Origin of the sequence: Yersinia sp. Marseille-Q3913, assembly GCF_963892745.1 — a bacterium.
In the GTDB taxonomy this organism is placed as follows: domain Bacteria; phylum Pseudomonadota; class Gammaproteobacteria; order Enterobacterales; family Enterobacteriaceae; genus Yersinia; species Yersinia bercovieri.
Genome location: NZ_CAWQAF010000011.1, coordinates 193,281 through 250,951 on the forward strand (window position 1 = coordinate 193,281; position 57,671 = coordinate 250,951).

A 57,671-nucleotide genomic window follows, 5' to 3' on the forward strand; every position below is an offset into this window, starting at 1 on the left:
TTTGTGCTTGCGGAGTAATATTAATTTTCACTTCCAAAAAATTACGATATTTTTTAAAAAACGCCATCACCAGCGGCATAATATCCTCAGGTCGTTCCCTCAGTGGCGAGATATGAATGGGAACAACGGAGAGACGATAATAGAGATCTTGACGAAAACGTCCTTCAGCAATCTCTATACCCAAATCTTTATTCGTTGAGGCAATAATTCTGATATCTAGCGGAATGCGCTTGTGACCACCTAAACGCTCAACTTCTTGCTCTTGCAGCACGCGCAATAACTTAACTTGTAGTGCTAACGGCATATCACCTATTTCATCTAGTAATAGTGTTCCACCATTAGCTTGTTCAAACTTACCTGCAACACTGGCAACCGCACCGGTAAACGCCCCTTTTTCGTAGCCGAATAATATCGCCTCGAGCATACTCTCAGGAATAGCGGCGCAGTTAACAGCGACATAGGGTGAATTGCTCCCCATAGCTTTATGATGAATATACTTTGCTACGCACTCTTTGCCCGTCCCTGTTTCACCGGTGATTAATACCGGAACATTAAATTCTGCCACCCGACGAGCAAGAGAGAATACACTCACACTGGAGGGAGCATTAGCAACAAAACCATGTTCATTTTTAGATAGTACATCCATAGTCGTATTCATAATAATGTAATCACTCTCCAGAGAAGCCAATAGAACATATTCAGCAAAACATATTCAACCGTTAATAAAGCGACCTTAAAAATCATTTCTTAAATGCTAAGAAAAGAAAAAACAAAAAACCATAATCGATTGTTCAATCATTAATATGACAGCAAGAAAACCCACTGAGGGAGAACTATATCCTCCTCGTTGAAAATAAAGGAATTAAATAAAAATTAAAAAAATTAACTCATTAAAATCAATGCATTGAAAAAAATCTATTAATCTAAGGATAAAAAACAAATAAATTAATAATTAAATACCTATTGTACTGTCTTGTAATAAAAGGTTTAATCACAATCCTGTGAGAACTTAAGTTACAAACCGATGAGGACGCTTATATAGCGTATTATTTATCCTTTAGTTAAATTAACATTGGTGAATGTGTGATTTCACACTCTGTAATCAATATGACTCAATAGCATTAATACAAACTCACGTCTCATAACTGCTGGTAAAGGTGAGGCGAATTAGTCGGACTGGAATTTTGGATAAGCTATGCAGCAAAACAAAGCTAAAGTAAGAGTTTATAATGGTGACTCACTGCCGGATATATTAGCGCTTGATATTAATAAGCTAGGACGTCCTTATCATAAAATACCCAAGATCGTAGGTGATTACTTTGCTGTTATTGAGGCTGAAGTTAGTCTCTACTTCTTAAAAAAGTATCGTATCAATATTACACTATCAAATATTAAGTTTAAGTCGGATTGCAGTTATAAAAATACACAAGTGCTCATCAGTCAAATAGGCAATATCGGATTTGATATCGACCGCACTCTACTGCTGAACATCCTTAATGACTACTATGGTTTAACCAAAGAAAAAAACATTATTTCTTCTATGGGGGATTCACCAATAACAAAAACCGAAGAAAGATTAAAAAACAAGCTGAGTCTTGAGATAACAGATTTAATCCTGAATCAGCCCGTTTTTGGTGATCCTTTAGCGATAAAAAATAGCAATTCTACCCCAATAATGAATTGGTCATATCGCATGGATTTTTGGTTAAAAGATTTTGAGAATTGTGGCTTTACACTTCTGATTGATCTTCCTCATGTGGATAGACTTCTCAATACACTAAAAACCAAACAAAAAGAGGAAAATAAAAAACTGCAAACCCTATCAACCGCACAATTCGATTTGTTGATTAGCAAACTGCCGGTTCAACTCACCAGCCAATTAAGTTGCAGTGAATTGACATTTTCTGAACTGATGGAGTTAAGAGAGGGCGATATTATCTTCGCCACACTCCCTGAAAGATTTCCAGTACTTATTGGCAAGCAGCATATATTTAGCGCTGTGATAACCGAGAGTCGCGGCAAGCTATTTTTATCTGAATTTAATGACAAAACTAACGAGATAAACCATGACTGACCAATCAATTGAACTCAGCAATGAGTTGGACTTTAACTTCTCAATGGAAGAGCCAACAGTCAGTGCAGCACTGCCTGTCGAAGCTGTTGAAATACCGGCCACAGTGGATAGCAACCTGCATGAGCAAAAACGCAAAATATCACTGTTCAGCCGTATTCCTGTCACCTTGACACTAGAAGTCGCCTCAGTAGATATCCCCCTTTCTGAATTGATGTTAGTGAATAATGATTCTGTCATTGAGTTAGATAAATTGGCGGGAGAACCACTGGATATCAAGGTCAATGGCATCTTGCTCGGTCAGGCTGAGGTGGTTGTGGTCAATGAAAAGTATGGCCTGCGCATTATTAGCTTCAATAGCCAAGGTTTGGGTGAACTCGCGCTATGACCTTCAGCCACCTGCAAGCTATGACCCCTGCCGTCGTGAGCCGGAGCCGATTGGACTGTGGCTTATTGAAGCCAGGATCATTGTTCCGCGGATTGCTTTTCAGTGGATTATTGTTCAGTGGGTTATTGTATTCCCCCTCTCTTCTGGCACAGGAGGGGGGAATCACCCTGTTCAGCACCGCGCAAACAGCGAGCGGCCAGGATTATAACGTCAAAATTGAGATCCTGATCTTGATGACGTTGCTCGGCCTACTGCCCATCATGATGTTGATGATGACCTGCTTCACCCGCTTTATTATCGTGCTGGCGATATTGCGCCAGGCGCTGGGGTTGCAACAGAGCCCACCCAATAAAGTGCTGACCGGGATTGCGCTGGCATTGACCTTATTGGTTATGCGACCGGTCTGGACCCAGATCCATGAAAATGCCGTCATTCCTTTCCAAAATGATGAAATCACCTTGCCGCAAGCACTTAGCCGGGCAGAAGTGCCACTCAAGAACTATATGCTCGCGCAGACCAGCACTAAATCGTTGGAACAGATGATGGAAATTGCTCAGGTCACTGGCGATGCACAACAGCAAGATCTGACTGTGGTGACGCCCGCTTATCTTCTCAGCGAGCTGAAAACAGCCTTCCAGATAGGTTTCATGATTTACATTCCGTTTCTGGTTATCGACCTAATTGTCGCCAGTATTTTGATGGCAATGGGCATGATGATGTTGTCACCTTTGATTGTCTCTTTGCCGTTTAAATTGATGCTATTTGTCTTATGCGATGGCTGGACATTAATCGTGGGTACGCTGACTGCCAGCGTTCAGGGGCTATAGCATGATGACCACTGATATTGCCGGAGATATTATTGCTGCCGGATTACAACTGGTGTTGATCATTTCGGTGGTTGCAATCATCCCCAGTTTGTTAACCGGGCTGCTGGTGAGCATTTTCCAGGCCACTACGCAGATTAATGAGCAAACACTCAGCTTCTTACCACGGTTGGTGATGACCATGCTGGTCTTGATTTTTGCCGGCAAGTGGATGATTACCAAACTGAGTGACTTCACCGTCAACATTTTCCAGCAAGCCGCACAGTTGGTTGGATAAAACTGATGGGAATCGATATTCAGATGTTGACGACCCCACTATTTGCCCTCTGGTTGCCCTTTGTTCGCATTTTATCATTTTTGCATTTTTGCCCGGTTATTCAGCATCGGGCCTTTACCCGTAAAGCGAAAATTGGCACCGCATTACTGCTGGCAGTACTCATCACACCAATGCTCCGCCAGCCCGTGATCCTCGGCGAGTTGCTGTCGATGAACTCACTATTATTGGCTGGCGAGCAAATTCTGTGGGGTTGGTTATTTGGCTCAATGCTGCAATTGGCTTTTACCGCGCTGCAAGCCGCCGGGCAAATTTTATCCATGAATATGGGGTTGGGTATGGCGGTGATGAATGATCCAGCCAGCGGTGCCTCGACGACGGTAGTTTCACAAATCATCTATGTTTTTAGCGCACTGATCTTTTTTACGCTGGATGGGCACTTATTGCTGGTCACCATTCTATACAAAAGCTTCGTGAGCTGGCCGATGGGTGAGGCTATCAATGATTTCTCGCTACGCTCGCTGGCATTAAGCCTCGGCTGGATCATCTCCTCCGCCACACTGCTGGCGCTGCCAACCACCTTTATCATGCTAATCGTCCAGGGATCATTTGGTTTACTGAACCGTATTTCACCCACTTTGAACCTGTTCTCTCTCGGATTTCCAATCGGCATGCTGTTCGGTTTGCTGTGTTTACTGTTATTGGCAATCAATGTGCCCGATCATTATCTCAACCTGACCAACGAGATCCTGACTCAGCTTGAGCGGATGAAGGTGAACTGATGTCGGCGAGCAGCGGAGAAAAAAGCGAAAAGCCAACCTCAGGAAAACTGACTAAAGCCAGAAAGAAGGGGGATATCCCGCGTTCAAAAGACGTCACCATGGCGGCTGGGTTGGTCACCTCATTGATCATACTGACGGTATTTTTACCTTATTATAAGGAGTTGATACGCGAGTCATTTTTAGCTGTTGGCCGAATGGCCGGCAGGATCGATGATCCCGCCGCACTTGAACAGTTACTGTTGACTAACATTTATATCTTTTTGAAATTCTTGGCTACGCTGGCCCCTATTTCGCTGGTCACTATATTGGCAACCTTAATCCCTGGGGGTTGGAATTTCACGCCAGTAAAATTAATTCCTGACTTTAAAAAACTCAGCCCTCTGGCGGGTATTAAGAAAATATTTTCCGCCAGTAATGGGACAGAAGTACTGAAAATGCTCGGCAAGTGCAGCATCGTGCTTTACATGCTGTATTTTATGATCACCAGTTCACTGGCTGATTTGCTGCGTTTACAGGCTTTGCCTTTACAGGAAGCGATCACTGAAGGTTTCGCCTTATATCACGGTATTTTGGTCTATTTCATCGCCATTATTGTGATATTTGCCGCCATCGATATTCCGCTGAGTACTTATCTTTTCACCAAAAAAATGAAAATGACTAAGCAGGAGGTCAAACAAGAACACAAAAGTAATGAAGGAAACCCAGAGATCAAAGCTAGGGTTCGTCAGTTACAACGGCAATTTGCCATGGGCCAAATTAATAAATCTGTTCCTGATGCTGACGTGATTATTACCAACCCGACTCATTTTTCAGTTGCATTGAAATATGCCCCAGAAAAAGCCAGCGCTCCCTATATTGTCGCAAAAGGGAAAGATGATATCGCTTTGTATATTCGGAGTGTTGCTAAAGAGCACAATATTGAAATTGTTGAGTTTCCCCCTTTAGCTCGAGCGATTTACCATACAACCAAGGTTAACCAACAGGTCCCAGCCCAGTTATATCGCGCCATCGCTCAGGTATTGACCTATGTTATGCAGGTTAAGTCCTGGCGCGCCGGGCAGGCAAATAAGCCGGTATTAAATACCCACCTTGGTATTCCCAAAGAGATGCAGAAATTCCATGATGAAAAATAAATTTAATTATATTGCTCATGTGCTGAAAGAGACACATGTCACTGTACCAATATTAATACTCTGCGTACTGGCAATGGTTATTTTGCCTCTATCACCAATCGTATTGGACATCTTATTTACTTTTAATATTGTTCTATCAGTATTAGTTTTATTGGTCAGTGTCAATAGTAAACGGCCTCTCGATTTTGCAATATTCCCGACCGTATTGCTGATTGCAACCTTAATGCGCCTAACATTGAATGTGGCCTCGACTCGAGTGGTATTACTCAATGGTCATGAGGGCGCGGGTGCTGCAGGTAAGGTCATTGAAGCATTCGGTCAGGTGGTCATTGGCGGCAACTTTGTAGTTGGCTTCGTGGTGTTTATCATCCTGATGATCATCAACTTTGTGGTAGTAACCAAAGGTGCCGAGCGAATTTCTGAGGTTTCCGCGCGCTTTACATTGGATGCCTTGCCAGGAAAACAGATGGCAATTGATGCCGATCTGAATGCTGGGTTAATCAATCAGGAGCAAGCACGTCTACGCCGCAAAGACGTCGCCAGTGAAGCTGATTTTTACGGTGCAATGGATGGTGCATCCAAGTTTGTTCGCGGTGATGCCATTGCCGGTATTATGATTTTGGTGATCAATGTTATCGGCGGTGTTTGTATCGGTATCTTTAAGTACGATCTCAGCGCTAGCCAGTCGTTCCAGCAATATGTCTTGCTGACCATTGGTGATGGCTTGGTCGCACAAATTCCGTCGCTATTATTGGCAACCGCAGCAGCAATTATTGTCACTCGAGTCAGTGATGGCGGGGATATGACTGATGAAATTAAAGATCAGTTATTGGCTAAACCGACCATCTTATATGCTGCGGCATTTGTGATGTTCATTCTCGCCATTGTGCCGGGGATGCCCCATCTTGCCTTTCTCAGCTTCACCGGATTACTCCTGTTCGCTGCTTGGCAGCAAAGTAAAAAAATTCAGCAAGCTGATGCTGAACCCGATCTTACAGCCATCAACCAAGCCATCTCTGAAGATAGTGCGTTAAATATCAATTGGGAGAATATCCCGGTGGTTGAGCCCATCGGCCTGAATTTGGGTTATAAACTGGTAACACTGGTTGATGAATCAAAAGGTCGTCCGTTGATCCAACGCCTGCGGGGGGTACGGCAAATTATTTCCGAAACCTGCGGAATTCTATTACCCGAAATTAAAGTCCGGGAGAATTTTCGCTTAAAACCCTCTCAGTACACCATCAATATTAATGGTGTCAAAATGGCGGGGGGCGAAGTCCATATTGATAAACTGATGGCAATTCCTACAGCGGAACAATATGGCGAGATCGATGGTATTCTGGCTATAGATCCAACTTACGGCCTGGCCGTGGTGTGGATAGAGCCACATGATAAAGCGGCCGCTTTAAACTTCGGTTATCAGATAGTTGATTGTGCCAGTGTGGTAGCAACACATGCGAATAAAGTGGTGCGGGATCATTTATCTGAACTGTTTAATTATGACGACATCACTCAATTACACCAACGGCTTGAATCACTGTCACCACGTCTGGCTGAAGATTTAGCTGCGGCACTTAATTTCAGTCAACTGCTTAAAGTGTATCGCCAATTATTAATCGAAAATGTCTCACTGAAAGATATAGTTACCATTGCCACTACCTTAGTGGAAAGTGCCAATGTCACCAAGGATGCTCTGTTATTGACCTCTGATGTGCGCTACGCCTTGCGTTCCGGGATCGTTAATGCCATCAATGGCGACGATAAAAATCTGGCGGTTTATACCATCAATCACGATTTAGAGAATATGTTATTAGGCTCACTGAATCAGGCACAGCAAGCGGGAAAAGTTGTTTTGGATAATTTCCCTGTTGAACCCAATATCCTAACTCAGCTGCAACAGAATATGCCCATCATTAAAGAACAAATGAAGGCAGAGAATCACCAGCCAATTTTATTAGTTACACCACAACTACGCCCATTGGTCGCGCGCTATGCACGATTATTCTGCGATGGGCTAAATGTATTGTCTTATAATGAAGTGCCCGATGATATGGCACTGAATGTCATTGGTACATTGGAGTAAAGGCGTTATTTCACAGAAAGTGATGATAAAACTAGCCACAGTGTAAAATCAGAGAAAATAACACTGTGGCCTAGCGTAAAAGTCAGTTATCCATAAATGTTTGTTGCCATTGTGTAATGGTTTTTGGTCTCTTATCTTTATCGCCAGCAACATTAGTAAAATAGTGAATCTGCAAATCGCCATTTTTTTCTGGTGCAACAAAAGCAGCCCATATCTCACCGGTAGGGCTATACATGATTATTGATGCGCGTTTATTGGCCGCACCACGCACCCAGGTAGTTAATACTTTAGCCCCTCGGTTATCCAGATCAGGGGTATAGATATAGACATTGGCTGAAGCAACAAATTGAGTGTAATTATCACCGACTAAATCGCGGAAGTTTTTATCGTCCACAGCATTAGCAAAAATGCCGATAGAGAGCAGTGTTGGTTCCTGGCGGGGATCTTCATCCGCTCTCACATATTGCCCATCAATAAAGACATCTTTAGGCATCGAAATACGACACCCCCAACTACCATTGCTGTGTACCTGAATAGAACCATCTTTTATCGGGATCAGCAACAAGCGACAATTTGATGTTTTATCAATGAGATCAACAACAGCTAGCCCCTCAATTTTACGCGCTTCGGCGCTGAAAGCACCACTGTTTTCGCCCGACCAGGCACGGCTATCAATACTGAGGCCCCACTCGGTAATTCGGTTAATTTTGATAACACCTCCTCGCTCATTCCCTTTGGTGATATTCCACCACTGCCCCTTCCAATCAAAATTCTTATCAATATCAGACATAGATGCGATGCCTTGAAAATAGGCGCGCTGAATACAGCTATTACTGGTACAGCTATTCAATGCTTTCTCCCACACTCGCCGTTGCTGATAAATGATTTCAGTATCATATTTGACGAGCATCGCCTGATAGATCTCACTGAATGTTTGGTCTAACCAGTGTAAATCCTCATTACTGCATACGGTGTATTCCACCGGTGTCACCGCCCGCTGGCAGTTAATGGCGAAAGAGGAGGATGAAAAAAGCAGTATCAAAACAAAAAATACACCACGAAAAGAAGTCATATTCATTATTTAACCTGATGAAGAATATATGATTTTTATTATTACAAGCCAACTGCAACCATTCGTATTGTATCGTTTTTATAAAAAAATATCTTTAATTGAAAATAAAAAACCACCCGCCCAGACTAATCACTTAGCCCAAACGAGTGGTTTATATACTTAATTTTTTATTACGGCAGAAGTTTCGCTAACTTAAGCTTAATCCTTATTTTAATTATGGTTATGCCGTTTGCATGTTATCCGATAGTTTAAATACCGAAACAGCATCAGTCAGTTGGCGAGCCTGTTCTTCCAACGAGGCCGCTGCTGCTGCGGATTCTTGCACCAGGGAAGCATTTTGCTGTGTGACACCATCCATCTCAGCAACAGCCTGACCAATTTGGCTGATACCACGGCTTTGCTCATCGGAGGCAGAGGCAATTTCACCCATAATATCAGTCACATTTGTCACTGCCTGAACAATGCTGTTCATTGTTTCTCCGGCCTCAGAGACTTGCTTTGAGCCAATATTGACGCGAGAGACCGATTCGCTAATTAGCCCCTCAATCTCCTTGGCGGCCTGCGCACTACGTTGCGCCAAATTGCGCACTTCACTGGCGACCACGGCGAAACCACGCCCCTGTTCACCCGCACGAGCAGCTTCAACTGCCGCGTTCAAAGCCAGAATATTCGTCTGGAAAGCAATACTGTTAATCACGCCGATGATGTCAGCAATACGCCGCGAGCTTTCGGTAATACTACTCATGGTCGCAACCACATCATTAACTATCCGCCCGCCATTTTGTGCCGTGACAGAGGCATTATCTGCCAGCTTACTGGCTTGATGCGCATTCTCCGCATTCTGTTTCACCGTCGCATTCAGCTGCTCCATGCTGGCAGCCGTCTCTTCCAGTGCTGCCGCTTGCTGTTCGGTGCGCGAAGAGAGATCCGCATTGCCTGCTGCTATCTCGCCCGCGCCAGTATAAATGGCATCGGTGCTACTGCGGATAGTCGAAACAGTGTTCACCAGGCTATTTTGCATTTCACGCAAATAGGGGATTAATTGCCCAACGCAGTTGCGGCCAAATTCAGCCATTGGTCGACCTAGCTGCCCTTCTGCCATCCGCTTAAAGTGCTGTTTAATCGAATCCAACGGGCGCACCAGATAGTGAACAATGTAACGATCGGTTAATAGCAAAATAATGAAACCGGCAATTAATGCCGCTACCAGCGCCCGCTCACACCAAGTGACCAATAGCTCAACCCGAACACTGGCGGCCTCGGTTATTTGATCGACAGTAGAGTTATATTTCTCTACTGCCGCGCCAAACTCGCGACTTAATGGTGGATAACCTTGATTAAACAGATTGTTATAATCATCAAAGCGATTCTCAGTTACCGCCTTGAACATAGGTTCTATTCCTTGACTCAGGAGTGTTGAGTAGCTTTGAATCGTTTTATCCGTCAATAAGGGGTCCATCGGCTCATGCTTTTGCAGCTTAAATGCCGCCAACGCGTCTTGGGTATTTTTAAGCGCCACTCCTGCTGAAGCCAGTTCACGATCTGCATCGGCAGTTGCCCCACTCTGGCGATATGCTGCCGCACGACTTAAACGTGTTACCACGCGGAAATATTGGTCATTACCTCGGTTAATAATATTAATGTTTTTCTGTTGATTGGAACTCAGTTGCAAAGAGTGCATCAATTGATTAAGTGAAAATAGTGTAAAGGTTGAAACACCTCCCCAGAGCAACAAAAATATAACAAGAATAGATAATAACGCCATCCTGATGGTGATATGTTTTAGAAAATTCACGGGAATACCCCTGTGTTTTATTTTTTTAGTTTATTTCCTTGAGATTTCAAGGTGTTTATCGCTGATAATTCCCGCAGGGAAAAAGTCTTAATATCAGGATTCATCATCAAAATAGCATAAAATCAACGCAAAAGATCAAGGCGGCCGATCAATAATAAATAACTGATTGATTTTATCTATTAAAATGTAAATAGCGATCGCAAATCTTGATCAAAAAATGATTAAAAATTCTCAGTATTTTTCACAGAATATGTATTTATTTTGAATATAAATACAGTGTCATCTTGCCTATTAACTATTAGGATTATAAGCCAAACAATTAATTTGATTACTGAGTCGCCATTAGCGGCACCTGCAATGTCAGCATTAAACACTCCACTAAATGATATTTTAAGAAATAAATAAAAAACTAACAAAAATTCATTAAAAAACTATCAGGTCCGATATGCAGCAGAATTTATCAATTTATCGACATTGTCTTTGGTATCGATTTTTAAGCAAAGAAATAGGGCGGGAAGAGTGACAATTTTATTCATTGATATGCGGCTAAATGCATAGCGCAATATTGAGCGATTTTGTCTTATGATTACAAATCATAATCGAAACAATAATGACTACCATTCATTTTATGGCGTGATAAATTACGTCCCAGCATCGTCAAACAGAGAGAGAAATGCCGTGATATCCCGATACATACCACCAATTTCACCAAAAACAGCTCGTTTTGTTCTCCTCCTGCTCAGTTTTCTGGCTCTCACTTTCGGATTATCTGGTTGCAAACCTGCGCAAGATGCCGAGACATCAGCGCCAGCGAAAGATACGCCAGCCTGGTCCCGAACGGTGGAGACAGCAAAAGGCCCGGTCACATTGACCTCACAGCCGCAGCGTATTGTCTCCACCAGCATCACCATCACCGGCACTTTACTGGCGATCAATGCCCCGGTTATTGCTACCGGAGCGACTGCCCCCAATACCACTGTCGCGGATAATCAAGGGTTCTTTATCCAGTGGTCAGATGTTGCACAGGCTAAAAAACTGGTGCCACTGTATCAAACCGAGCCAAATGCCGAAGCTGTCGCCGGCATGAACCCAGACTTAATTATCATTTCCGCTACAGGTGGCGATTCCGCGCTGAAGTTGTATGAGCAGTTATCCACTATCGCGCCAACATTAGTGATTAATTATGATGATAAGAGCTGGCAGGAGTTAGCCATGGTTCTGGGACATGCCACTGGGCATGAGTCAGACGCAACACAAGTGATTGATAATTTTGCCAATCGGCTTAATGAGGTGAAGCAGAATATCACCCTGCCACCACAACCCACCTCCGCTTTTGTCTATCAAGCGGCGGGCAGCACCGCTAATTTATGGACTGAAAACTCAGCGCAGGGGAAGTTATTACAGCAATTAGGCTTCACGCTGGCGACTATTCCTGATGCCGTAAAAGGCAACACCAGCATGGGACATCGCAAGGATATCATTCAGTTAGGTGGTGAGAAGCTGGCCGAGGGGTTAAGTGGGGAGACGATTTTACTGTTCTCCGGCGATCAACTTTCAGTTGATGCATTGAAAAGTAATCAGTTTTTAGCGCACATCCCAGCGATTGAGCACAACCGTGTTTATGCGGTGGGTTATGATACTTTCCGGCTGGACTATTATAGTGCGAGTCATTTGTTGGCGCGGATTGAGGGGATGTTTAAGGAGTAAAGGGGGAAATCGAACCAGGTTTCGGTTGATATTCGTTTGGTGATTGAGGTTGAGATTGAGGTTGAGGTTGAGATTGAGATTGGATCTGGTTTCGGTTGATAGTCGTTCAGTGATCACCTGACCCTCGCCGCCTCAACCGAGTCGGGCCGCAGGGCGGCGGCCCAACACCCGCGCCTGGCGCGAAATATTGCCCTGCGGGTAAACCTCCCACGTCTTTCGGGCTGACGAGCCAGCGCGATTCGCATCCCTGCTCAAGCGCGCTTTTCGCGGGCGTCCTGCCCGCTCACTCTACCCTCCATCCTCGTCGGCAATATTCCTGATTGCGCTCAAGGTTAAAAGCACATTTGAGCTGCCGAGTGAAGAGTGGAGTCAGGGAAATCCGCCATGGACGGCGGATTTAGGCGTCATGAGCAGGGATGCGAATAAAGCCGTCCCGCCAGCGAAAGGATGAGTCGAGGGAACCTGCGAAGCAGGCAAGCGATACGTGCGTTAGCGCAGGGGTTCCAAGGGGGTTACGCGCTTGTAACCCCTTTGGCGGTTGGAGCATCGGAGGCAAGGTGAACACTGAAGCTTTAACAACCGAACCGATCACCAAACTGTACCAAACTGAATTGTAATAAATCCCCCTGCCCTCCCACCATAACTCGTGCTAACATAATCCCAGCAAATAATAATGATAATCAAATCGATAACAATAATCATTTGTTAAAAAAGAGTAACAATGCCAGCTGCTTATTCCTCAGATCAATTGTCAACAACAGCGCTGAAATCAGCCCCCATTCCAAGGATGCAAACGCAGCGCCGGCGCGCCCTGTTACTGCTTCTCAGCCTCCTTATATTGATGCTGGTGATGGCAGCCAGCCTGATGTTCGGGGCCAAAGGGATCCCCTTATCCGTGGTGTGGCAAAGCCTGCTCGGTGAGAGCCACAATGCCGATAGCATTTTGATATTAGAATCACGCCTGCCGCGAACCCTAATTGGGGTTCTCGCGGGTGCTGCGTTGGGGCTATCGGGTGCGGTGATCCAAGCCCTGACCCGTAACCCGCTGGCTGATCCCGGTATTCTCGGGGTGAATGCGGGAGCCAGTTTTGCTGTGGTCATCGGTATCGTCGTGTTTGGCGTACACGCCATTTACGGCTATATGATCTCTGCATTTATCGGCACCTTGATCACCACTCTGGTGGTCTACTGGGTCGGCGCAATGGGCGGCGGGCGGGTGGATCCTCTGCGCCTGACACTCTCTGGCGTCGCCATTGGTGCGGTATTAACCGGCATCACTTCCGGTATCTCGCTGACCCATCCACAGGTTTACGATAGTGTCCGCTTCTGGCAAGCCGGTTCGCTGGATATCCGTAATATGTCGGTGGTGATAGCCGTCGCCCCAGTCATTGTGCTCGGTTGCCTCATTGCCCTGCTACTGGCGCGGTCGCTAAATGCCATACATATGGGGCAAGATCTGGCAGCAGCGATGGGTGCGCGTATTGCCCACACCCAATTTTGGGCGGTGATCACCATCACCCTATTATGTGGTGCCGCGACCGCCGCCGTTGGCCCTATCGCCTTTGTTGGCCTGATGGTGCCACATATTGCGCGCTGGATTGTCGGGCCAAATCAGGCCTGGATTTTGCCATTTACGCTGGTAATAACACCTATTCTGCTATTGGTGTCCGACATTATTGGGCGTTTTTTGGTGCCGGGCGAATTGCGGGTTTCCATCGTGACCGCATTTATTGGTGCGCCCCTACTGATCTGGCTGGTACGACGTAACAAAAGGATGACCACACTATGAAGCCCGCCACACCCACGTGGCTATTGGGCCGCCCTGATGGCCCAATAAACTTACGTCTCCGGTCACGCAGTTTGATGGTGGGTGGCCTGCTATTACTGGCTTGCTTACTGAGTACGCTGCTGGCATTAATGGCCGGCACGCTGTCGTTATCCCCTGAGCAGGTGGTGAATGCCTTGCTCGGAAATAGCCATGGCACCGTGGATATTATCGTCAATCAATGGCGCTTACCCCGTGCCGTGATGGCGCTGATTTTCGGGGCGGCGCTAGGTGTCAGTGGCGCGATATTTCAATCATTAGTGCGCAACCCACTAGGTAGCCCAGATGTCATCGGTTTCAATGTGGGAGCCTATACCGGCGCACTGGTCGCCATCACGTTATTTAATGGCAGCTATTTTGAGATTGCCAGCAGCGCACTGGTGGGGGGATTACTCTGCGCCATTGCGGTCTATTTACTGGCATATCGGCAAGGGATCCAGGGCTTTAGGCTGATTATTGTCGGCATTGCCATGGGTGCAATGCTAACGGCATTCAATACCTGGCTGACGATCACCGCGTCGCTGGAGTCCGCCATGACCGCCGCTGCCTGGGGGGCCGGTTCACTCAATGGCCTGACTTGGGCGAAAAGTCTGCCTTCGGTGCTGTTTATCACTATCGCCATGCTGGTTGCGATACTACTTAGCCGCCGTATGCCGTTACTGGAAATGGGTGATGATGCCGCGGGTGCCTTGGGTGTGCCAGTGGAGAGAACGCGCCTGAGTTTGATGGCGATTGGGGTAATTCTGATGGCTGCCGTCACCGCCGCCGCTGGGCCAATATCCTTTATTGCCTTAGCCGCGCCACAAATTGCACGGCGTCTGGCGGGAACATCGTCAGTGACCTTAACCGCCTCGGCGTTGATGGGGGCGTTGCTGTTGATTGCCGCGGATCTTTGCGCCCAACACCTGTTTTTACCCAATCAACTGCCCGTCGGTGTTATCACTATCAGCATTGGCGGGCTGTATCTTATTTGGCTTTTAATCCGGGAGTCCGGGCGATCATGACTATTGTTAACCCAGCGAGCAGCACCCCCCGTTTACAGGCGGATGCCCTGACACTGGGCTATGACGGCAAGGTAATCAGCCAAAATTTGAGTGTCGCCATTCCTGACGGTGAGTTTACGGTGATTGTCGGCCCCAATGCCTGTGGCAAATCGACGTTATTGCGCGCATTGAGCCGTTTGCTGAAACCACAGGCGGGTCAGGTGATTTTAGATGGCAAAAATATCGCCAGCCTTGATACTCGCCACGTCGCCCGTCATTTGGGCTTATTGCCGCAAAGCTCGCAAGCACCGGACGGTATCAGCGTATTGGATCTGGTGGCGCGGGGCCGCTATCCCCATCAGAAGCTATTACAGCAGTGGACACAGGCCGATAAGCGGGCAGTCAGTGATGCGATGCAGGCCACTGGCGTCAGTGAACTGGCTGACAGGTCAGTCGATGCCTTATCTGGCGGGCAGCGCCAGCGAGTCTGGATCGCCATGGTGCTGGCGCAGCAAACACCGCTGCTACTGTTGGATGAGCCAACTACCTATTTGGATATCGCCCATCAGATTGATTTGCTTGAGTTATTCAGCCACCTGAATCAGCATCATAACCACACGCTGGTTGCTGTCTTGCATGATCTCAACCACGCCTGCCGTTACGCCAGCCACATTATCGCTATGCGCGACGGGCAGATAGTGACGCAAGGTAAACCGCGCGAGGTGATTACCGCCCAATTGGTGGAGCAGGTGTTTGGTATGCCGTGTCTGATTATTGATGATCCGGTGTCGGGGACGCCGTTGGTGATCCCGAGGGGGAGATTTAGGGTTTAGGTTAATTTTAAGCTTAAGTTAGATCGGATCAGGTTTCGGTTGATATTCGTTCAGTGATGACCTGATCTCCGCAGCCTCAACCGAGTCGGGCCGCAGGGCGGCGGCCCAACACCCGCGCCTGGCGCGAAATATTGCCCTGCGGGTAAACCTCCCACGTCTTTCGGGCTGACGAGCCAGCGCGATGGGCATCCCTGCCCAAGCGCGCTTTTCGCGGCCGTCCATGGCCGCTCACTCTACCCTCCATCCTCGTCGGCAATATTCCTGATTGCGCTCAAGATCAAAAACCCTGTTTTTAGGTTTTGAAGTTAAAAGTACATTTGAGCTGCCGAGTGAAGAGTGAAGGCAAGGAAAACGGGCAGGACGCCCGTTTTAGGCGTCACGCGGAGGGACCCGCGTAAAGCCGTCCGTCAGCCGAAACGATGATTGAGGGAACCTGCGAAGCAGGCAAGCGATACGTGCGCTAGCGCAGGGGTTCCAAGGGGGTTACGCGCTTGTAACCCCTTTGGCGGTTGGTTCATCGGTGGGTGGCTGGGCACTGAAGCTTTAACAACCGAACCTACCACTAACTGAATATCAACCGAAACCAGATCCGAACTAATCATCAATCATCAATCATCAACCACACCAAACCCTGATCCCAGCAATCGCCCTAATCCCTCAATCAACCCCCCTCGCCAACACAGTGAATCATGCCCGCCGCAATAAACCCGATACTGTAATCGATGCCCCGCGCGACCTAGCGCCGCACTCATCACTTCATTGACCTGATAAATCACATCCTCGTGGCGGCCTGCTTCCATAAATATATTCAATGAGTGGTTAGCCCCCAGCCCTTGCAACACCTGTTCAGTCAACCAGCCCTGACGCTCGACCGTACCAGCGGTTAATACCTTAAGATTGTCGACCTCCGGCCACCAGAAGGAACCCGATTGGCTCAGCACACAGCCAAAACGCTGTGGCCAGTGTAATCCGGCATACAACGATGCCAGGCCGCCAAAACTTTGCCCCGCTACCACGGTGCGAGAGGCTTGCTCAGTAAAGGGTTGCAGCAAAGCTATTTGCGGTAATAGTTCCGTTTGCAGCGCCTGCCAGAAATCCTGATTGCAGGGCAGTTCCCGTGAACGATGCTCTTGGTCAATAATGTCGATCAACACATACACAGTGGCAGGAAGATGGCCCGCAGCGGTTTCACTATCCAGCACGCCAAATACCGGCTGTCTCTCCGCCCAATACTGACCATCCAGCAAGATAGCCAGTGGCCGCTCGGCCAGATCTCCAGCACCGCGCGTAGAGTAAATCCACACTTTGCGACTGTTGCCTAATAATGGGCTGTCCCAAGTGATCAGTTGCAGCCGTTGCCGATCGGGCGGGAGCTGTTGGCCTCCATCAATGGGGTGCCAGGCAGTCTGCGGCAAAGCATCGGCTAAATGGATCGCCGAGAGCGGCTTCCCCCGATAACTGGCATGAGCGGCAGTGTGGTTTAGCGGATCGTTTTCCGCCAAATCCATTAATGAGATCCACCAATTGCGCTGTGCCAAACGCCGCTCCTGCGGGCTGCCTTCCGGCAAATGCAAACGCTGCTCGCCAGTGACGGGAATAAAGCAGTAACTGCCGCGAAAATCAGACTCCACCTCCGCCTGCCAATACCAGACATCGGTCTGACCCAACCGCTGGAGGGTTTCAGGATCCACACTGTGGTGATCGGTTACACCGTTGACGTCGATATAAACCCGGCTAACCACAGAGTCGCGCACCTTGCCCTGCCGGTCACGCCAGAGAAATGTCAGCTCTACTTTACCCGCGCCCAGCGGTTCAGCCAGTGGCGTACCCCACTGTGCAATCTGCTGCCACCAGCCGTCACTGCCGGCCAAAGGTGAGTGTAACAACTGTTGACTATCTGGATATGGGTTCTCCACACTCACGAGCTATCCTCTTTTAGTAGGCTCAGGATACTTAAGGATTTAATTCAAATAATATTGAGAATTATTATTATTTGCAATAATGTGATGACAATTGATTAAAGAAGAGTAAATTTTTGCCCCGACTCACGCCATTTTTGCCCCGCGATTGAAAAAAAACAGAATAAATTCAGCATACTAACCTTTATGTAACCTTTCCCTTCAATCAGCGTAACCGGACAAAACCATTCTAAAAACAGGGGGATAGTCCTATACTCGCTGGCAGCAGGATTTCATTCCGCCACTTATTCAGGTTAAAAATGCCAGTATTCATGGGAATATCACAGCTTATGCATCGGATGCGCGCCAGTCAAAAGCGCATGTGCGGTATGCTGCTGATTGCCTGCTGGTTGATCCTCAATGCACAATTGGCGGTTGCTGGCCATCAATGTGATATCACGCCTGCCGCCTCGCCAGTATTTACTCAGCACCAAGGCCATTTGCAGAGCCAGATGCATGACATGCCATCGATGATGAATATGTCCCATGGTCAGGCGCAAAACGTCCTGTGCGAAAAGCACTGCATCCCTGACTCCGTGCAGTCTGACAGCGGTATGCTGGTGCTGGCAGCCCTGCCGACCCATACCGAATTAGTGCTGGCGGATGTGCAGCAAAACCCGCGCATCCACCGCCTTGACTGGCAGACTCCCCCCATTGTTGGCCCCCCCACCGAAATCGTTTTCTGCCGATTTAGAGAGTAACTCCAGACCTAGCTGATCGCATTTTTCAGGCCGCCTTAGTGCGGTGCGTTGCGCTTATTTTATGTTTTGGAGTTATTCCTATGAGTTTCTTATCTAATGCCCTCTCCGCGGCTGCGGCTGTTGTACTTTCTGCTGTGACTCTGTTCTCTGCCCCCCTGTTCGCCGCGACTCAATCAATGGCAGACAGTATGCCGATGTCCCACGAACATGGGGCGATGATGGCGGATAGTGCCGCCAATGACGCCGATAATTACCACTCGCGCGGGCAGATTAAAGCCTGGAGTGCCACCGGTGTCTCCATTGCCCACACCGCCATTCCGGCACTGAACTGGCCACCAATGACCATGAGCTTCGACCTCCCCGAAAATTGGGTCGCGGCCCCCTTACCGGTCGGCACGCCAGTGACATTCAGCTTTCGCCAAACCCCTCAGGGCTATCAGTTGACCACCATTTCAGCGCAGCAGCCGTAAGGCGGGAGTCACCATGAACTCATCACTTAATCACCCGCCACAGGGGCGGCCCACGGCTGCATGGCGTTTAGGATGTGTCAGTTGGTTGATGGCAGCGGCGTTCACTCTGCCCGCAGTGAGCCACGCGGCAGACATCACGCTGGAACAGGCACTCACCTCCGCTGAGCGCTATTCGGCTGAGCTGTCTGCTAACCAGCATCAGGTTAATGCGCTGGAGAATATGGCCAGTTCCGCCACCCAATTACCTGATCCCAAACTGAAATTCGGCATTGAAAACCTGCCAGTCGGCGGCAGCAATGCCCGCCGCTTTACCCGTGAGGGCATGACCATGCAGCGCGTCGGCATCATGCAGGACTATATCAGCAGCGATAAGCGGCAAAGAAAGGCCGATACCCTCAGTGCCGAAGCACGTAAAACCGCCGCGGGTAGTGAAACCATCCGCACCCGGCTGCAGAAAGAGGCCGCGCAGGCGTGGTTGGATCTGGCCTTAACTGAGCAGGCGGTCAGCGATGCCAAAGTGTTGGTGCAGGAGAGCGAAAAACAGGTGGCGCTGCAACGGGCAGGAGTTGCCAGCGGTGGCGCACTACCCAGCAGTGTGCTTGATGCCCGCCTGACCCTCTCGTCGATGCAGGACAGATTAACCACCGCCTTGCGGGATGTCGCCCTGGCTCAAACCCAACTGACCCAGTTGACCGGCATTGAGGTCAATCACATCAGCGGCCCCTTGCCCCATTTCACCCGCCTGCCTGCCGAGATAACTGTGTTGCGCGAGGCCATCAACCAACACCCGGAGGTGTTGCTCGCCAGCCGTGAGGCGGATGTTGCCAAAGCCCGCTCGGCGCAATCGGCTATTGCCGCCACCCCCGATATTGGGATTGAAGTCTATTACGCCAAACGGGCGGACGAATATGAGGATATGGCGGGCGTGATGGTGACCGTCGATCTGCCGCTGTTCCGCTCACAACGACAGGACAAAGATTACGCCGCCGACCTCTCGCGCTCCATGGAAGCCAATGACCAACTGACCTTACTGACCCGCGATCATCGGGCGCAGCTCGACACACTATTGGCGCAGTATCAGGCCAGTCAGCAGTTATGGCACCGGCAAACAGATGAGGTATTACCGCTGCAAAAACAACGGGTTAATTTGGTGATGGCACAATATCAGGCCAATAAAAGTGATTTGAGCAGTGTGCTGGAAGCACGGCGCGCCCTGCTCGACAGTCAACTCAATGCCAGCAACGCTGCCAGAGAGTTAGCCCGCACCTGGGCTGCCATCCGTTATCTGACCCCGCAGGAGAGCGCGCAATGAAAAAGCAATTGAGTTTAACCCTGGTGGCGGTCGCGGTGATCAGTGGCCTTGCCGGTTATCTGTTAGGGCAACCGCCGTCAACCGCCCCGGCAGCGGCTGCAACCCACGCCGATGCGACGGCAGAAAATAGCCGCACCGTGCTCTATTGGTACGATCCAATGTCACCCGGTCAACGCTTTGATAAACCGGGTAAATCGCCTTTTATGGATATGGACCTGGTGCCGCGTTATGCCGGTGAAACCAGTGACGATGGCGGCGTGACCATCAGTGCGCGCCAACAGCAGAATCTGGGGGTCCGCACCGCGCCAGCAGAGATGCGCTCGCTCAACTCTCGCCTGCAGGGTTACGGCACAGTCGCCACCGATGAACGTAGCCTGCAAGTGATCGCCGCGCGAGCTAACGGCATCATTGAGCAGTTGTATGTGCGCGCCAATCAGCAGCCGGTCACTAAAAACCAGCCATTAGCTCAACTCTGGGTGCCCGATTGGAGTGCCGCTCAGCAGGAGTATCTGACGATCCGCACCCTGGGCGATAGCCAACTGACCGCCGCCGCCCGCCAGCGGCTACAGCTGCAATTTATGCCCGAAGAGGTGATTCGCAGCGTGGAGAGAAGTGGTCAGCCGCAAACACGAGTGACATTGCGCTCCCCCTCGGATGGCTATGTGAATAAGCTGGATATCCGTGTCGGTTCGCAAGTCACCGCGACACAATCGCTGTTCGAGCTGGCGAGTCTTGATCCGGTATGGATCGTCGTCGATTATCCGCAATCACAAGCCAGTTTGCTCACTCTCGGCAGTGCAATTGCGGCTACCACCGCCAGCTGGCCGGGTGAGACTTTCCACGGCAAAGTCAGCGAGTTACTGCCCAATATGGATCTTGCCACCCGCACCCTCAAGGCGCGAGTGGTGCTGGAAAATCCGCAGCAGAAGCTCAAACCGGGTATGTACCTGAGTGTGCAATCGGCATCAGCAGATAAACTGCAACCGGTGCTGGCGATCCCGCAGGAGGCCTTGCTGATGAGCAGCAACCGCAACACCGTGCTACTGGCACAAGGGGAGGGTCACTTTAAGCCAGTCGAGGTGAGTGCGGGGCAAACTCAGGATGGCTGGGTAGAGATCAAATCCGGGCTGAATGTGGGTCAGTTAGTGGTCACCTCAGGTCAATTCCTGATTGATTCGGAAGCTAGCCTGCAAAGCGCCCTGCCGCAAATGGATGACACACCGGAAACCATCACGCCGCCAGTGAGTACGGCCGGTAACCCAGTTGATATCTACTCGGTACAGGGGGAGGTCCAGGCTATCAACGGACAGAGCATCACCCTATCTCACGGCCCGATAGCCGCGCTGAAATGGGGGGCTATGACCATGGATTTCCTGCTGCCTGCGGGCAAGTTAGCGCCGGAAATCTTGGTGGGGAGCCAGGTTAATTTCACCTTTATCCTCAGCGAACAAGGGGCGCAGATCCGCCAGATCCAGCCGGCGAAATCAAATAGCAGTGCCGATATCCATGGAGGCCACTTATGATTGCCGCCATTATCCGCTGGTCACTGCGCAACCGCCTGCTGGTGCTACTCGGCGCGCTGATGATGGCCGCGTGGGGAGTCTGGTCACTGCAACAGACCCCGCTCGATGCCCTGCCGGATCTCTCTGATACGCAAGTAATTATCCGCGTCAGTTACCCCGGCAAAGCGCCGCAAGTGGTGGAGGATCAAGTCACTTATCCGCTCACCACCACCATGCTCTCGGTGCCTGGTGCCAAAACCGTGCGCGGTTTCTCGATGTTCGGCGATGCCTATGTCTACGTGATATTTGACGATGGCACTGATCCCTACTGGGCGCGCTCACGGGTGCTGGAGTATCTCAGCCAGGTGCAATCTACCCTGCCTGCCGAGGCCAAAGCCTCACTGGGGCCGGATGCCACCGGCGTCGGCTGGATTTATGAATACGCCTTAATCGACAGAAGTGGCAAACACAGTTTGGCAGATCTGCGCGCATTGCAGGATTGGACGCTGAAATTTGAGCTGAAAACCGTGCCGAACGTCTCGGAAGTGGCCAGCGTCGGCGGGATGGTGCGCCAGTATCAAGTGGTGCTCGATCCCGAACGGATGCGCGCGCTGAATCTCTCCCATCAACAAATTGCCAACGCCATTACCGACAGCAATCAGGAGGGCGGCGGCTCAGTGCTGGAGATGGGAGCCGCCGAATATATGGTGCGAGCCAGCGGTTACCTGAAAACGCCAGATGATTTCAGGAATATCGTGATCACCGCCCGTGATGGCATCCCTATTTTACTCTCCGATGTCGCCAGCGTGCGCATGGGGCCAGAGATGCGCCGTGGTGTAGCGGAGCTGAATGGTGAAGGGGAGGTCGCCGGCGGCATCATCGTGATGCGCTACGGCAAAAATGCGCTGGAAACTATCAATGGCGTGAAAGAGAAGCTGCAACAGATTCAGCGCAGCTTGCCTGCTGGGGTGGAGATCGTGCCGGTTTATGACCGATCGCAACTGATTACCCAAGCCATCGACAGCCTGTCATTTAAGCTATTGGAGGAGTTTTTAGTCGTCGCGGTCATCTGCTCACTGTTCCTGTTCCACTTCCGCTCAGCACTGGTGGCGATCATCACCCTACCGCTGGGGATCCTCGGTGCCTTTATCGTGATGCACTATCAGGGGGTCAATGCCAATATCATGTCGCTCGGCGGCATTGCCATTGCAATCGGGGCCATGGTAGATGCGGCGATCGTCATGATTGAGAACATGCACAAAGTACTGGAGCAGTGGCGGCGGAGTAACCCCGGACAAACGCCCGCCAGCCAGGACTATTGGCGCATATCAGAGCAGGCAGCCATTGAAGTCGGCCCGGCTCTATTTTGCAGCTTATTAATCATCACCTTATCCTTTATCCCGGTCTTTACCTTACAGGCGCAGGAGGGGCGAATGTTCTCCCCATTGGCCTTTACCAAAACCTACGCCATGGCGGTTTCGGCCGGTTTAGCCATCACCCTGGTTCCGGTATTAATGGGCTATTTTATTCGCGGCAAGATCCCCGATGAGAGTGCCAACCCGATTAACCGCGCCCTGATTGCAATCTATCATCCGGTGCTCACCGCCGTGTTGGTGCGGCCTAAAACCACCTTGGCGATCGCAGGTATGTTACTGCTGGCAACCCTCTACCCCCTCAGTCGCTTAGGCAGCGAATTTATGCCCGCGTTGGATGAAGGCGATTTGCTGTATATGCCCTCCACCCTGCCGGGGATCTCGGTGCGGGAAGCCAGCCACTTACTGCAACAGACCGATCGTTTGATCAAAACGGTGCCGGAAGTGGCGACAGTATTTGGTAAAGCCGGGCGGGCCGAGACAGCTACCGACCCCGCGCCGCTCACCATGATCGAAACCACCATCCGCTTTAAGCCAAAGGATCAATGGCGGCCCGGAATGACCATGGATAAGTTGATCGAGGAGCTGGACGCCACTGTCAATGTCCCCGGCATTGCCAATCTGTGGGTTCCGCCGATCCGCAACCGCCTGGATATGCTCTCCACCGGCATCAAAAGCCCGGTCGGGATCAAAGTTAACGGCAAAAATGTGCAACAAATCGAGCAGGTCGCACAGCAAATTGAGCAGGTGGTGCGCAAGGTGCCCGGTGTCACTTCAGCGCTGTCTGAGCGGCTGGCGGGTGGCCGCTATGTGGATATCAATATCGATCGCCAACGGGCGGCCCGCTATGGGGTGTCAGTCAAAGAGCTGCAATCACTGGTAGCAACGGTTATCGGCGGGCAAAACATCGGCGAAACCATTGAGGGGCGCGAGCGCTACCCCATCAATCTGCGCTATCCACGGGAAATTCGCGATTCACTGCAAAAACTGCGTGATTTACCGGTGGTGACGGCCAGTGGTGGGCAAGTGGCGCTCTCTGAACTAGCCGATATTAAGGTAACCGAAGGCCCACCGATGCTGAAAAGTGAAAACGCGCGCTTATCCGACTGGGTGTATGTCGACCTGCGCGGACGAGATTTGAAATCAGCGGTCACCGAGATGCAACAGGCGGTGGCACAACAAGTGAAGCTGCCAGAAGGGGTATCACTCGGTTGGTCCGGGCAATTTGAATATCTGGAACGGGCGACAGCAAAACTGAAAATTGTGCTGCCTGTCACCCTGATGATCATTTTCGTGCTGCTCTATGTCACCTTCAGCAGTGTGCGCGATGCCGCACTGATCATGGCCACCCTGCCCTTTGCGCTGATTGGTGGCGTCTGGCTACTGTATGGGCTGGGATATAACTTTTCCGTTGCCGCCGCGGTAGGATTTATCGCACTGGCGGGAGTCGCGGCAGAATTTGGTGTCATCATGGTGCTCTATCTCAACCAGGCCGTGAAAACGCACCAACAACCCGGCATTGCCATGACCGCCAGCCAGATGAGCGCGGCGATCCACGAGGGCGCAGTTCTGCGAGTGCGACCAAAAGCCATGACTGTTGCTACCATCATGGCGGGCCTGCTACCAATCATGTGGGGCGGCGGCAGCGGCTCGGAAGTGATGCAGCGAATTGCCGCACCGATGATAGGCGGAATGGTCAGTGCACCACTACTTTCGATGCTAGTTATTCCAGCGGTCTATATGCTGCTGCATAAAAAAGGTAACGAAACACCGTAAAGCGGCAATAATAATCACCCTAGCCCTAACTCTTGCCTCAGAGGACTTAGGGCACTCTCAGTTACTGTCATATCACTTCTCAGCACAACTGATATAACCGAAAAGAAATTAATCCAGTCAATGCCAATCCCCCTCTTCATTTAACGCCCACATAAGGTCTAAATCAGACCTTGGCAGCGAAAGCCCCTCTTCTCTATTGGTATCTCATAAAAAACAAATATTATATTTTAAGGTATAAAAGAAAAATAGCGCGGCAGAAATAGAGAAGAATCATCGGGTAACTGTAACTTCATTAAAAATGAAATTACATAAAATATAATATAATAGAAAAACAATAAGAAAAGGAAATAATAAATAATAAATTTTAGGCTAACAATGCTCATCACAGACTTGTTAATAATAATTAACTCGTGCAAGAATATGCCGGGTAAACATTAGAATTGTTGAGATTTAGAATAAATCAGCCACACAACATCTTAATGCTCTTACTACTATCATTAGATCGCAACAGAAACAGTAAAAACACTAAAATAATAAGCGTAACCCTTATAAAGGATAGGTGGCCGTCAATATGGAGACAAATCAGATTGTGTTTAAATTAGAAGAGACAGTGCTATTCTCCCCTGCACAACGCTGCTTAAATGGTCCCAATGGGACAATTGCGATATTAACTGAAAATAATATTAGGTTTTTAAAACTATTACTCAGCGGCGTGACTGAAAAAGAGCAGATCATTAATCAGGTGTGGAAAGAACAGCGAGGCGCGGTCAGCGAAAGCAGCTACTACGGGCAACTCTATATGTTGCGCAAAGCATTTGTTCAAGTCGGGCTGAAAGAGTCGCTGATCCATACTATTCCACGCAAAGGTGTGCGCTATATAGGTACAGTCAACCAAATTACCCTCTCTAATGAGGCGACTGAACAGCCGCAGCAGAGTGAAACCAGCATCACGACCACAGCAGAACCCACACCAGTAGCGCTCTCCTCATCTATGACAAGTGTGGTTGCGCAAGTTGCGCTACCGCCTGCTAAACCGGGATTTTTACAAAGCTATCGTTGGAAGAAATTAATCTCTCTATTGGCATTCTTCTCTTTCTGCTGGCTCTCATTTCTCTCAATCTTAGTCGTGATTATCATATTTCATGGCGATAACCTACATCCTTAATACTATTAATTAGATGAGAATGATTTAAAAAGAGTAAATGATAATGATAAAAAGGTATTGGTGAAAAAAAAACAGTTAAATAGCTACCACTACGAACGAGACGAATATAAACACATCGATTCGAACAGTAGTCAAACACCCAGTCAATCTAGTTAAGTATCTACTTAGTATAAAATAACGGGGAATTTTCCCCATCACTTAAAAACTTAAAAGGAAAACGAATATGATGAACTTAATGACTAAAGGCTATATCGCAGCTCAACTGAAAACCGAAGAATTTATGAAAAACAACCGAGGTTCTATTGTTGAGTACGTCATGGTTATTGCATTAGCGGCTACGTTTATTGTGTTAGTAAAAAAAGATTTGAGCCCTGCGATCGAAGGGATGGTCACGACAGTCAAAGGGATGATCAATCCAGCAGTACCAGAAGTACCAGTAGTAAAATAACAAAAAATATTTAATTAAATATGGCAGCCTAAAGCTGCCATATCACCCATATATATTAGGAGTGGTTTTGGATATATTCAACGTATCATTAATCATCCTATTAATGTTACAACTACTGCTAGTTTGCTATAGTGATATTCGTCAGCGTATCATTAGCAATAGATTTGTTATTACTATTGCAATCAATGCATTAGCTTTTGGTCTCATCCAATACAATGCAATTAACATTATTATTCCACTGTTTACACTAGTGACGGGCTATATCCTCTTTCATTGCAAACTGATTGGAGGTGGTGATGTAAAGTTAATCACCGTATTACTGTTCGCTTTAAGCGCAGGGCAATCGCTGAATTTCATTCTCTATACAGCCATCATGGGTGGAGTTGTGATGATAATAGGTCTGCTGATCAACCGTACTGATATTCAACAACGAGGTGTTCCTTATGCTGTTGCCATTACTGGTGGTTTTTTATTATCTCTATTTACCTAAAAGCAGAGTATTTATCCCATATAAATACAGAGGTTATCAATGATGAACCGCAAGCTTCTCATACTATTTTCACTTGTAGTTGTGGCAATAGGTGCAACAGGCATACTGGCCAATAGCGAAAATGGTAGCAATACGCTCACTAACTTAGTCGAAACTGAAAAAAATAAAAACGTTAACATTGTGCTGGCACAATCAACACGTGATCTCCCTTCAGGCGTAATCTTAACTAAAGATGACTATGCGCTAAAAACAGTGATAGTACCTGAATCCAGTGAATTGGTAAAAAATGGTATATCAAGCCTCGAAAGCATTAAAAGTCATTTGTTGAAAACAAATGTTCTTGCGGGATCTTATATTACTAACGACATGTTAGTTTCACCCGACAGTAATGAATTTAATCACCTGAGCTTACAAAAAGGTGAGGTTAATTATAAGTTTGATGTAAAGCAGCAGGACAAGTATTTACTTGACTCCTTAAGTGTCGGCGATACGCTTTCCTTCCAATTGAGAACATTTGAGACAGATTTAAGAAAAGGAGTGGACAATGGTGTTGCAATTAACACCCAAGAGATGAATGACAGAAAAAAACAGAACTACTTATTAACCGAAATTATCCCCAACATGAGAGTAATAAAAATAAAAAAGAAATCAGACAAAGAATTATCAGAAGAAAACAGTAAAAATCAAAAGACTGAAAATGTATTCGCTGGTTATATAGAGGTCACAATCAATACTGAGGATCTTGACCGGATACATTTAGCAGAAAAAGCGGGTGACATATTTCTGATGCCAAACACTAGACTCCGCGATGAAGATTATAGATCAAAAAGCTTACACGACATTTTACCCAAACTACGTACAACAAGAGAGCTAAGAGGATGAGATCAACCAGAGCAAGATATCTAAGCTGGAATATGTTTTTTTTCTTATTGATCGTCGCTACTTGTCAAACCATAGTTAACAAAGCCAATGCGAAATCAGTTTATATTTCTCCGGGTGAGTCATATATGATTAAAACGCAGGAAGAGATAGATACTGTTTTTATCTCTTCAGCAGCCATAGCTGATTATGAATTAGTCAGTAAAAATAGCGTCGTTGTTTATGCTAAAAGTGAAGGTGCTGCAGAAATTATGCTATTTGATGATAAGCACCAACTCATCACGAAGAAAACTGTCTTAGTCAATAAGGTTATTAACGCTGCAAATAAGCGAGTACTGATTGAGTATCCTGAAAGTAATATTGACATTGATAAAATAGGTGATAGCTATATCTTAACCGGGTTGGTGGAATCAGAAGAGGCAAAAGATACCATCGCCACTATTGTTGGTGAAGCCATTGGTAGCCAAAAAGAGAAACCCAGTGAAGGGCAATACCTCAGTACGCCAGATTATTCACACATAATTAATAAATTAAAACTCCCACAAGCCAATCAAGTGAATGTCAAATTAACCATTGCCGAAGTCACCAAGGATTTCACTGAAAATGTCGGGGTAGATTGGAGTACCCTGGGAGACGCGATTGGTTCTTTCCAGTTTGTTAAATTTAACGCAAAAGGCATCAGTACATTAGTCCATGCAATTAATGATGACTCGATTGCCCGTATTTTAGCGGAACCCAATCTCTCTGTATTATCCGGTGAAAGTGCATCATTCCTGGTTGGTGGTGAAATACCTATTGCGAGTTCAACAGAAAATAGCCAATCAGTGACTTATAAAGAGTTCGGTATCAAACTCGGTATTGGTGCCAAAGTAAATGAAAAAAAACGGATCCGCATTCTCTTAAATGAAGAAGTTAGCAGCATAGGTAAATCATTTAGTATGGAAGGTGGTAATTCTTATCCATCATTAAAAACACGTAAGGCAGCAACTACATTAGAGTTGGGTGATGGCGAAAGTTTTATCCTGGGTGGGCTTATCAGCAACACCGAAAGAGAATCGCTCAAAAAAATTCCGTTTATAGGTGACATACCTATATTAGGTGCACTCTTTCGTAATGCACAAACGGAACAAAGTCAAACTGAGCTGGTCGTGATCGCCACAGTAAATCTGGTAAAACCCGTTTCAAGAAAAGAGGTCGAACTACCCGATTTTATGCATACCTCAACACTCGAACGTCTCTTTAACTTTACCCATATTATGGAAATAAAAAGAGAGAAGATGGCTAAAGAATTTCTAAGCAAGGGAGGGTTTATTAAATGAAGATATTATTAATAAGTAGCACACTCTTATTGACTAGCTTATCTCAGGCCACACCAATAATTAAGCCTATAGAGAGTGACCGTTCATTTATTTTTGCAAAGAAAAATAATTTTGCTATAAATACTAATACCAGACATGTGGAGTGTCTAGCCAAAACTGAATATCCCTATTGCAAATATAATCTGAATGATTACCGCACATTAAGAAATGAGGTGACAGGATGTGCCGTCAATAATAACAGCAAGCGCTCTAGTGACAATGGTGACATATGCAATTAATTCTCAATAACGACTTAATCAATAAGAAAGAGAGCAAGGTTAAAAATACTATTACCATTATTTCCGAAAGAAAACAGGTTATTGAGCAGATATCGGAAAAAATACGACTGACTGACATGAATCAGATCAAAGAAGTAGAAAAGGATATCTTTAATGTAACGGCCATTAATATTCCAGATCAAACTGTCGGAGTGATCCTTGATATCAGTGATAACAGTGATGTTGAAGAGATACTGAATTTAATAAAAAATCATGTTCCACGCGACTGCTGGTGTGTCTTAGTCGGTGATATTGACTCAATCACTATTGCACAACAGTTTACTGAACGCGGGCTACTCTACTTAAATATTCAGTCACAATCGGCTGAACTAACACAATATTTACTTAAAGGTATTCAGATAGAGTCAGAAAGAAAAGCTTTTTTTATCAGTGTGCTCGGTTGTAAAGGGGGAATTGGCACGACACTGCTCAGTTATCATTTAGCTCATGAACTGACTCAATTAAGAAAATCCCCCACTCTGCTGTTACAAGGTAATCAAGGATCGCAAGATCTTGACTTGGTCACAGAAAAAAAGATGGATACTGGACTCACTGAATATCAGAAAAACCTTGATCTGATGTTATGTAAAGAAAAGAAGTTAAGTGATATTGATTTTCAGAAAAATAAAAAGCATAGTTTTATTGTATTCGATCAACCAATTTACAATACACCTAAAGAAAACCTAACAGATTATATCGAAAACTCTAGTTGTATTGTTTTAATACTCGACAATAGCATGATATCAGTTCGTATCGCAAAAGAGTTTATTGACGCTTATTCTCGTTTTAAAAGAGATAACAGACGAGGAATTAAGTTAATAGTTTGCTTGAATGAAAGCCGCCCTGTCACCAAAGACATGTTAAACACATCAGATATAGAATCATTGTTAGGGAGAACAATAGATGTTAAAACACCATATATAAGCAAAGGTAATAATTCAGTCCGTAGTTCAAACTACTTTGGTCGCAGAAAAAAAACAATAACTGAGTTAACCAAACATACACTTGGCATCCGTATTAACACGCCGACATGTAACAAAATGTGGATCAATAGATTTATACAACTTATAAAATAAAAGGCAGATCATGAAGATATCATTATCTACGCAAGAATTAATCCGAGATAAAATTCTAGCCAATATTGATACAGACAAGGTGGAACATCTGGTCAATGATTATAGCAAACTAATCAATCTGATTTCGCAAACATTCTATGAGTTGTTTAATGAAAATGAGCATCAGTTAACAACCCAAGATCAAAAAAAAATAGTCGAAATGATAGCGGATGAAATCACCGGGTTTGGTCCACTAAGAGAGTTAATGGAGGATGATTCTATTAGCGATATTATGGTTAACGGACCTGATAAAATATTTATTGAACGCTATGGGTTAATTAGCTTAAGTCATCGCCGTTTTATTAATAATGCCCAATTGACGGATATTACTAAGCGTTTAATGCAACGGGTAAATCGCCGAATTGATGAAGGTAGACCCTTGGCGGATGCCAGATTAATTGATGGTAGCCGAATCAATGCAGCAATAAGCCCTATTGCTTTGGATGGTACAGCACTCTCTATTCGAAAATTTAGTAAAAATAAAAGAAATTTGGAAGATTTGGTTGATATGGGGGCAATGAGCAGTGATATGGCCAATTTTTTGATTATTGCAGCCAGTTGCCGGGTCAATATTGTTATCTCTGGCGGCACTGGATCAGGGAAAACAACATTACTCAATGCACTATCAAAATACATATCTGAAAATGAAAGAGTTATCACCTTAGAAGATGCGGCAGAGTTGAATCTTGAACAGCCCCATGTGGTGCGTATGGAGACACGTCTGGCGGGCCTGGAAAATACCGGCCAGATCACAATGCGAGATTTAGTGATTAACTCACTACGTATGCGCCCCGATAGGATTATTATTGGTGAGTGTCGCGGCGAAGAAACCTTTGAAATGCTCCAGGCGATGAATACCGGCCATAGCGGATCAATGTCAACACTACATGCTAATTCACCTCGTGATGCCATAGCACGATTAGAGAGTATGATCATGATGGGGCCAGTTAATATGCCTATTTTTACTATTCGACGTAATATTTCATCAGCAATCAATCTGATCGTACAGGTTTCACGGATGAATGATGGGTCCAGGAAAATATGTTATATAAGTGAAATTATGGGGATGGAAGGAGAGAATGTCGTCTTACAGGATATTTTTTCATTTAAGCCAGCCAAAGAACGTGATCAACAAGGTAAAATTCAAGGGGATTTTATTAATCATGGCTTATTTAGCCGTTCCGCTGTCAGGATAAATGCTGATATCTATAACTTATCAAATGAGCTAAGCAGTATTTTTTCAGTGGTGGAATAATGACGTACTACATAATATTATTATTCGGCATTCTATTATTGATACTAAATAGTTTGAAATGGATTAAAATAAAGAACTCCATTAATAACACTGAAAAAAAGAAATTTAATAAAAACTTTCAACTTGTTAACTTATTTAGAAAAACATTATTAGAATGGACTAATTATTTATCTTATATCATTAAGCATAAAAATAGCAAGCATATACTCATCCCGATAATTTATTCAGTTTGTGTATACGTAGCAAATTTTAATTGGTTTCACATTAATGTTATCATTGTGTCATTTTTTATACTTATCAGTGTGGTATATCTCCAATTAATGCTCTCGAGAAAAATGCATCATGATCTTTTTAACCAGAATTTCCCAGAAGTTCTTTTGATTGTCAACATGGCAGCAAGCAGTGGTGCAAGTATTAATCAAATATTAGAGCGATGTGGAAATGAGATCAATGGTCCATTGGGTGATGAACTTACGCTTATTTACCGAAAACTGAATTTGGGGGAGTCACCTGAAACTGTTTTTTATGATGCCTATAAGCGCTTGCATTACCCTGAATTCTATTTTCTTACTACCATAATATTGCTTAATCTTCAACAGGGCGGGCAATTAAGAGAACTGACTAACCGTTTATCCACCGTGATAACAAAGAACAAAACATCGGAGCAGAAGAAAGCAGTAATGACCGCTCAAGTTAGGATGTCAGTAAATATTATATCTTTAATGCCGATCGCATTCTCTCTTCTACTCTATTTTATGGATCCAACAACAATAGAGTCAATGTGGAACCACCCTATTGGTAAGGCTATTTTTTATTATATTATCACTAGTGAAATTATTGGGTTGGTAATAATAAGAAAAATGCTTAGGAAAACGCTATGATTATTTCTTTATTTACCGTTATTTCTTTATTGCTAATTGCTTTTTTATTAAAAGAAAAGTCAACATCTAATAAAGTTTCAATATATAATAAAATAAACGGATATGATAAAACACAAGTCAATAAAGAGAGTGTAAAAGAAGAAAAAGAGCGAGAAGATAATCTATCTCACTTTATAAAGCTACCAGCCATATTTTATAACATGGCTTATTTTAAGTTACTGATCATCACCATAGCCCTAGCAGTAACAATTATATTGGTTGCGACAAGTACGATTATTATCAATCTAAACTCATTGTTAGTAATAGGCTTATTTATTATAGTCACCACCCTTTTCCTGCCGAAAATCATGATAAAGAGTATTATCGCCAAAAGAATTAAGTCTATACTTAAGTCACTCCCGTTCTTTATTGATATTACTGCGGCATGTGTTCAATCTGGAATGACAATAGACAGTTCACTGAATTATGCTGCAAGAAAATTTGAATTGATAAACCCAGATTTGAGCTTAATAATCCTCAAAGTAGCTAAACGGGCTGAAATAAATGGACTGGAAAGTGCAATTAGAGAGTTACATCAATGCTCTACTGCAACTGAAATAAAAATGTTTTGTAGCACGCTAGAATATAGTATCAGCTTTGGTTCTACTGTTTATGAACAATTAATTAAGTTATCTCAAGACATAAGAGAAATGCAACTATTAGTTACAGAAGAAAAAATAAGCAAATTGTCGACAAAATTAACACTACCTCTGTTTATTTTTATTCTTATTCCCTTTGTCGTATTAGTTATCTCACCTAGTGTCCTGGAGTTAATCAATTATGTACAACAAAATTAAATCTACATTCGCTGTTTCCGTGTTTGTTTTTCTCATCACTGGTTGCTCTTCTAATCATGTGAGCCAAAAAGAGTTCTCTTATCGAGAGAGTATTTTACTCAAAGCCAATAACTATGGTGGACTTATTAGTTTATATCGTGATCAATTAAAAAGAAAAGAGGATGATTCAGTTAGGTTGAAATTAGCAAATGCATACTATCTTGCCGGAGATAGTCAATCATCTTTATATTATTCAAAGCCAATAGTCGATAAAGAAAATGAATCTTACTATATTTTGCAAACGAAGAACCTCATCAACAGCAATGATACTATTGCTGCCAATATTGCAGTAAAAAAACTCCTCGTCATTTCACCAAATAATTCAGAAGCCCATAACTTGAATGGAATTATATTGGCTAATAAGGGTGAAATTCATAAGGCTAAAACGGCTTTTGAACAAGCTCGATCCCTATTTATTTCTGATGAAACAGCAATGAATAATCTCGCTGTCGTAGCAATGCTTGATGAACGTTATACTGATGCAGTCAGAATACTCTTGCCTGACTATCTGGCCGGCAATAAAAACCCACCACTGTTACATAATTTGGTGTTTTCACTCATTCAACTTGGCGATACCTCCTATGCCAAAAAGATAATTATTGCTGATAAAATGGCAACTGATCCTGATGAGTTGATATTAGCGTTGAGCCAGGTGAGTCATCTTCGCCAACAAAAATTAAATTCTGAAGGTGCATAATGTGCAAGATAATACGACTATTTCTTCGGTCAAGTAACGGATCTGTTGCTGTTGAGTTTGCAATAGTCTTCATTCCATTCATCTTCTCATTGTTATTTTCAGCAGAAATATCTCGCTTACTCTATATTTCTGCCAGTCTAGATCTGGCAGTTTCAGAAGCCGCAAAATCAGCTAAAAATAAGGAGATAGGTGATAGTACAACTTATCATTCGGCATTTCTTAAAAACCTAATGACTCAGCAGGGTGTATTGGGAACATTTATAACCACTAATAATTCGGTCACTGCTAATGTAGAATTTAGTAATAATATATCAGATATTATTACTAATAAAATGAGTAAGATAGATACTGGCCAAAAATTAGCGCGTTATACCGTCAATTATACTTACAGTCCCCTTTTCTTCCCGATCCCCTCCATCTGGTCTAATACACTATTATCTCGCGAGGTGATTTTTGTACAGGAAAAGTAATCCTAATAGTTTTATTATCAGCTGTAGTGGTGCAGTAATTGTTGAGTTCACATTTGTAGTTTTCATTATTACACTACTTATCAAAGTGCTGATCTCAGTAGCAACATACCAATCAACAGTGGGTAAATTAGATCGCATCTCATATTCTATTGCTGGAATAGTTAGGGAACGGAGTAAATTATATGGTAGTGATTATCAACTGACTCAAATGCAAGTTGAGGAGTTAAGAAATCTCGCTGCAAAAATGCTATTAAATTCAGGTGGGAACAATAATAATCTGGCAATAGCAATTGAGACATTACATTTTATTCCTGCCACTCCTGAAATAAAAAAGATTGATAATCAGAATACTCGTTCAATCTTCCTTGGCGACTGTCAACCAATCCGACCACTACGTAACATGATGGATTTGTCACCCTATGCTAATACGGGCCGCTGGATACCGCTGTATCAAGTGACATTATGTCTGCCTACCACAGGGGGAGGTTTGGCTATTCCGGTAAAATCATCAGCAGTGACTATTGAACGTTAACGTCTGCCTCATAGGAATATGACTAATAAAATTAAAAAGGAAGTTTATGCTAACTAATAAATCTGTTAGGCCCACTTATCATAAATATAGTTCTCTTTTACTAAAAAAACATCAGGGGTTTATAAAAAGTGAAAAAGGGGCAATTTTATTGCCATTTATTGTTTTACTCCCCTTATTCATCGGACTATTATTCTTGTCATTTGAAATTTCACATTTCTTACAAAAGAAAGCCAAACTTTCTGATGCTATTGAACAAGCAACATTAGCATTAACTGTCGAGAATGATGATCTACCGGACGAGGTTCAAATGAGTAAAAATGCTGATTTGGTATCTCATTATTCTCGCGCATATTTACCGTTAGAACACTTCTCAGTGCCAGTGATCGACATAAAAAATAATTCTGGCCAATTGGTATATAATGCGAAGATTACCATGAGCTACTTTGCTAATTTCTTATCTAAAACAGCTATGACAAATACAATCACCACAATAGGCACTGAAGATAATGGTGCTGCAAGAAAGAATATACCGTTAGAAAAAAACAATCCAACTGATGTTATCTTTGTGGCAGATTATTCTGGTTCAATGTCTGAAGAATTTAATGAAAATGACTTTACTGGATCGAGAATAGCTGCCTTAAGAGATATATTTACTCGATTGGATAGTAGCGCCCTACAAAATACCAACATTCATACTATAGGTTTTATACCTTTTTCGTGGGGAACAAAAAGAATCGTAATGAATAATAAGGAAGAAATAAAATACTGCCATTTTCCTTTTGTACCCAAGATATATAAGTCGGATAATAGCTACCTTCGGCAATATACCGTATCTGAACTAAAAAAAATCCCCGGACTGGAAGGATTGATTGGTATTGATGATATCAAATATGCAGAACTAACAGCGGAAAGATTTGCATATATTAATAGCGAGATAGAAAAAAGAGTTAAGCATGAAGATATAGATAAAGTCAAAGAGCTACTTAATCAGATGTATGACATTAATAACCCCGCTGTCCAAATAAAAATTATAGAGGATATGATCGACTATGATGCAACAATTAAGTCAATAAATTCAGTTGTACAACATATCGACATTCCGCTAGATGATATACTTTACGATTCACTTTGCTTGAGGAACTCCAGTGCATACTCATTGGACAATTATAATAGCCATCATAACTTCATAGATAAAATGATAAATATGTCACCTGAAGGCCATACACTCGCCAGTTCTGGGATATTATATGCTAATAGTTTATTTATGAAAGAAAGCAAGAATAATAATAACAAATTAATGATAATTATTTCTGATGGTGATGATAGTGTTTTTAGCATTGATAATGTTAATCATGGCGAACAATTAGTTAATATAACCAAGAAACTGATAGATAACGGCATGTGCGAAAAAATAAAAGAAAATAATATTAAGATGGTTTTTATAGCTATCGCATATAGCCCTGACGATATTAAGAGTACAGAACATCAAATTGATTGGAGAAAATGCGTCGGTGAGGATAATTATTATGAAGCATATAATGCCAACGAATTAGAAGCTGATCTCCAGAAGGCATTAAGAATAACAACTACCAGCGAGGTAGGCCGCAATATACCTAAGCATTAGCATCAGGCGCGGTCACACTCACCGCGCCTATGAGAGGCTATTTAGCGCCGCCCGCTTCCATACCGACCAAACCAACTTTGAGATACCCTGATTTGCGTAGCGCATCCATCACACTCATCAGGGTCTCATAATCCACCACTTTATCCGCCTGGAAGAAAATGGTGGTCTCTTTATTGGATTGAGTCACTTTATCCAGTGCCGCTGCTAGTGTATCGCGATCAACCTGTTGGTCACCCACATATAGCTGGTTATCCGCTTTCACCGTCAGGAATACCGGTTTCTCCGGCCGTGGCTGCGGCACCGCTGACGATGCCGGTAGATCCACTTTGATATCTACCGTGGCTAATGGCGCTGCCACCATAAAGATAATCAGCAAAACCAGCATCACATCAATAAACGGTGTCACGTTAATTTCGTGCAGTTCACCGCTTTCATCAAGGTTATCGTTCATCCGCATTGCCATAAATCACCCCGCACGCAATTGGTGAGGTTGCTTAGATGACTTTGCTTCACTGTTGCTATTCAGGTCGAGATCACGGCTTAACAGCAGTAACACCTGTGCTGCGACATCACCCACTTGCGCACGGTAAGAGCCAATCAAGCGAGCGAAAATATTGTAGATAACAACCGCAGGGATGGCGGCGACCAGACCCAGTGCTGTTGCCAGCAGGGCTTCAGCGATACCCGGTGCCACGACCGCCAGATTGGTGGTTTGTGAATGAGCAATGCCGATAAAGCTGTTCATGATGCCCCAAACCGTACCAAACAGCCCGACAAAGGGTGAGATTGCACCGATAGTGGCGAGGAAGCCATTGCCTTTGCCCATTTGGCGACCAATTGCAGCCACCCGACGCTCTAAACGGAAAGCCGTGCGCTCTTTAATGCCGTTGTTGTCATTCGACTCTGCTGACAACAAGCGCTCGTTCTGCGCTTCACGCAGCAATAAGCTGCTGATGCTATCTGGGGCAAACACCTCTGCACGCTCGGATGCGGTATCCAAGTCCGTCACTGCGCCGATGACTTCATGCTCTTGCAGTAAGCGGCGGCGTGCGCGGAATAGTTCGGTGCCTTTGGAGAATAAAATGGTCCAGGTGACAATTGACGCCAATACCAGACCAATCATCACCCCTTTCACCACCACGTCGGCATGTTGATACATTCCCCAGACAGATAAGTCCATCGCCAACCCTTGTGGGGCGGGTGCTGTTATTGGCTGAACTGTCGTGGCCGGGCTTGCTTCGCTGTTTGCTGCTGTTGCAGCGACGGCAGTTAGCTCCGGTGCCGGTAGCGGGGTCGATGTTGCCGTTGTTGGTGCCGCAACAGATGAAGCAATGGCACTGCTGTTGCCGGGTGCTGCTTGTACATGACCCGCTAAACCTGCCACCAGTAGTAATGCCATCACGCCTGTCATCATTCGGCCTTGCACGAATGATCTATCTTTAACCTCTTTGCCAGCTGTTTTCACGCTGTGCCTCCACCCAATATGCATATCAATTTAAGGACGAAATCAGCTGCCGATCATATCAAACAAATGGGGGATTGATAGTAATTATCATTAGTGTTTACGCCGATTTTTTGAGAAAAAAAGAGAAATTGCCTGATATCAGGGACTACGCGACTTGGACGAACCAGATTGAGCTATTGGCTGTACAGCTGGAGTGCCATTAAGTGTAAAGATGGGAAACTGATTGATTGAACGTCATAACACCTGCGCAATCTAAAATACCCTCTAGTTATGATTCTTTAATAAATCTCCCATTTCGCGACTTCCGCAGCATTTTCCCATGGCAAACCCACAGAAAACAGCGGGTCACCCTATTGAGTTTTTTTCATGCTAAAAGCTGCGCCCACGCAACAATCATCATGTTAACGTAAGAAATAATTTCCCCGATAAATACTGCCAATGAAACCTGGGCATAGCTGATAAAAAGGTAACAACGAAATCATGTCTGCAAATAAGCCAACCACCGAAAAATTGGAAACCATCCTGGTCAGCGCGGGCAGGAGTAAAAGATTCACCCAAGGCTCGGTCAATACCGTGATTCAGCGGGCATCGTCTCTGGTTTTCGACTCCGTTAAAGCGAAAAAACAGGCCACCATCAATCGAGGCAATGGCGAACTCTTCTATGGTCGCCGCGGCACCTTAACCCATTTCTCCTTGCAGGAGGCGATGACTGAACTGGAGGGGGGCGCGGGTTGCGTTCTCTATCCTTGCGGTGCGGCGGCGATCAGCAATGCGATTTTATCCTTTGTTTCAGCCGGCGATCATGTGCTGATGACCGGTTCAGCCTATGAACCCGCACAAAGTTTTTGCGATAAGATTTTATCGCGCATGAATATCACCACGACCTATTTTGACCCAATGATTGGCGCGGGTATCGCCGCTCTGATCACCCCACAAACCAAAGTGGTGTTCCTTGAGTCCCCCGGTTCTATCACCATGGAAATACAGGATATTCCGGCGATGGTGAGGGCTATCCGCGCGGTGGCACCTGAGATGATTATTATGATGGACAACACCTGGGCGGCCGGTGTGCTGTTTAAAGCATTGGATTTTGATATTGATATCACCATCCAATCAGGGACTAAATACATTATTGGTCACTCTGATGCCATGCTGGGAATTGCTGTTGCCAATGCGCGCTGTTGGGAGAAACTGCGGGAGGACTCTTATCTGATGGGGCAAATGGTCGATGCAGATACCGCCTACCTTGCCAGCCGTGGGTTGCGCACTCTAAGTGTTCGCCTAAAACAGCATGAGAAAAACAGTATCGAGATAGCCCACTGGCTGGCTCAGCGCCCGGAAGTTGCGGCGGTCTATCACCCGGCACTGCCTGACTGCAAGGGTCATGAATTCTACCTGCGAGACTTCACTGGCTGTAACGGGTTGTTCTCCTTTGAACTGAAAGATGAGTTAACACAGCAGCAATTAGAAGCCTATCTCGACCACTTCACTCACTTCAGCATGGCCTTCTCATGGGGCGGTTTTGAATCCTTGATTCTGGGTTATCAACCCAAAGATATCCGCGCGATCCGCCGCTATGAGGGCGAAGGAATTAACGGCACGTTATTCCGCCTGCATATTGGTCTGGAGAGTGTTCAAGATTTGCAAGACGACCTGGCGGCTGGCTTTGAGCGCATTAAAGCTGCGCAGGAGTAGGTTCTGATCGGCATGACTTGTTTTAGTTTTATCGAAATGACTTGTTTAGCGAGGTGACTTGTTTTAGTGAGGTCACTTGTTAATGCGCGGTGACAATCTCCGCGCATTAATCCTCTCTTACAAAAAGAGTATCAACAGCACCTATATATCCCCTCAAAAATTCAGTTATTGAGGATAAGATCAATGTGGATCAGCGCCAATGCAGATACACTAGGTCACTCCACACCAACAGTTGTCCTTACCGACAATATCCTCACACGATAGGCAAACAGGAATAGAAATGGATGTATTACGCGAAATCCTTCATGCCTTATGGCAGCAGGATTTTAGTAAACTTGCCGACCCGAATGTGATTTGGGTTATTTACGGCATACTCTTTACCACCCTATTTTTAGAAAACGGTTTGCTGCCGGCTTCTTTCCTCCCCGGTGATAGCTTGCTGCTATTAGCGGGTGCATTAATTGCCAAGGGCGTCATGGGGTTCTTGCCCACCATGATCATTCTGACCATTGCGGCCAGTTTGGGTTGCTGGCTGAGCTACCTGCAAGGGCTGTGGTTAGGCGATACTAAAGTGGTCAAAAAGTGGCTCTTGCAGCTACCGGTTCATTATCGTCAGCGCGCCCATACTCTCTTTGTACGCCATGGTCTGGCGGCCCTAATTATTGGCCGTTTTCTCGCTTTTGTGCGCACCTTATTGCCCACACTGGCCGGCATTTCTGGCCTAAATAGCGCGCGTTTTCAGTTCTTTAACTGGCTCAGTGGGCTGCTGTGGGTTGGCAGTGTGGTGGGTTTGGGCTTCGCACTGAGCCAGATTCCCTTGGTTAAGCACTATGAAAATCAGGTTATGACCGCACTGATGATCCTACCCATTGTGTTGCTGTTGGTGGGTTTGGTTGGCACCCTGGTTCTGGTGTGGTGCAAACGTAAAAGCGTGACTGAGTAGCAGAGCCGTCAACATCAGTTAGTGCGCAGTTTGGCGACCTCTTCGCTAGGGGTATGGCCGAAGTAGCGCTTAAATTCACGGCTGAACTGTGAAGCGCTCTCATATCCCACTTTGTTTGCGGCGGTACTGGCCTTTAGGCCGTCGTGCAACATCATCATCCGCGCCCGATGCAGCCGATAAGATTTCAGGTATTGCAGCGGAGAGGTGTTGGTCACCGCTTTAAAGTTGTGATGAAACGCCGAAACACTCATGTTCACATCGGCCGCTAGCTGCTCGACATTCAGGTTATCCGCAAATTGATGCTCAATTCGCCGCAGTGTTTTGGTGATTTGATTGAAGTGCCCATGGCGGTTAACCAGCGCCTGCAAAGCCCCGCCGCACTGCCCACAAAGCACATAGTAGAGAATTTCACGCACAATTTGTGGGCCAAGCACTCTGGCATCGCGCGGTTTGGACATCACATCCAGCAATCGCTCGGTGGCACACAACATCTCATCCGTCAGCGCAGATGAATTGACACCCGAAGTATTGCCGAAGGGTTTATCCAGCTCATCATCACCTATATCGATAAGTAGATCCTGCAGCATCTGGCTATCTATATGGATCGAAACCCCTGCCAGCGGTATCTCTGGGCTGGCGAAGGTTTCACATTCAAACGGCAGTGGCACCGTTAGAATCAGGTAGTTTTTCGGGTCATACCGAAACACCTTACTGCCCAAATAACCGACTTTATGTCCCTGAAATATAATCACCACACTGGGGGTGTACATTACCGGTGTGCGGGGTTGATGGATGGTGGAGTACAGAATCTTCACCTTTGGTACGGCGGAAGGGGTTAAACCATTGCCCTGGGCCAGATGGGTAATTTTCTTCGCCATCAGCGCCTGAATATCATTAACCTCTACCATGGTGATCTCACCTATTGCTGTTATCTGGGGCAATCTATCATCGGAAACGATCTGACATAAATTGTGCTGTATTTACCCAGTTTTCTACAGTGCTTTGGAGAAATAGGCAAGAGCAAGGCAGAAATGTGCATTGAGGTATGGCGCTAAGTTGCCGACAATAGCTACCGATGTCATTAATAACGATGGAATAAAAATAATGCAAAACTTCACCCTCCACACCCCGACTAAAGTGCTGTTCGGTACTGGCCAGATAGCGCAACTGAGCAAAGAGATCCCTGCTGATGCCCGCATTTTAATCACCTACGGTGGCGGCAGTATTAAACAAAATGGCGTGTTGGACCAAGTCCATGACGCACTGAAAGGCTTTGATTTCCTCGAGTTTGGCGGCATTGAACCTAACCCAACCTATGAAACCCTGATGAAAGCCGTCGAGCTTATTCGGGCAGAAAAAATCAACTTCCTGCTGGCAGTCGGCGGTGGCTCAGTATTGGATGGCACCAAGTTCATCGCTGCGGCTGTTAACTATCCACAAGATCCATGGCACATTCTGGAAACCACAGGTAGCGATATCACTGAAGCGCTGCCAATGGGTTCCGTGTTGACCTTACCTGCCACTGGCTCTGAAACTAACAGTGGCGCGGTGATCAGCCGCCGCAGCACTGGCGATAAGCAACACTTCTTCTCACCTCATGTCCAACCGCTGTTTGCGGTGCTGGACCCGGTTGTGACTTACAGCCTACCGCCACGTCAGGTCGCGAATGGCGTTGTTGATGCGTTTGTGCATACCATTGAGCAATATCTGACCTATCCGGTTGATGCGAAAGTACAAGATCGCTTCGCGGAAGGGCTGCTATTAACCCTGATTGAAGATGGCCCGAAAGCATTGACCGATCCAGAGAATTACAACGTGCGTGCCAATATCATGTGGAGCGCCACCATGGCATTAAATGGCCTGATTGGGGCGGGTGTACCGCAAGACTGGGCAACACATATGCTGGGTCACGAACTGACCGCCCGCCATGGTCTTGACCATGCACAAACACTGGCGGTGGTACTACCTGCACTGCTGGTTGCCAAGAAAAAACAAAAACGCGCCAAACTGCTGCAATATGCTGAACGTGTCTGGGGCCTGCGTGAAGGGAGTGAAGAGCAACGCATTGATGCAGCCATTGAAGCGACTCGTCATTTCTTTGAAAGCATGGGGGTCGCGACTCGTCTGTCCGCCTACAAACTGGATGGCAGCTCTATTCCCGATTTAATCAAAAAATTGGAAGAGCACGGCATGACCCAACTTGGTGAACACGGTGATATCACACTCGCGGATAGTAAACGTATCTACGAAGCTGCGGTCTAATAATTAGCTGTCACAGAGTCGGCAATAGCGGACTCTCTGTCATGACTGAGGGTATCACCCCGATGTGGTGCCTTCAGTCAATCAGCACCCACTACTTTCACCTATCATAGTGGGCGTTATATTTATTTACTGCTAGGCTTTGGATTATTGCCACATATTACGCTATCCCTATCTTATTGGCAGGTCAGTGCCGACGATAGACCTGTTCACCTTTGATGGTTCCCACACGCGATAAATACCAAGCAAGCTAATAAATGTGATGATCACGACTAAACTTACACTATCGGTCACAGGGCTGGAACAGCCCAGTTTGTAAGCTAAGGAGATAAACATGGCGACGCAACCCATTATCAAATTGCACGATGGAAACCTGATGCCACAGCTTGGCCTTGGTGTTTGGCAGGCGAGCATTGAAGAGACGCAGCTTGCAGTCAGTAAGGCGCTAGAGGTGGGCTATCGGTCAGTCGATACTGCGGCTATTTATAAGAATGAAGTGGGTGTTGGTAGGGCGCTAAAAACAGCAGGCGTCGCCCGCGAAGAGCTATTTATTACCACCAAATTGTGGAATGACGACCAGCGCTACCCAAAACAGGGGCTGGAAGAGAGCCTGGAGAAACTTCAGCTCGACTACGTGGATCTCTATCTGATTCACTGGCCTGATCCGGCGCAGGATCGTTATGTCAGTGCCTGGCGTGAGCTTATCACCTTGAAAGAGCAAGGTTTGGTCCGCAGTATCGGCGTCTGTAACTTCAACATTCCTCACCTGCAACGGTTGATTGATGAAACCGGTGTGGCCCCGACTCTCAATCAGATTGAGCTGCATCCGCTGCTACAGCAGCGCCAGTTACATTCCTGGAATGCCACTCACCATATTGCGACCGAATCCTGGAGCCCCCTGGCACAAGGTGGCGAAGGTGTTTTCGATCAAAGTGTTATCCGCCAACTCGCGCAAAAGTACAACAAAACATCTGCTCAGATAGTGATCCGTTGGCACCTTGATTGCGGGCTAATCGTTATCCCTAAATCGGTAACGCCAGCGCGTATCAGAGAGAATTTTGAGGTATTTGATTTTAAGCTGCACAAAGATGAACTGACGGCAATTTCGAAGCTGGATAGCGGTAAACGTTTGGGGCCAGACCCGGATGTTTTCGGGTCTGACCGCTGATTTAAGAACTTTTCAGCTTAATGAGTCTTGCTTTTACCTTTGCTGGTGCCCGAAGGCTTATTCACCGGCGCTCTGTTGCCGCCGGTTTTGCTGCCTGATGACTTAGACGCGGCCGGACTATTGGCTAACGGCGGTTTCTTACCCGCAGGTACAGCCTGAGTTCGGCTACCCGGCTGGCGCTGGCGAGTGATCGAGGTATGCTTGGTCAACGCTGGCGTATGATGGCGCAACGCGCGGCGTGCTTCGCGCTGCTCTTCTATTGTCGGTGCCGGCACCAAACATTCACGACGACTACCAATCAAATGCTGTAACCCCATATCTGCCAATGCGTCGCGGATCATCGGCCAGTTGGCCGGATCATGATAGCGCAGTAATGCTTTATGCAACCGCCGCTGACGATCGCCTTTCGGCACCACCACCTCCTCACTCTTATAATCTACCTTCGACAGCGGGTTTTTACCGGTGTAATACATGGTGGTGGAGTTCGCCAGCGGCGAGGGATAGAAATTCTGCACCTGATCCAAACGGAAGCGGTTTTTCTTCAGCCATAACGCCAGATTAACCATATCCTTATCCTCGGTCCCCGGATGGGCGGAGATGAAATAGGGGATCAGATACTGCTCTTTACCCGCCTGCTTAGAGTAGGTATCAAATAGCTCTTTAAAGCGCTGATAGCTGCCCATTCCCGGTTTCATCATTTTGGAAAGCGGGCCTTCCTCAGTGTGTTCCGGGGCAATTTTCAAATAGCCGCCTACATGGTGGCTGGCTAATTCTTTGATATAACGCGGATCTTCGACTGCCAGATCGTAACGTACCCCAGAGGCTATAAGGATCTTTTTAATCCCCTTCAAGTCACGCGCTCGTCGATACAGGGAGATCGTCGGCTCATGGTTAGTGTCCATGTGCTGGCAGATTTCAGGGTAAACGCAAGAGGCACGGCGGCATGTTTGCTCGGCGCGCGGTGATTGGCAGCGCAGCATGTACATATTTGCTGTCGGGCCACCAAGATCTGAAATAATGCCGGTAAAACCAGGAACTTTGTCGCGGATCTCTTCGATTTCACGAATAATAGAATCTTCTGAACGGCTCTGAATTATGCGCCCTTCATGCTCGGTGATAGAGCAGAATGAACAGCCACCATAGCAACCGCGCATGATATTGATTGAGAAGCGGATCATGTCATAGGCTGGGATTGGAGATTTGCCATAAACAGGGTGCGGCACGCGCTGGTAAGGCAGTGCAAAAACGCTATCCATCTCTTCCGTGCTGAGCGGGATCGCCGGCGGGTTAATCCAGATGTAGCGGTCACCATGTTTTTGCATCAAAGCCCGCGCACAACCGGGGTTGGTTTCATGATGCAAAATTCGCGACGTGTGGGCATATAACACTTTGTCTGCCTTCACTTTTTCGTAAGATGGCAGCAAGACATAGGTTTTTTCCCATGGTTTGGGTTTAGCTGCACGAACCGTAATAGGTTTCGCTTCTGGTTCAGGGATATCATTGGTTGCACAAGGCAAATCTTCGCCATAAGGATTGGGGATGGCTTCAATGCGCCCAGGGCTATCCAGACGGGTAGAATCCACCCCACTCCAGCCCGGTAGCGCCGTTTTGCGCATCACTACCGTGTTACGCACATCCTGAATATCGGCAATTTTCTCACCCGCCGCCAGACGATGTGCAACTTCAACCAATGGCCGCTCACCATTGCCGTAGACCAACATATCCGCTTTCGCATCCACTATCACCGAACGGCGTACCCTGTCCGACCAGTAATCGTAGTGGGCAATGCGCCGCAGACTGGCCTCGATACCACCGAGTAATACCGGCACGTGGCTATAGGCTTCTTTGCAGCGCTGGCTATACACCAATGTGGCGCGATCTGGTCGTTTACCACTTTGGTTATCGGGGGTATAGGCATCGTCGTGACGCAATTTTCGGTCAGCGGTATAGCGGTTGATCATCGAGTCCATATTCCCGGCGGTCACACCGAAAAACAGATTCGGCTCACCAAGGCGCATAAAGTCGTTTTTATTGGTCCAATCCGGCTGGGCAATAATCCCCACACGGAAACCTTGGGCCTCCAACATGCGGCCAATAATCGCCATACCAAAGCTTGGATGGTCAACATAGGCATCGCCAGTGATAACAATGATATCGCAGCTGTCCCAGCCCAATATGTCCATCTCCTCCCGTGACATCGGCAAGAATGGCGCAGTGCCATAGCATTCAGCCCAATATGGCTGATAAGAAAATAGATCACGCTCTGGTTGGATCAGGCTGGTACTCATGGCAACACTCTTTGAATTGGGGAAAGTTGAGGTGGTTCGGGTTAAGAAATCATCACCGGGCGGCGATTATACGCATTTATCCATGGAAAGAGGAAGGATATTGGTGGTTTTGGGATGAGTTTTAGGGATTAAGTGGAGATGATGATGGGGGTGATTGGTTCGGTTGACATGAGATTTGTGCTCATCTTGACTTAAATGCCTCAACCGAACCGGATCACCATTAACCAACTGTTGGGGCTGCCACCGTCACCAACTGCCCCGCCGACCCGCGATCGGCCATTTCTAGTGTCTGGCTGTGGAACAAGAATGGGAAGTGCTGCGAGGAAACCTGATTGAAGTAGACCAGTAGCTCGACATCACCATCGACCCATACTGTATCCTTCCAACCACGATCCTCAGCCATCGCCGGTGCGCCATTTACACTCTTCACCAAGAAAGAAACACCTTGGATATGAAATGCTTGCGGCATATCTGCATGTAACGTCCAACGCTCCCAAGTACCTTGCTGCGCCTGCGCATCAACCCGGCTCATATCCCAAATTGCACCATTGATTCCTGGCAGGGAATCCCCCAAACGGAACTCACGGGAACGAACCACATTGCCATCGAGGATCTGATCAGTGAGCAAACGCATTGGCAGATTATCGGTGACTAACGGCAGCAAACCGGTGGGCTTTAAGGTCAGAACCAATGTAGAAATCAAAATACTCGATGGCTCAAATAAGCCACGCAGACGATCCATAATTCCGGCAGAATCACCCGCCGTGATGGAAACTTCGCTGCCCTGCGACATATCAATGACCACTTCACGCCGCTCACCAGGTGCTAGCGAGAGTTGCTGCACCGCCACGGGGGCGGGCAGGAACCCTTGGTCACTCGCGACAACATGTAGCGGGCGACCATCGCTGAGTTGCAAGGTATAGCGGCGAGAGTTGGAGGCGTTGAGTAAACGTAACCGCACCCAACCACGGGAAACTTCAACAAACGGACTTTGTACCCCGTTCACCAGCAGCGTATCACCGACAAAGCCACCTTTAGCTGGCGGGTTATATTCCGGAACACCAAAGTTATCCAGCCGCTTGTCCTGAATAATAATCGGGAAATCATCAACGCCGTAATGGTTCGGTAAAGGCATCGCTTTACTGATTTCATCTTCCACCAGCCACATACCGGCCAATCCATTATAAACGTGCGGTGCCATGCGGTTAGGGGTATTGGCATGATACCAACAGGTCGCCGCCGGCTGGCGTACCGGCAATACCGGTGACCAATCAGCGCCAGGCGAAATCATGCGTGCCGCACCGCCCATCAGCGTACCGGGGAGTTGCAAGCCGCTAATCGTCATGGATACCGGCTCAGTCAAACGGTTGCTGTAAATGAGTTTGACGTCATCACCGCTAAAGACCCTGACTGTCGGCCCCAAATACATACCGTTAACCCCCCAAACTGCGGCTTTCTGACCACCACTGAATGCCCAGTGCGCCCGCTGTAAGGTCAAAAACAGCGGTTGACCGCGACGGGACTCCAGTAAGGGTGGAACAGGTAGCGAGGGTTGTTGGGTACTATTAGCCTGTGCCCTCAATGGCAACGAACCAGCGCCTAGCGCTAAGCCCGTAGCCTGAATGAACTGGCGACGACTGAGTGACATATCTTCTCCGTGAAAACCACAATCAAATCTACTGCAAAATTTTGCCTGGCTGCGAATAACGCTGAAGGACGGCAAAACGCTCACGACTAGAGTCGCTTAAATGAAAATCCAAAACTTTATTTCAACTAAAATTCGCGTCAATCAAAATCCGCTTCAAACAAAATTGACGTCAATCATAACAACTGACGCACAATAGCCCGCCCCTGGCAGCTAATAATTATTTTTCAGTCGCGGCCTGTTGCGCCTCTTGGGCAATTTCTGCATTGAGTTGCTCAATTTTAGCCAACATCAGATTACGGCAGTGCTCAGACAACTCGCGCACCCGCTCTTTGCCATAGCCGGTGGTATCCACTGGCGGCATGATCTCTACGATGACTTTGCCATTTGACCAACGATTTAGGTTGATATGATTCGTGCTGGAGACACAAATTGGCACAATCGGCACGCCAGCAGCAATAGCGGCATGAAAAGCACCGGTCTTAAATGGCAGTAAACCACGGCCACGGCTACGGGTGCCCTCTGGGAACATCCAGATAGAGACATCTCTTTTTTTCACCTGCTCGACGACTTGGGCAATGGTGCCGTGTGCTTTGGCACGGTTATCGCGATCGATAAGCAGATTACCGGTCAGCCAGTATAGTGGTCCAAATAATGGCACCCACAGTAGGCTCTTTTTGCCTACAGTGACCGTACCAGACTGAACCACATTCGACATGGTGACCATATCGTAATTATTTTGATGGTTGGCAATATAAATACAGGTGCCGTAGCTGGCCGCCTCTTTAGGAATGCGTTGCTCAACCGTAATACCAAACAGCACTGACATTCGACCAAACAGATGGGCGAAGGTCGCGAGATTACGCGGATTTCGCGGCCGGAATAGGCAATAAATCGAACCAAACACACACACCAGAACACAATAGAAAACGGCCAGTACCGTGCGCAAAATTAATAGCATAACACCCTCTTAAACACTGACTCTTAGAGACCTAATCGACGCTAGTATAACGGTTTAGCCACAAAAAACCGCGCTGATTCCTTGCCATAATTATGTTACGCGACAGCGCGCGCAAAATGCGCGCACCATCCGTTACATTTACGGCGGATGCCAACCTAAAACGCCAACGATGCTGAATATTAAGCTTCGCTATCTGTTGGTATCACTCGTGCTGGCGTATCAATCTCAACGCGATCAATGCGTTGCAAGCCGCGAGGCAGTGGTGAGCCTTTCCGTCCACGTTCGGCACGGAATTTCTGCAAATCTTCTGGCCGTAAGGTTAACTTACGTTTACCAAAGTGAAGTGTTACAGAGGTTTGAGGCGGTAAGACAAACAGCCATGCCAAACGGTCTTCGCCTGCTGCGGCTTGCGCACCAGGGATTGAAACGATCTTGTTACCCTTACCTTTTGATAATTCAGGTAAATCAGCGACTGGGAACATCAGCATACGCCCAGCAGCCGTGATGGATAACAACATGTCATCCGGCCCATAAATCTCTAATGGTGGCAGGGCCTTGGCATTTTCCGGCAATGTAATCATCGTTTTACCGGCGCGGTTCTTGGCAACCAAGTCATTGAAAGTACAGACGAAGCCATAGCCCGCATCCGATGCCATTAATAATTTTTGGTCATCTGGTGCCATCAATACCTGTTCGATGGTCGCGCCCGGTGGTGGCGTCAGTTTACCGGTCAGCGGCTCCCCTTGACCACGCGCTGATGGCAACGTCAGCGGATCTAACGCATAGCTGCGGCCAGTTGAGTCAATAAACACTACCGGTTGGTTACTCATGCCCCGTGCTGCCGCACGGAAGCTATCACCCGCTTTATAGCTTAATCCGCTCGGATCGATATCATGGCCTTTCGCACTGCGCACCCAGCCCATTTCAGACAGCACAATGGTCACTGGCTCAGAAGGCACGATGTCATGATCACTCATGGCCTTAGCTTCAGCACGTTCAGTCAACGGGGAGCGACGGTCGTCGCCATAAGCCGCTGCATCAGCCTGAATTTCTTTCTTGATCATGGTGTTAAGCTTGCGTTCTGATGCCAGCAATGCTTGTAACTGATCACGTTCTTTGGCTAATTCATCTTGCTCGCCACGGATCTTCACCTCTTCCAGCTTGGCTAAATGGCGAAGTTTCAGTTCGAGGATCGCTTCAGCCTGCGTTTCGGAAATGGCAAAGCGCTGCATCAGCAGCGGCTTTGGCTCATCTTCAGTGCGGATGATATGAATAACTTCATCGATATTCAGGAAGGCAATTAATAAACCTTCCAAAATATGCAGCCGCTTCAGAACCTTTTCCAGCCGGTAATTCAATCGGTTACGGACGGTTTGACGGCGGAATACCAGCCACTCGGTGAGGATCTCCAGCAGCCCTTTTACTGTTGGGCGATGGTTCAGACCTATCATATTCATGTTGATACGATAGCTTCTTTCCAGATCCGTGGTGGCAAACAGATGGTTCATCACCTGATCCAGATCGACACGATTGGTGCGGGGAACAATCACCAACCGAGTAGGGTTTTCGTGGTCAGATTCATCACGTAAATCTTCAACCATCGGCAATTTCTTGGCGCGCATCTGGTTGGCAATCTGCTCCAGCACTTTGGCACCGGAAACTTGATGCGGTAACGCAGTGATGACCGCGCTACTATCCTCTTTCTTCCACAAGGCCCGCATACGCACAGAACCGCGACCATTTTCGTAAATTTTACGGATCTCATTACGTGGCGTAATGATCTCGGCTTCTGTCGGGAAATCAGGCCCTTGCACAAATTCCAGCAACTCTTCGAGCGAGGTCTCAGGTTTATCAATCAGTGCAATCACCGCCTGAGCAATTTCGCGCACATTATGTGGCGGAATATCAGTTGCCATCCCCACGGCGATACCGGTGGTGCCGTTGAGCAGAATATTCGGCAGGCGCGCAGGTAGCATTTTCGGCTCCTGCATGGTGCCATCGAAGTTTGGCACCCAGTCAACCGTGCCTTGGCCTAACTCACCCAGCAGCACTTCGGCATATTTGGACAAGCGGGATTCGGTGTAACGCATCGCCGCAAACGACTTAGGATCATCCGGCGCCCCCCAGTTCCCCTGCCCATCCACCAGCGGGTAGCGGTAAGAGAATGGCTGCGCCATCAGTACCATGGCTTCATAGCAAGCACTGTCGCCATGGGGATGATATTTACCCAGCACGTCACCCACGGTACGGGCGGATTTCTTGAATTTAGCGCTGTTGCTCAGCCCCAGCTCAGACATCGCGTAGACGATACGCCGCTGTACTGGTTTCAAACCATCGCCGATAAATGGCAACGCCCGATCCATGATGACGTACATGGAGTAGTTCAGATAGGCGTTTTCAGTAAAGGTGTGCAGCGGTAAGCGCTCTGCACCGTCATGAGTCAAATCACTCATTACTCAAATATCCTCAGACTCTGGAATGGCGATCACTGGGCGTCAGCGGATCGGCACCGCAAGTTTATTGTCGATTTCTGCCCGCGATAGTACCTCATCTGCGGGGTGACTGTCACAACCCACAGAGAATCTCGATCTTTCCCACTAAGCAGGGCAAATTTCGGCTTCTGCAAAAACAAAAAAAGGTACTAATCATCCTTAATCCATCCCTTTTGTTGCTTATTGAGCAAGAGTGTTGTGCATTATTGCGCATTTTTCTCTGGCGCCGTAACCGTTAGCATACTCAGTATTCCGGGTTGGCTACTCTCTTGTGTCACTAACAAGATGCTATCAAGCCCCCGCTTTACAAGGATTATATCAATGAGTAACGTATTAATTATTAACGCAATGAAAGAATTTGCGCACTCTACAGGCGCACTTAATCTCACTCTCACTAACGTAGCTAGCGAATTTCTACAGGAAAGCGGTCATCAGGTTAAAGTCACCACAGTTGACCAAGGCTATGATATTGAAAGTGAAATTGAAAATTATCTGTGGGCCGATACTGTTATTTACCAAATGCCAGCCTGGTGGATGGGTGAGCCATGGATTTTGAAAAAATATATTGATGAAGTCTTTACCTTTGGTCATGGCCGTTTGTATCAAAGTGATGGCCGTACCCGCTCCGATACCACTAAAGGCTACGGTTCTGGAGGCTTAATTCAGGGTAAAACTTACATGCTTTCAGTGACCTGGAATGCTCCAGTTGAAGCCTTTACTGATCCTGCTCAGTTCTTCGAGGGCGTCGGTGTTGATGGTGTTTATCTGCATTTCCATAAGGCAAATCAATTCCTTGGCATGGAGCCATTGCCTACGTTTATGTGTAATGACGTGATAAAACAGCCTGATATCGAAGGTGATATTAGCCGTTACCGTCAGCATTTAGCCGCGCATTTTAATGGCCAGACCGCTTAATTTCACACCGTAACGCAATTTGGGTTAGCCGCCATCCCGCAGCCAACAACTGCCCCGCAACTTAATCTGCTCACTGACATAGTCCAGAAAACAGGTTATCCGCGCGGCAAGCTGCGTATTGCGGTAATAAACGGCATTGATGGGCTGCCAGGTTTCCAAAATTTGGTCGGCCATCACCTCAACTAAGCGCCCCGCCAGTTGATCCTCGCGGGTCATAAAATCAGATAATTCAACGATCCCTTCCCCTTGTAAGGCCAATAAACGCAGCGTTTCGCCACTAGATGCGGCGAGATTGGGGATGATTGACCCACGCCCAGCCGGCAAATGGGGCAGTGACCACTGATTCAGGGATTCTGGCTGAGTAAAACCCAGCAGACTGTGGTTCGCCAACTCATCAATGCTCTGTGGGGTGCCGTGGCGCTGGAGATAATCCGGGCTGGCAAGGATCCGCACCCGACTGGCACCCAATAAACGTGCATGGATGGTCGAGTCACGCAACGTGCCGATGCGGATGGCAATATCGGTGCGCTGTTCAAGTAAATCAATATTAAGATCGTCGGTATTCAGCTCAAGACTAATTTGCGGATAGAGCGCCCGAAAACCGGTGATCATCGGCACAATGACGTGCTGCATAAAAGGTGCAGCCGCATTCACCCGCAGCCGCCCCGCCGGTTTTAACCGCCGCAGGGCAATCTGCTCTTCGGCATCATCTACTGCGCCGATAATCTGCCGCGCATGACTGAGGAACAACTCGCCCTCTTCAGTCAGTTCCAGCCGCCGCGTGGTGCGGCGCAGTAGCGTAGTCGCCAGCTTTTTCTCCAACCGACTCAAGGCCCGACTGATACCGGATGTGGTTTGGCTACGCTGCTCTGCGGCTGCCGTAATTGAGCCGCAGTCGACCACCGAGGTAAACGCCTGCAACTCTTCTAACGTCACTTTCATCGATTTTGCTCCGTCATCAATCACACGTCGATTTCAGCGGTATCCCCTTTCTCTTGCAGCCAATTGCGGCGATCTTCGGAGCGCTTCTTCGCCAGCAACATATCCATCATTGCCATCGTCTTATCAATATCATCATCGCCAATAGTCAATTGGACCAAACGACGGGTATTTGGATCAAGGGTGGTTTCACGCAACTGCAACGGATTCATTTCACCCAAGCCTTTGAAGCGCTGAACATTAGGTTTGCCGCGTTTACGTTTTAGTTGTTCCAGCACGCCGGCTTTCTCTTCTTCATCCAATGCGTAGAACACCTCTTTACCCAAATCGATGCGATACAGTGGCGGCATCGCCACATAAACGTGGCCATTGCGCACTAATGCCCGGAAGTGGCGCACAAACAACGCACAGAGCAAGGTAGCAATATGCAAACCATCGGAGTCCGCATCCGCGAGGATACAAATTTTACCGTAACGGAGTTGGCTCAAATCTTCGCTGTCGGGATCAATACCAATCGCCACGGAGATATCGTGCACTTCCTGCGAAGCCAGCACTTCATCTGACGACACTTCCCAGGTATTCAGGATCTTGCCTTTTAGCGGCATGATGGCCTGATATTCACGATCACGGGCCTGTTTGGCCGAGCCGCCTGCGGAATCCCCCTCCACCAAAAACAGCTCGGTCATGCTCAAGTCCTGCGAAGTACAGTCTGCCAGCTTGCCGGGTAAGGCCGGGCCGCTGGTCAGTTTCTTGCGCACCACTTTTTTCGCCGCACGCATCCGGCGCTGAGCACTGGAGATCGCCAGTTCAGCCAGCTGTTCTGCCGCCTGCACGTTTTGATTCAGCCACAAGCTGAAAGCATCTTTGACCACGCCGGATACAAAGGCCGCGCACTGACGTGAGGAGAGTCGCTCTTTCGTCTGGCCGGCAAATTGTGGGTCCTGCATTTTCACTGACAACACGTAAGCACAGCGCTCCCAGATGTCGTCTGCCGAGAGTTTGACGCCGCGCGGTAGAATATTGCGGTATTCGCAGAAATCACGCATCGCATCAAGCAAGCCCTGACGCAACCCATTGACGTGAGTACCGCCTTGCATTGTTGGTATCAGGTTGACGTAGCTTTCAGTCAGCAGTTCGCCACCTTCAGGTAGCCACAGCAAAGCCCAATCAATAGCTTCGGTATCGCCAGCAAAAGAGCCGACAAACGCCGCTTCGGGCAAGGTAATCAAGCCATCAACCGCTTCCATCAGGTAGTCAGTCAAGCCGTCGGCATAGCACCAACGCTGCTCGGTGTTATTCACCAGATCTTTAAAGACGATCTCCACGCCAGGGCACAACACCGCTTTTGCTTTCAGCAAATGGGATAGGCGGGAAACCGAGAAACGTGGGCTGTCGAAGAATGAGACATCCGGCCAGAAATGTACGCTAGTACCGGTATTGCGCTTACCGCAGGTGCCGATGACCTGCAAATCCTGCACTTTGTCGCCATTTTCGAAGGCGATGCTGTAAATTTGCCCATCACGGCGCACCGTCACTTCAACTCGCTGGGATAAGGCATTCACAACGGAAATACCTACACCATGCAAACCACCAGAGAACTGATAGTTTTTATTGGAGAATTTACCGCCAGCATGTAAGCGACACAAAATCAGCTCAACAGCAGGAACACCCTCTTCAGGATGGATATCGACGGGCATCCCGCGGCCATCATCGATAACTTCCAATGATTGGTCGGCGTGCAGAATAACATCAATGCGACGGGCATGACCCGCCAGCGCTTCATCGACGCTGTTATCAATCACCTCTTGACCAAGGTGGTTTGGCCGCGTGGTATCCGTGTACATTCCCGGACGACGACGCACTGGTTCTAAACCGCTGAGTACTTCAATGGCATCAGCGTTATAGCTGGATTCAGTCATGGTTTGATTAATATTCGGCTAATGGATGGAAGGCTTTAGGCAGTCGCTAGCCCTAAAAACGTGACAATCGGGGAGAAAAAGTGATCAAAGCCAATAAAAGCATGATTCCCACCTGATTCTACTGTTTGCCGACAAGGGGTGTAATAGGCCACCGCTTGACGGTAATCGAGGATTTCGTCCCCAGTTTGTTGCAATAACCAGAGTAAATCCGGCGATTCCAACTTTTCAATCTGCATGGCCTTCAGGTCATAAATATGTCGAGACTCTAACACATATTGTTGCCCGGTGTAGGGGTTCTCATTTTCACCCAGATAATCACTGAGCAGCTCGAATGGCCGCACGGCAGGGTTAACTACCACCGCTGGAATGCTAAAGCGCTGGGAAAGCCATGTGGCAAAATAGCCTCCAAGAGAAGAGCCAACAATGCCAATAGGCTGCCCCGCTCTATCCATCACAATGCTTTCTAGCATCTCTGCGGCTTCCGCGGGATAAGGCGGCAGTTGTGGGGTCAGCATCTCAATATCAGGATGGTGTTGCTGCAACCAGCTTTTAAAGGTCGTTGCTTTCGCCGAGCTGGGGGAACTATTAAAGCCATGAATGTATAGAAGCGTGCTCATCAATAACCGTCCGCGTCCATGTCCGGGCAGAACTCATCACTGGCTAACCGGCGAACCTCAGTTTCAAGTACTCCATTAGGCAGTAAATCGAGGTAGCGCCATCCCGGAGCCACAGTATCAAGGGTGAAATTAGTACAGTGCGGTTTGAACTGCACACAGGTAGAAGGGCTGGCTAGCAGGCGCTTACCATACCAATCGAGATCCAAATCCTGATGGATATGACCGCACAATAAGGTGGTCACACGCGGATAACGAATAAGAGTCGCCGCCAACATATGCGCATTGCGCAAGCTGTGCTGATCAAGCCAGGTACAGCCCGATGGCATCGGATGATGATGCAATAAAATCAGTGTGTAGCGTTCTGGATGTGCCACCAGGCAGCGCTCCATCCACTCCAGCTGATAGTCGCTCAACTCACCATAAGGAACACCAAAGACCTGACTATCCAATAGTAGAATTTGCCAGTTATCCCCCACCAAAACTTGCTTTGAAGGTGCGATACCCGCATCAGCCAGTGCATCGACCATCGCCGGTTGAAAATCATGATTACCAGGTAGCCATAAGCAAGGCGCAGGCAAACGGGCAATGCCCTTCGCAAAATTTTGATAAGCAGCAACAGAGTGGTCTTGAGCCAAATCACCGGTGGCAACAATAAGATCGAATGGGTGCTGCTCAGCAATAATCGCATCCAACACAGCGCGATAACTGTGGGAAGTATTGATACCCAGCAAGGTTTCATGTTCACCCGCGAATAGGTGGGTATCTGTTATTTGTAAAATTCTGACCTTGGCCCCACTCGCCATAGGCAGTTTAAACAGGCTTTCCAAATGGTGTCCTTGTTTTTGCACCCTGACCAACCCGATTTTCACCCTCGGCAGGCAAGGCTATAAGTCTGTCTAATAAACCGGAACTGCCACCGCTCCATGCGCCAAACAGTAGCGCAACCAGTCGGCAAGAAACTGGTTAATTTGATGCTTTTCGTCCCGCTGATGCAACTTTTTATTCGGATAATCATAACTTGCTTTGAAGCGGGAGATCTGCTGACTGGCACACACTTCCGCGACCTGCGCATCATGATAAAGTCTGACCACCATCGACGGTAGACCCCATTGGCTGACGGCTGGCTCAGTTTGCACAATTTCTACCACCGAAGTGTAGCGGGTAGATTCAATTATTGTCAGCCGATAACTGACGCCATTAACCTGATAAGCGACATTTTCGCCCACTTCATCGACCCGTGGTATCAAACGACGCAATTGTGCGAAGTTAGTCTCGCATAGCCTCATCATTTCAGGGAAATCAGGTGTGTAGCGTTTTATCATTATTATGCTCGCTTTCTCTTTACGACTGCCATTCTGCTCTCAGCGATAAGTGGTGCAACGCCAGCCATTGTAATGCAATGATTGAGGCTGCGTTATCAATAGCACCCTCTTCGA

51 protein-coding genes and 1 pseudogene (2 of these 52 cut by a window edge) are annotated in these 57,671 nt (G+C 47.1%); 34 read left to right on the plus strand and 18 right to left on the minus strand.

All coding sequences use genetic code 11. The features are described from left to right. Nucleotides 1–691 (minus strand): annotated as a pseudogene (locus AACW11_RS05935) (sigma-54 interaction domain-containing protein); its annotated part reaches 383 nt to the left of the window's first position; the annotation flags it as partial. 504 nt (nt 692–1,195) lie between these two features. On the opposite strand from AACW11_RS05935, the gene AACW11_RS05940 reads away from it, so the two are divergent. From AACW11_RS05940 to AACW11_RS05970, 7 genes are read left to right on the plus strand one after another with little or no spacing between them, the layout of a single operon-like run. Then, a complete protein-coding gene (locus AACW11_RS05940; RefSeq protein ID WP_212584048.1) occupies nt 1,196–2,074 on the plus strand; it encodes a FliM/FliN family flagellar motor switch protein in 879 nt (292 codons plus the stop codon). Next, on the plus strand, nt 2,067–2,459 hold the full coding sequence (gene fliN, locus AACW11_RS05945) for a flagellar motor switch protein FliN (RefSeq protein ID WP_212584049.1): 393 nt from the start codon (nt 2,067–2,069) through the stop codon (nt 2,457–2,459). The genes AACW11_RS05940 and fliN overlap by 8 nt, the downstream gene beginning before the upstream one ends. Next, nucleotides 2,456–3,286, plus strand: a complete 831-nt coding sequence (gene fliP / locus AACW11_RS05950; RefSeq protein WP_212584050.1) for a flagellar type III secretion system pore protein FliP — start codon at nt 2,456–2,458, stop codon at nt 3,284–3,286. Before fliN ends, fliP begins: the two co-directional genes overlap by 4 nt. Nucleotide 3,287: 1 nt before the next feature. Further along, nucleotides 3,288–3,560 (plus strand): flagellar biosynthesis protein FliQ, encoded by a 273-nt coding sequence (gene fliQ, locus AACW11_RS05955; RefSeq protein ID WP_048617708.1) that lies wholly within the window; start codon nt 3,288–3,290, stop codon nt 3,558–3,560. Nucleotides 3,561–3,565: 5 nt separating this feature from the next. Then, nucleotides 3,566–4,339: a flagellar biosynthetic protein FliR gene (gene fliR / locus AACW11_RS05960; protein WP_054873053.1), complete on the plus strand. Its 774-nt coding sequence runs from the start codon at nt 3,566–3,568 to the stop codon at nt 4,337–4,339. Continuing rightward, nucleotides 4,339–5,472 carry a flagellar biosynthesis protein FlhB gene (gene flhB / locus AACW11_RS05965; RefSeq protein ID WP_212584051.1) on the plus strand — a complete coding sequence of 378 codons (1,134 nt, stop codon included), beginning with the start codon at nt 4,339–4,341 and terminating at the stop codon, nt 5,470–5,472. The genes fliR and flhB overlap by 1 nt, the downstream gene beginning before the upstream one ends. Further along, nucleotides 5,459–7,555, plus strand: coding sequence for a flagellar biosynthesis protein FlhA (locus tag AACW11_RS05970; protein WP_212584052.1), 2,097 nt, complete (start codon nt 5,459–5,461; stop codon nt 7,553–7,555). Before flhB ends, AACW11_RS05970 begins: the two co-directional genes overlap by 14 nt. A gap of 82 nt (nt 7,556–7,637) precedes the next feature. Here AACW11_RS05970 and AACW11_RS05975 read toward each other — a convergent pair whose 3' ends face one another. Both AACW11_RS05975 and AACW11_RS05980 read right to left on the minus strand, forming a co-directional pair. Continuing rightward, on the minus strand, nt 7,638–8,633 hold the full coding sequence (locus AACW11_RS05975; RefSeq protein ID WP_212584053.1) for a lysozyme inhibitor LprI family protein: 996 nt from the start codon (nt 8,631–8,633) through the stop codon (nt 7,638–7,640). A 214-nt stretch (nt 8,634–8,847) separates the two neighbouring features. Next, nucleotides 8,848–10,422: a methyl-accepting chemotaxis protein gene (locus AACW11_RS05980; RefSeq protein ID WP_212584054.1), complete on the minus strand. Its 1,575-nt coding sequence runs from the start codon at nt 10,420–10,422 to the stop codon at nt 8,848–8,850. A 681-nt stretch (nt 10,423–11,103) separates the two neighbouring features. Between AACW11_RS05980 and fepB the strand changes: the two genes are divergently transcribed. The 4 genes from fepB to AACW11_RS06000 all read left to right on the plus strand — a co-directional run bounded on the left by fepB (nt 11,104) and on the right by AACW11_RS06000 (nt 15,770). Beyond that, a complete protein-coding gene (gene fepB / locus AACW11_RS05985) occupies nt 11,104–12,129 on the plus strand; it encodes a Fe2+-enterobactin ABC transporter substrate-binding protein (RefSeq protein ID WP_445285804.1) in 1,026 nt (341 codons plus the stop codon). Nucleotides 12,130–12,850: 721 nt separating this feature from the next. Next, on the plus strand, nt 12,851–13,918 hold the full coding sequence (gene fepD / locus AACW11_RS05990) for a Fe(3+)-siderophore ABC transporter permease (RefSeq protein ID WP_212584055.1): 1,068 nt from the start codon (nt 12,851–12,853) through the stop codon (nt 13,916–13,918). Further along, a complete protein-coding gene (gene fepG / locus AACW11_RS05995) occupies nt 13,915–14,958 on the plus strand; it encodes an iron-enterobactin ABC transporter permease (RefSeq protein WP_212584056.1) in 1,044 nt (347 codons plus the stop codon). Before fepD ends, fepG begins: the two co-directional genes overlap by 4 nt. Next, nucleotides 14,955–15,770 (plus strand): ABC transporter ATP-binding protein, encoded by an 816-nt coding sequence (locus AACW11_RS06000; RefSeq protein WP_212584057.1) that lies wholly within the window; start codon nt 14,955–14,957, stop codon nt 15,768–15,770. The genes fepG and AACW11_RS06000 overlap by 4 nt, the downstream gene beginning before the upstream one ends. A gap of 76 nt (nt 15,771–15,846) precedes the next feature. On the opposite strand, the gene AACW11_RS06005 is transcribed toward AACW11_RS06000, so the two are convergent. Beyond that, the gene (locus AACW11_RS06005) at nt 15,847–16,002 is read right to left on the minus strand and encodes a hypothetical protein (protein ID WP_212584205.1); all 156 of its coding nucleotides are present in this window, start codon (nt 16,000–16,002) and stop codon (nt 15,847–15,849) included. 376 nt (nt 16,003–16,378) lie between these two features. Next, nucleotides 16,379–17,692, minus strand: coding sequence for an enterochelin esterase (gene fes / locus AACW11_RS06010; RefSeq protein WP_212584058.1), 1,314 nt, complete (start codon nt 17,690–17,692; stop codon nt 16,379–16,381). Between the two features lie 326 nt (nt 17,693–18,018). Between fes and AACW11_RS06015 the strand changes: the two genes are divergently transcribed. The 18 genes from AACW11_RS06015 (at nt 18,019) to AACW11_RS06100 (ending at nt 36,929) form a co-directional block, all read left to right on the plus strand. Continuing rightward, entirely contained in the window at nt 18,019–18,429 is a 411-nt protein-coding gene (locus AACW11_RS06015; protein WP_212584190.1) for a hypothetical protein, read from the plus strand. A gap of 80 nt (nt 18,430–18,509) precedes the next feature. Continuing rightward, complete coding sequence (locus AACW11_RS06020; protein ID WP_212584059.1) at nt 18,510–18,899, plus strand: copper-binding protein; 390 nt, start codon at nt 18,510–18,512, stop codon at nt 18,897–18,899. Nucleotides 18,900–18,912: 13 nt separating this feature from the next. Further along, nucleotides 18,913–20,211: a TolC family protein gene (locus AACW11_RS06025; protein WP_212584060.1), complete on the plus strand. Its 1,299-nt coding sequence runs from the start codon at nt 18,913–18,915 to the stop codon at nt 20,209–20,211. Continuing rightward, nucleotides 20,208–21,734: an efflux RND transporter periplasmic adaptor subunit gene (locus AACW11_RS06030; RefSeq protein ID WP_212584061.1), complete on the plus strand. Its 1,527-nt coding sequence runs from the start codon at nt 20,208–20,210 to the stop codon at nt 21,732–21,734. The genes AACW11_RS06025 and AACW11_RS06030 overlap by 4 nt, the downstream gene beginning before the upstream one ends. After that, nucleotides 21,731–24,862 carry an efflux RND transporter permease subunit gene (locus AACW11_RS06035; RefSeq protein WP_212584062.1) on the plus strand — a complete coding sequence of 1,044 codons (3,132 nt, stop codon included), beginning with the start codon at nt 21,731–21,733 and terminating at the stop codon, nt 24,860–24,862. The genes AACW11_RS06030 and AACW11_RS06035 overlap by 4 nt, the downstream gene beginning before the upstream one ends. Before the next feature lie 571 nt (nt 24,863–25,433). Further along, nucleotides 25,434–26,027 carry a winged helix-turn-helix domain-containing protein gene (locus AACW11_RS06040; protein ID WP_212584063.1) on the plus strand — a complete coding sequence of 198 codons (594 nt, stop codon included), beginning with the start codon at nt 25,434–25,436 and terminating at the stop codon, nt 26,025–26,027. A 223-nt stretch (nt 26,028–26,250) separates the two neighbouring features. Then, nucleotides 26,251–26,475, plus strand: coding sequence for a pilus assembly protein (locus AACW11_RS06045; RefSeq protein WP_212584064.1), 225 nt, complete (start codon nt 26,251–26,253; stop codon nt 26,473–26,475). Between the two features lie 67 nt (nt 26,476–26,542). Further along, a complete protein-coding gene (locus tag AACW11_RS06050; RefSeq protein ID WP_212584065.1) occupies nt 26,543–26,965 on the plus strand; it encodes an A24 family peptidase in 423 nt (140 codons plus the stop codon). 42 nt (nt 26,966–27,007) lie between these two features. Further along, nucleotides 27,008–27,847 (plus strand): SAF domain-containing protein, encoded by an 840-nt coding sequence (locus AACW11_RS06055; protein WP_212584191.1) that lies wholly within the window; start codon nt 27,008–27,010, stop codon nt 27,845–27,847. After that, the gene (locus AACW11_RS06060) at nt 27,844–29,163 is read left to right on the plus strand and encodes a type II and III secretion system protein family protein (protein WP_212584066.1); all 1,320 of its coding nucleotides are present in this window, start codon (nt 27,844–27,846) and stop codon (nt 29,161–29,163) included. The genes AACW11_RS06055 and AACW11_RS06060 overlap by 4 nt, the downstream gene beginning before the upstream one ends. Nucleotides 29,164–29,431: 268 nt before the next feature. Beyond that, nucleotides 29,432–30,556: a pilus assembly protein CpaE gene (locus tag AACW11_RS06065; protein ID WP_212584067.1), complete on the plus strand. Its 1,125-nt coding sequence runs from the start codon at nt 29,432–29,434 to the stop codon at nt 30,554–30,556. Nucleotides 30,557–30,566: 10 nt separating this feature from the next. Next, complete coding sequence (locus AACW11_RS06070; protein ID WP_212584068.1) at nt 30,567–31,850, plus strand: CpaF family protein; 1,284 nt, start codon at nt 30,567–30,569, stop codon at nt 31,848–31,850. Further along, nucleotides 31,850–32,731, plus strand: a complete 882-nt coding sequence (locus AACW11_RS06075) for a type II secretion system F family protein (protein ID WP_212584069.1) — start codon at nt 31,850–31,852, stop codon at nt 32,729–32,731. The genes AACW11_RS06070 and AACW11_RS06075 overlap by 1 nt, the downstream gene beginning before the upstream one ends. Beyond that, a complete protein-coding gene (locus AACW11_RS06080) occupies nt 32,728–33,567 on the plus strand; it encodes a type II secretion system F family protein (RefSeq protein WP_212584070.1) in 840 nt (279 codons plus the stop codon). Before AACW11_RS06075 ends, AACW11_RS06080 begins: the two co-directional genes overlap by 4 nt. After that, complete coding sequence (locus AACW11_RS06085; protein WP_212584071.1) at nt 33,551–34,303, plus strand: tetratricopeptide repeat protein; 753 nt, start codon at nt 33,551–33,553, stop codon at nt 34,301–34,303. Before AACW11_RS06080 ends, AACW11_RS06085 begins: the two co-directional genes overlap by 17 nt. Beyond that, on the plus strand, nt 34,303–34,773 hold the full coding sequence (locus tag AACW11_RS06090; protein ID WP_212584072.1) for a TadE/TadG family type IV pilus assembly protein: 471 nt from the start codon (nt 34,303–34,305) through the stop codon (nt 34,771–34,773). The genes AACW11_RS06085 and AACW11_RS06090 overlap by 1 nt, the downstream gene beginning before the upstream one ends. After that, nucleotides 34,757–35,305 carry a tight adherence pilus pseudopilin TadF gene (tadF, locus tag AACW11_RS06095; protein ID WP_212584073.1) on the plus strand — a complete coding sequence of 183 codons (549 nt, stop codon included), beginning with the start codon at nt 34,757–34,759 and terminating at the stop codon, nt 35,303–35,305. The genes AACW11_RS06090 and tadF overlap by 17 nt, the downstream gene beginning before the upstream one ends. A 46-nt stretch (nt 35,306–35,351) precedes the next feature. Beyond that, the gene (locus AACW11_RS06100) at nt 35,352–36,929 is read left to right on the plus strand and encodes a TadE/TadG family type IV pilus assembly protein (RefSeq protein ID WP_212584074.1); all 1,578 of its coding nucleotides are present in this window, start codon (nt 35,352–35,354) and stop codon (nt 36,927–36,929) included. 37 nt (nt 36,930–36,966) lie between these two features. On the opposite strand, the gene exbD is transcribed toward AACW11_RS06100, so the two are convergent. Together exbD and exbB are read right to left on the minus strand one after the other, a co-directional pair. Continuing rightward, nucleotides 36,967–37,392 (minus strand): TonB system transport protein ExbD, encoded by a 426-nt coding sequence (exbD, locus tag AACW11_RS06105; RefSeq protein WP_004390102.1) that lies wholly within the window; start codon nt 37,390–37,392, stop codon nt 36,967–36,969. A gap of 3 nt (nt 37,393–37,395) precedes the next feature. Continuing rightward, nucleotides 37,396–38,394 carry a tol-pal system-associated acyl-CoA thioesterase gene (gene exbB / locus AACW11_RS06110; protein WP_212584075.1) on the minus strand — a complete coding sequence of 333 codons (999 nt, stop codon included), beginning with the start codon at nt 38,392–38,394 and terminating at the stop codon, nt 37,396–37,398. Between the two features lie 480 nt (nt 38,395–38,874). Here exbB and metC point away from each other — a divergent pair, with 480 nt between their 5' ends. Further along, nucleotides 38,875–40,089, plus strand: a complete 1,215-nt coding sequence (gene metC / locus AACW11_RS06115; protein ID WP_212584076.1) for a cystathionine beta-lyase — start codon at nt 38,875–38,877, stop codon at nt 40,087–40,089. A 280-nt stretch (nt 40,090–40,369) separates the two neighbouring features. Next, nucleotides 40,370–41,032 carry a DedA family protein gene (locus AACW11_RS06120; protein WP_005271140.1) on the plus strand — a complete coding sequence of 221 codons (663 nt, stop codon included), beginning with the start codon at nt 40,370–40,372 and terminating at the stop codon, nt 41,030–41,032. Nucleotides 41,033–41,046: 14 nt separating this feature from the next. Here AACW11_RS06120 and AACW11_RS06125 read toward each other — a convergent pair whose 3' ends face one another. Next, nucleotides 41,047–41,940, minus strand: a complete 894-nt coding sequence (locus AACW11_RS06125) for an AraC family transcriptional regulator (protein ID WP_212584077.1) — start codon at nt 41,938–41,940, stop codon at nt 41,047–41,049. 196 nt (nt 41,941–42,136) lie between these two features. Here AACW11_RS06125 and yqhD point away from each other — a divergent pair, with 196 nt between their 5' ends. Further along, nucleotides 42,137–43,294 (plus strand): alcohol dehydrogenase, encoded by a 1,158-nt coding sequence (yqhD, locus tag AACW11_RS06130; protein ID WP_212584078.1) that lies wholly within the window; start codon nt 42,137–42,139, stop codon nt 43,292–43,294. A 331-nt stretch (nt 43,295–43,625) separates the two neighbouring features. Continuing rightward, a complete protein-coding gene (gene dkgA, locus AACW11_RS06135) occupies nt 43,626–44,459 on the plus strand; it encodes a 2,5-didehydrogluconate reductase DkgA (RefSeq protein ID WP_212584079.1) in 834 nt (277 codons plus the stop codon). A 17-nt stretch (nt 44,460–44,476) separates the two neighbouring features. Here the strand turns inward: dkgA and AACW11_RS06140 are convergent, their stop codons facing one another. The 4 genes from AACW11_RS06140 to parC form a co-directional block, all read right to left on the minus strand. Beyond that, nucleotides 44,477–46,747, minus strand: a complete 2,271-nt coding sequence (locus AACW11_RS06140) for a YgiQ family radical SAM protein (RefSeq protein WP_212584080.1) — start codon at nt 46,745–46,747, stop codon at nt 44,477–44,479. Nucleotides 46,748–46,967: 220 nt separating this feature from the next. Beyond that, entirely contained in the window at nt 46,968–48,395 is a 1,428-nt protein-coding gene (ftsP, locus tag AACW11_RS06145) for a cell division protein FtsP (protein ID WP_212584081.1), read from the minus strand. Nucleotides 48,396–48,612: 217 nt separating this feature from the next. Beyond that, nucleotides 48,613–49,353, minus strand: coding sequence for a 1-acylglycerol-3-phosphate O-acyltransferase (locus AACW11_RS06150; protein ID WP_212584082.1), 741 nt, complete (start codon nt 49,351–49,353; stop codon nt 48,613–48,615). 179 nt (nt 49,354–49,532) lie between these two features. Next, nucleotides 49,533–51,806 carry a DNA topoisomerase IV subunit A gene (parC, locus tag AACW11_RS06155; protein ID WP_212584083.1) on the minus strand — a complete coding sequence of 758 codons (2,274 nt, stop codon included), beginning with the start codon at nt 51,804–51,806 and terminating at the stop codon, nt 49,533–49,535. Between the two features lie 360 nt (nt 51,807–52,166). Between parC and AACW11_RS06160 the strand changes: the two genes are divergently transcribed. Then, nucleotides 52,167–52,760, plus strand: coding sequence for an NAD(P)H-dependent oxidoreductase (locus AACW11_RS06160; protein ID WP_212584084.1), 594 nt, complete (start codon nt 52,167–52,169; stop codon nt 52,758–52,760). Between the two features lie 24 nt (nt 52,761–52,784). Here AACW11_RS06160 and AACW11_RS06165 read toward each other — a convergent pair whose 3' ends face one another. The 6 genes from AACW11_RS06165 to nudF all read right to left on the minus strand — a co-directional run. Further along, complete coding sequence (locus tag AACW11_RS06165) at nt 52,785–53,702, minus strand: LysR family transcriptional regulator (protein WP_212584085.1); 918 nt, start codon at nt 53,700–53,702, stop codon at nt 52,785–52,787. Between the two features lie 20 nt (nt 53,703–53,722). After that, complete coding sequence (gene parE / locus AACW11_RS06170) at nt 53,723–55,618, minus strand: DNA topoisomerase IV subunit B (protein WP_212584086.1); 1,896 nt, start codon at nt 55,616–55,618, stop codon at nt 53,723–53,725. 35 nt (nt 55,619–55,653) lie between these two features. Further along, a complete protein-coding gene (gene yqiA / locus AACW11_RS06175) occupies nt 55,654–56,235 on the minus strand; it encodes an esterase YqiA (protein ID WP_212584087.1) in 582 nt (193 codons plus the stop codon). Beyond that, nucleotides 56,235–57,062 carry a 3',5'-cyclic-AMP phosphodiesterase gene (cpdA, locus tag AACW11_RS06180; protein WP_212584192.1) on the minus strand — a complete coding sequence of 276 codons (828 nt, stop codon included), beginning with the start codon at nt 57,060–57,062 and terminating at the stop codon, nt 56,235–56,237. Before cpdA ends, yqiA begins: the two co-directional genes overlap by 1 nt. Nucleotides 57,063–57,131: 69 nt before the next feature. Then, on the minus strand, nt 57,132–57,557 hold the full coding sequence (locus tag AACW11_RS06185) for a DUF1249 family protein (RefSeq protein ID WP_005271089.1): 426 nt from the start codon (nt 57,555–57,557) through the stop codon (nt 57,132–57,134). Nucleotides 57,558–57,576: 19 nt separating this feature from the next. After that, a protein-coding gene (gene nudF, locus AACW11_RS06190) for an ADP-ribose diphosphatase (RefSeq protein WP_048617786.1) crosses the window boundary here: on the minus strand, nt 57,577–57,671 show its final stretch. It continues 538 nt past the right edge of the window; only the last 95 of its 633 coding nucleotides appear in the window; its start codon lies beyond the right edge, outside the window; the stop codon is at nt 57,577–57,579.

Excerpts from the sequence above, each read along its gene's own strand:
- parC (WP_212584083.1), bottom strand. The coding sequence starts at position 51,806 with ATGAGTGATTTGACTCATGACGGTGCAGAGCGCTTACCGCTGCACACC.
- yqiA (WP_212584087.1), bottom strand. The coding sequence starts at position 56,235 with ATGAGCACGCTTCTATACATTCATGGCTTTAATAGTTCCCCCAGCTCG.
- AACW11_RS06120 (WP_005271140.1), top strand. The coding sequence starts at position 40,370 with ATGGATGTATTACGCGAAATCCTTCATGCCTTATGGCAGCAGGATTTT.
- fliP (WP_212584050.1), top strand. The coding sequence starts at position 2,456 with ATGACCTTCAGCCACCTGCAAGCTATGACCCCTGCCGTCGTGAGCCGG.
- AACW11_RS06065 (WP_212584067.1), top strand. The coding sequence starts at position 29,432 with ATGCAATTAATTCTCAATAACGACTTAATCAATAAGAAAGAGAGCAAG.
- AACW11_RS05940 (WP_212584048.1), top strand. The coding sequence starts at position 1,196 with ATGCAGCAAAACAAAGCTAAAGTAAGAGTTTATAATGGTGACTCACTG.
- AACW11_RS05970 (WP_212584052.1), top strand. The coding sequence starts at position 5,459 with ATGATGAAAAATAAATTTAATTATATTGCTCATGTGCTGAAAGAGACA.
- fepD (WP_212584055.1), top strand. The coding sequence starts at position 12,851 with ATGCCAGCTGCTTATTCCTCAGATCAATTGTCAACAACAGCGCTGAAA.
- fliR (WP_054873053.1), top strand. The coding sequence starts at position 3,566 with ATGGGAATCGATATTCAGATGTTGACGACCCCACTATTTGCCCTCTGG.
- fepG (WP_212584056.1), top strand. The coding sequence starts at position 13,915 with ATGAAGCCCGCCACACCCACGTGGCTATTGGGCCGCCCTGATGGCCCA.
- flhB (WP_212584051.1), top strand. The coding sequence starts at position 4,339 with ATGTCGGCGAGCAGCGGAGAAAAAAGCGAAAAGCCAACCTCAGGAAAA.
- AACW11_RS06125 (WP_212584077.1), bottom strand. The coding sequence starts at position 41,940 with ATGGTAGAGGTTAATGATATTCAGGCGCTGATGGCGAAGAAAATTACC.
- AACW11_RS06015 (WP_212584190.1), top strand. The coding sequence starts at position 18,019 with ATGCATCGGATGCGCGCCAGTCAAAAGCGCATGTGCGGTATGCTGCTG.
- AACW11_RS06085 (WP_212584071.1), top strand. The coding sequence starts at position 33,551 with ATGTACAACAAAATTAAATCTACATTCGCTGTTTCCGTGTTTGTTTTT.
- yqhD (WP_212584078.1), top strand. The coding sequence starts at position 42,137 with ATGCAAAACTTCACCCTCCACACCCCGACTAAAGTGCTGTTCGGTACT.
- AACW11_RS06185 (WP_005271089.1), bottom strand. The coding sequence starts at position 57,557 with ATGATAAAACGCTACACACCTGATTTCCCTGAAATGATGAGGCTATGC.
- AACW11_RS06020 (WP_212584059.1), top strand. The coding sequence starts at position 18,510 with ATGAGTTTCTTATCTAATGCCCTCTCCGCGGCTGCGGCTGTTGTACTT.
- dkgA (WP_212584079.1), top strand. The coding sequence starts at position 43,626 with ATGGCGACGCAACCCATTATCAAATTGCACGATGGAAACCTGATGCCA.
- AACW11_RS06075 (WP_212584069.1), top strand. The coding sequence starts at position 31,850 with ATGACGTACTACATAATATTATTATTCGGCATTCTATTATTGATACTA.
- AACW11_RS06165 (WP_212584085.1), bottom strand. The coding sequence starts at position 53,702 with ATGAAAGTGACGTTAGAAGAGTTGCAGGCGTTTACCTCGGTGGTCGAC.
- exbD (WP_004390102.1), bottom strand. The coding sequence starts at position 37,392 with ATGGCAATGCGGATGAACGATAACCTTGATGAAAGCGGTGAACTGCAC.
- AACW11_RS05975 (WP_212584053.1), bottom strand. The coding sequence starts at position 8,633 with ATGAATATGACTTCTTTTCGTGGTGTATTTTTTGTTTTGATACTGCTT.
- AACW11_RS06045 (WP_212584064.1), top strand. The coding sequence starts at position 26,251 with ATGATGAACTTAATGACTAAAGGCTATATCGCAGCTCAACTGAAAACC.
- AACW11_RS06025 (WP_212584060.1), top strand. The coding sequence starts at position 18,913 with ATGAACTCATCACTTAATCACCCGCCACAGGGGCGGCCCACGGCTGCA.
- AACW11_RS06000 (WP_212584057.1), top strand. The coding sequence starts at position 14,955 with ATGACTATTGTTAACCCAGCGAGCAGCACCCCCCGTTTACAGGCGGAT.
- AACW11_RS06030 (WP_212584061.1), top strand. The coding sequence starts at position 20,208 with ATGAAAAAGCAATTGAGTTTAACCCTGGTGGCGGTCGCGGTGATCAGT.
- AACW11_RS06150 (WP_212584082.1), bottom strand. The coding sequence starts at position 49,353 with ATGCTATTAATTTTGCGCACGGTACTGGCCGTTTTCTATTGTGTTCTG.
- AACW11_RS06035 (WP_212584062.1), top strand. The coding sequence starts at position 21,731 with ATGATTGCCGCCATTATCCGCTGGTCACTGCGCAACCGCCTGCTGGTG.
- AACW11_RS06055 (WP_212584191.1), top strand. The coding sequence starts at position 27,008 with ATGAACCGCAAGCTTCTCATACTATTTTCACTTGTAGTTGTGGCAATA.
- AACW11_RS06160 (WP_212584084.1), top strand. The coding sequence starts at position 52,167 with ATGAGTAACGTATTAATTATTAACGCAATGAAAGAATTTGCGCACTCT.
- AACW11_RS06060 (WP_212584066.1), top strand. The coding sequence starts at position 27,844 with ATGAGATCAACCAGAGCAAGATATCTAAGCTGGAATATGTTTTTTTTC.
- ftsP (WP_212584081.1), bottom strand. The coding sequence starts at position 48,395 with ATGTCACTCAGTCGTCGCCAGTTCATTCAGGCTACGGGCTTAGCGCTA.
- metC (WP_212584076.1), top strand. The coding sequence starts at position 38,875 with ATGTCTGCAAATAAGCCAACCACCGAAAAATTGGAAACCATCCTGGTC.
- AACW11_RS06040 (WP_212584063.1), top strand. The coding sequence starts at position 25,434 with ATGGAGACAAATCAGATTGTGTTTAAATTAGAAGAGACAGTGCTATTC.
- AACW11_RS06070 (WP_212584068.1), top strand. The coding sequence starts at position 30,567 with ATGAAGATATCATTATCTACGCAAGAATTAATCCGAGATAAAATTCTA.
- AACW11_RS06100 (WP_212584074.1), top strand. The coding sequence starts at position 35,352 with ATGCTAACTAATAAATCTGTTAGGCCCACTTATCATAAATATAGTTCT.
- AACW11_RS06090 (WP_212584072.1), top strand. The coding sequence starts at position 34,303 with ATGTGCAAGATAATACGACTATTTCTTCGGTCAAGTAACGGATCTGTT.
- AACW11_RS06140 (WP_212584080.1), bottom strand. The coding sequence starts at position 46,747 with ATGAGTACCAGCCTGATCCAACCAGAGCGTGATCTATTTTCTTATCAG.
- fliQ (WP_048617708.1), top strand. The coding sequence starts at position 3,288 with ATGATGACCACTGATATTGCCGGAGATATTATTGCTGCCGGATTACAA.
- parE (WP_212584086.1), bottom strand. The coding sequence starts at position 55,618 with ATGACTGAATCCAGCTATAACGCTGATGCCATTGAAGTACTCAGCGGT.
- fliN (WP_212584049.1), top strand. The coding sequence starts at position 2,067 with ATGACTGACCAATCAATTGAACTCAGCAATGAGTTGGACTTTAACTTC.
- AACW11_RS06080 (WP_212584070.1), top strand. The coding sequence starts at position 32,728 with ATGATTATTTCTTTATTTACCGTTATTTCTTTATTGCTAATTGCTTTT.